This is a genomic window from Pseudomonas sp. Sample_14 (assembly GCF_004307515.1).
GTDB lineage: Bacteria > Pseudomonadota > Gammaproteobacteria > Pseudomonadales > Pseudomonadaceae > Aquipseudomonas > Aquipseudomonas atacamensis.
In genome coordinates, this window is the sequence record NZ_RCOC01000005.1 from 1 (window position 1) to 57,671 (window position 57,671).

At 58.7% G+C, this 57,671-nt stretch carries 48 protein-coding genes and 1 pseudogene (1 of these 49 running past the window's edge); 39 read left to right on the top strand and 10 right to left on the bottom strand.

The features are described from left to right. A pseudogene (locus D8U61_RS00560) lies at positions 1-117 on the bottom strand (chorismate--pyruvate lyase); the annotation flags it as partial. A gap of 201 nt (positions 118-318) precedes the next feature. Here D8U61_RS00560 and D8U61_RS00565 point away from each other — a divergent pair. The 3 genes from D8U61_RS00565 to D8U61_RS00575 all read left to right on the top strand — a co-directional run bounded on the left by D8U61_RS00565 (position 319) and on the right by D8U61_RS00575 (position 2,121). After that, the gene (locus D8U61_RS00565) at positions 319-486 is read left to right on the top strand and encodes a rubredoxin (protein WP_016772491.1); all 168 of its coding nucleotides are present in this window, start codon (positions 319-321) and stop codon (positions 484-486) included. A 20-nt stretch (positions 487-506) separates the two neighbouring features. Beyond that, a complete protein-coding gene (locus tag D8U61_RS00570; RefSeq protein ID WP_130926250.1) occupies positions 507-1,655 on the top strand; it encodes an FAD-dependent oxidoreductase in 1,149 nt (382 codons plus the stop codon). A 190-nt stretch (positions 1,656-1,845) separates the two neighbouring features. Then, on the top strand, positions 1,846-2,121 hold the full coding sequence (locus D8U61_RS00575; protein WP_003213368.1) for an HU family DNA-binding protein: 276 nt from the start codon (positions 1,846-1,848) through the stop codon (positions 2,119-2,121). A 97-nt stretch (positions 2,122-2,218) separates the two neighbouring features. On the opposite strand, the gene D8U61_RS00580 is transcribed toward D8U61_RS00575, so the two are convergent. The 5 genes from D8U61_RS00580 to tssI all read right to left on the bottom strand — a co-directional run bounded on the left by D8U61_RS00580 (position 2,219) and on the right by tssI (position 8,654). Further along, positions 2,219-2,575 carry a hypothetical protein gene (locus tag D8U61_RS00580; protein ID WP_071172084.1) on the bottom strand — a complete coding sequence of 119 codons (357 nt, stop codon included), beginning with the start codon at positions 2,573-2,575 and terminating at the stop codon, positions 2,219-2,221. Between the two features lie 94 nt (positions 2,576-2,669). Continuing rightward, positions 2,670-5,000, bottom strand: coding sequence for a lipase family protein (locus D8U61_RS00585; RefSeq protein ID WP_130926251.1), 2,331 nt, complete (start codon positions 4,998-5,000; stop codon positions 2,670-2,672). After that, complete coding sequence (locus D8U61_RS00590) at positions 4,997-5,764, bottom strand: hypothetical protein (RefSeq protein WP_241663578.1); 768 nt, start codon at positions 5,762-5,764, stop codon at positions 4,997-4,999. The genes D8U61_RS00585 and D8U61_RS00590 overlap by 4 nt, the downstream gene beginning before the upstream one ends. Before the next feature lie 20 nt (positions 5,765-5,784). Then, positions 5,785-6,633, bottom strand: coding sequence for a DUF4123 domain-containing protein (locus D8U61_RS00595; protein ID WP_130926252.1), 849 nt, complete (start codon positions 6,631-6,633; stop codon positions 5,785-5,787). Continuing rightward, positions 6,630-8,654: a type VI secretion system tip protein TssI/VgrG gene (tssI, locus tag D8U61_RS00600; RefSeq protein WP_016772497.1), complete on the bottom strand. Its 2,025-nt coding sequence runs from the start codon at positions 8,652-8,654 to the stop codon at positions 6,630-6,632. Before tssI ends, D8U61_RS00595 begins: the two co-directional genes overlap by 4 nt. Positions 8,655-9,353: 699 nt before the next feature. On the opposite strand from tssI, the gene tssA reads away from it, so the two are divergent. From tssA to D8U61_RS00775, 34 genes are all read left to right on the top strand, one after another. Then, on the top strand, positions 9,354-10,916 hold the full coding sequence (tssA, locus tag D8U61_RS00605) for a type VI secretion system protein TssA (protein ID WP_130889038.1): 1,563 nt from the start codon (positions 9,354-9,356) through the stop codon (positions 10,914-10,916). A 32-nt stretch (positions 10,917-10,948) separates the two neighbouring features. Beyond that, positions 10,949-11,452 carry a type VI secretion system contractile sheath small subunit gene (gene tssB, locus D8U61_RS00610; protein ID WP_016772498.1) on the top strand — a complete coding sequence of 168 codons (504 nt, stop codon included), beginning with the start codon at positions 10,949-10,951 and terminating at the stop codon, positions 11,450-11,452. 28 nt (positions 11,453-11,480) lie between these two features. Then, complete coding sequence (tssC, locus tag D8U61_RS00615) at positions 11,481-12,956, top strand: type VI secretion system contractile sheath large subunit (RefSeq protein WP_016772499.1); 1,476 nt, start codon at positions 11,481-11,483, stop codon at positions 12,954-12,956. Positions 12,957-12,965: 9 nt separating this feature from the next. Next, positions 12,966-13,373 (top strand): type VI secretion system baseplate subunit TssE, encoded by a 408-nt coding sequence (gene tssE, locus D8U61_RS00620; protein WP_007920274.1) that lies wholly within the window; start codon positions 12,966-12,968, stop codon positions 13,371-13,373. Between the two features lie 11 nt (positions 13,374-13,384). Continuing rightward, positions 13,385-13,888: a PAAR domain-containing protein gene (locus D8U61_RS00625; protein WP_125927433.1), complete on the top strand. Its 504-nt coding sequence runs from the start codon at positions 13,385-13,387 to the stop codon at positions 13,886-13,888. Between the two features lie 5 nt (positions 13,889-13,893). After that, a complete protein-coding gene (locus D8U61_RS00630; RefSeq protein WP_016772501.1) occupies positions 13,894-14,745 on the top strand; it encodes a hypothetical protein in 852 nt (283 codons plus the stop codon). Further along, entirely contained in the window at positions 14,742-15,125 is a 384-nt protein-coding gene (locus tag D8U61_RS00635) for a hypothetical protein (protein ID WP_110599800.1), read from the top strand. Before D8U61_RS00630 ends, D8U61_RS00635 begins: the two co-directional genes overlap by 4 nt. A gap of 101 nt (positions 15,126-15,226) precedes the next feature. Further along, positions 15,227-17,014, top strand: coding sequence for a type VI secretion system baseplate subunit TssF (tssF, locus tag D8U61_RS00640; protein WP_130926253.1), 1,788 nt, complete (start codon positions 15,227-15,229; stop codon positions 17,012-17,014). Beyond that, complete coding sequence (gene tssG / locus D8U61_RS00645) at positions 16,978-17,985, top strand: type VI secretion system baseplate subunit TssG (RefSeq protein WP_056790879.1); 1,008 nt, start codon at positions 16,978-16,980, stop codon at positions 17,983-17,985. Before tssF ends, tssG begins: the two co-directional genes overlap by 37 nt. An 11-nt stretch (positions 17,986-17,996) precedes the next feature. Next, on the top strand, positions 17,997-20,654 hold the full coding sequence (gene tssH / locus D8U61_RS00650; RefSeq protein ID WP_130926254.1) for a type VI secretion system ATPase TssH: 2,658 nt from the start codon (positions 17,997-17,999) through the stop codon (positions 20,652-20,654). A 10-nt stretch (positions 20,655-20,664) separates the two neighbouring features. Further along, the gene (locus tag D8U61_RS00655; protein WP_130926255.1) at positions 20,665-22,185 is read left to right on the top strand and encodes a sigma 54-interacting transcriptional regulator; all 1,521 of its coding nucleotides are present in this window, start codon (positions 20,665-20,667) and stop codon (positions 22,183-22,185) included. 297 nt (positions 22,186-22,482) lie between these two features. Beyond that, positions 22,483-22,623: a hypothetical protein gene (locus D8U61_RS00665; RefSeq protein ID WP_003229566.1), complete on the top strand. Its 141-nt coding sequence runs from the start codon at positions 22,483-22,485 to the stop codon at positions 22,621-22,623. Between the two features lie 18 nt (positions 22,624-22,641). Continuing rightward, on the top strand, positions 22,642-23,838 hold the full coding sequence (gene tagH / locus D8U61_RS00670) for a type VI secretion system-associated FHA domain protein TagH (protein WP_016772508.1): 1,197 nt from the start codon (positions 22,642-22,644) through the stop codon (positions 23,836-23,838). Positions 23,839-23,843: 5 nt separating this feature from the next. Beyond that, positions 23,844-24,344 (top strand): type VI secretion system lipoprotein TssJ, encoded by a 501-nt coding sequence (gene tssJ / locus D8U61_RS00675; protein WP_016772509.1) that lies wholly within the window; start codon positions 23,844-23,846, stop codon positions 24,342-24,344. Between the two features lie 2 nt (positions 24,345-24,346). Beyond that, on the top strand, positions 24,347-25,678 hold the full coding sequence (gene tssK, locus D8U61_RS00680; protein WP_016772510.1) for a type VI secretion system baseplate subunit TssK: 1,332 nt from the start codon (positions 24,347-24,349) through the stop codon (positions 25,676-25,678). A 5-nt stretch (positions 25,679-25,683) separates the two neighbouring features. Next, the gene (icmH, locus tag D8U61_RS00685) at positions 25,684-26,559 is read left to right on the top strand and encodes a type IVB secretion system protein IcmH/DotU (protein WP_016772511.1); all 876 of its coding nucleotides are present in this window, start codon (positions 25,684-25,686) and stop codon (positions 26,557-26,559) included. Positions 26,560-26,573: 14 nt separating this feature from the next. Continuing rightward, positions 26,574-30,113, top strand: coding sequence for a type VI secretion system membrane subunit TssM (gene tssM / locus D8U61_RS00690; protein WP_016772512.1), 3,540 nt, complete (start codon positions 26,574-26,576; stop codon positions 30,111-30,113). Next, positions 30,113-30,841 (top strand): PP2C family serine/threonine-protein phosphatase, encoded by a 729-nt coding sequence (locus D8U61_RS00695; protein WP_041476618.1) that lies wholly within the window; start codon positions 30,113-30,115, stop codon positions 30,839-30,841. The genes tssM and D8U61_RS00695 overlap by 1 nt, the downstream gene beginning before the upstream one ends. Continuing rightward, the gene (locus tag D8U61_RS00700; RefSeq protein ID WP_130926256.1) at positions 30,838-31,839 is read left to right on the top strand and encodes a serine/threonine-protein kinase; all 1,002 of its coding nucleotides are present in this window, start codon (positions 30,838-30,840) and stop codon (positions 31,837-31,839) included. Before D8U61_RS00695 ends, D8U61_RS00700 begins: the two co-directional genes overlap by 4 nt. 28 nt (positions 31,840-31,867) lie before the next feature. Continuing rightward, a complete protein-coding gene (locus tag D8U61_RS00705; protein WP_130901937.1) occupies positions 31,868-33,910 on the top strand; it encodes a type VI secretion system tip protein VgrG in 2,043 nt (680 codons plus the stop codon). A gap of 49 nt (positions 33,911-33,959) precedes the next feature. Continuing rightward, a complete protein-coding gene (locus D8U61_RS00710; protein WP_130926257.1) occupies positions 33,960-36,833 on the top strand; it encodes a hypothetical protein in 2,874 nt (957 codons plus the stop codon). Next, positions 36,823-37,677, top strand: coding sequence for a tetratricopeptide repeat protein (locus D8U61_RS00715; protein WP_130926258.1), 855 nt, complete (start codon positions 36,823-36,825; stop codon positions 37,675-37,677). Before D8U61_RS00710 ends, D8U61_RS00715 begins: the two co-directional genes overlap by 11 nt. Before the next feature lie 459 nt (positions 37,678-38,136). Then, positions 38,137-38,910: a lysozyme inhibitor LprI family protein gene (locus D8U61_RS00720; RefSeq protein ID WP_241663580.1), complete on the top strand. Its 774-nt coding sequence runs from the start codon at positions 38,137-38,139 to the stop codon at positions 38,908-38,910. A 47-nt stretch (positions 38,911-38,957) separates the two neighbouring features. Then, positions 38,958-39,338, top strand: a complete 381-nt coding sequence (locus D8U61_RS00725; RefSeq protein WP_241663583.1) for a hypothetical protein — start codon at positions 38,958-38,960, stop codon at positions 39,336-39,338. 55 nt (positions 39,339-39,393) lie between these two features. Beyond that, a complete protein-coding gene (locus tag D8U61_RS00730) occupies positions 39,394-39,855 on the top strand; it encodes a hypothetical protein (RefSeq protein WP_130901940.1) in 462 nt (153 codons plus the stop codon). Positions 39,856-39,875: 20 nt separating this feature from the next. After that, on the top strand, positions 39,876-41,240 hold the full coding sequence (locus D8U61_RS00735; RefSeq protein ID WP_130926259.1) for a lysozyme inhibitor LprI family protein: 1,365 nt from the start codon (positions 39,876-39,878) through the stop codon (positions 41,238-41,240). A 139-nt stretch (positions 41,241-41,379) separates the two neighbouring features. Beyond that, positions 41,380-42,774, top strand: a complete 1,395-nt coding sequence (locus D8U61_RS00740) for a TIGR01777 family oxidoreductase (RefSeq protein ID WP_130926260.1) — start codon at positions 41,380-41,382, stop codon at positions 42,772-42,774. Between the two features lie 9 nt (positions 42,775-42,783). Then, a complete protein-coding gene (locus D8U61_RS00745; RefSeq protein ID WP_130926261.1) occupies positions 42,784-45,234 on the top strand; it encodes an alpha/beta hydrolase in 2,451 nt (816 codons plus the stop codon). A gap of 20 nt (positions 45,235-45,254) precedes the next feature. Further along, positions 45,255-45,959 carry a hypothetical protein gene (locus D8U61_RS00750; protein ID WP_241663584.1) on the top strand — a complete coding sequence of 235 codons (705 nt, stop codon included), beginning with the start codon at positions 45,255-45,257 and terminating at the stop codon, positions 45,957-45,959. Between the two features lie 88 nt (positions 45,960-46,047). Beyond that, a complete protein-coding gene (locus D8U61_RS00755) occupies positions 46,048-46,503 on the top strand; it encodes a hypothetical protein (RefSeq protein ID WP_130889120.1) in 456 nt (151 codons plus the stop codon). Between the two features lie 4 nt (positions 46,504-46,507). Next, complete coding sequence (locus D8U61_RS00760; RefSeq protein WP_130926262.1) at positions 46,508-47,371, top strand: tetratricopeptide repeat protein; 864 nt, start codon at positions 46,508-46,510, stop codon at positions 47,369-47,371. Between the two features lie 2 nt (positions 47,372-47,373). Next, positions 47,374-48,132, top strand: coding sequence for a lysozyme inhibitor LprI family protein (locus D8U61_RS00765; protein WP_130926263.1), 759 nt, complete (start codon positions 47,374-47,376; stop codon positions 48,130-48,132). Positions 48,133-48,190: 58 nt separating this feature from the next. Then, positions 48,191-49,279 (top strand): tetratricopeptide repeat protein, encoded by a 1,089-nt coding sequence (locus D8U61_RS00770; RefSeq protein ID WP_130926264.1) that lies wholly within the window; start codon positions 48,191-48,193, stop codon positions 49,277-49,279. A gap of 64 nt (positions 49,280-49,343) precedes the next feature. Further along, positions 49,344-49,781, top strand: coding sequence for a hypothetical protein (locus D8U61_RS00775; RefSeq protein WP_130926265.1), 438 nt, complete (start codon positions 49,344-49,346; stop codon positions 49,779-49,781). Positions 49,782-49,839: 58 nt separating this feature from the next. Here the strand turns inward: D8U61_RS00775 and D8U61_RS00780 are convergent, their stop codons facing one another. Continuing rightward, the gene (locus D8U61_RS00780) at positions 49,840-50,202 is read right to left on the bottom strand and encodes a DUF6124 family protein (RefSeq protein ID WP_130926266.1); all 363 of its coding nucleotides are present in this window, start codon (positions 50,200-50,202) and stop codon (positions 49,840-49,842) included. Between the two features lie 434 nt (positions 50,203-50,636). Here D8U61_RS00780 and D8U61_RS00785 point away from each other — a divergent pair, with 434 nt between their 5' ends. Then, the gene (locus D8U61_RS00785) at positions 50,637-51,020 is read left to right on the top strand and encodes a hypothetical protein (protein ID WP_007920327.1); all 384 of its coding nucleotides are present in this window, start codon (positions 50,637-50,639) and stop codon (positions 51,018-51,020) included. A gap of 187 nt (positions 51,021-51,207) precedes the next feature. Then, complete coding sequence (locus D8U61_RS00790; RefSeq protein WP_130926267.1) at positions 51,208-53,775, top strand: hypothetical protein; 2,568 nt, start codon at positions 51,208-51,210, stop codon at positions 53,773-53,775. A gap of 84 nt (positions 53,776-53,859) precedes the next feature. On the opposite strand, the gene D8U61_RS00795 is transcribed toward D8U61_RS00790, so the two are convergent. From D8U61_RS00795 to D8U61_RS00805, 3 genes are all read right to left on the bottom strand, one after another. After that, a complete protein-coding gene (locus D8U61_RS00795; protein ID WP_073470910.1) occupies positions 53,860-55,260 on the bottom strand; it encodes an aminoacyl-tRNA deacylase and HDOD domain-containing protein in 1,401 nt (466 codons plus the stop codon). 79 nt (positions 55,261-55,339) lie between these two features. After that, the gene (gene recG / locus D8U61_RS00800; RefSeq protein WP_130926268.1) at positions 55,340-57,415 is read right to left on the bottom strand and encodes an ATP-dependent DNA helicase RecG; all 2,076 of its coding nucleotides are present in this window, start codon (positions 57,413-57,415) and stop codon (positions 55,340-55,342) included. 9 nt (positions 57,416-57,424) lie between these two features. Continuing rightward, a protein-coding gene (locus D8U61_RS00805) for a hydrogen peroxide-inducible genes activator (RefSeq protein ID WP_024014805.1) crosses the window boundary here: on the bottom strand, positions 57,425-57,671 show its 3' end. The gene runs 683 nt beyond the window's last position; 247 of the gene's 930 nt are visible here — the last part of the coding sequence; its start codon lies beyond the right edge, outside the window — the gene reads right to left on this strand; its stop codon occupies positions 57,425-57,427.

The window sequence follows — 57,671 nt, forward strand, 5'->3', positions numbered from 1 at the left end:
ACGGCGGGTCAGCGAACCTTCGTCGAACAACCAGTCCAGGGTCAACGGATCGGGGCGGGGCGTCAGGCGGTCTTGGGTCAGCCAGAGCGGGGCGGGGCAGGCATTTGAATGTTGCACAATGAGTCATTATTGGCCGCAAATGAGGCGGCGAGCTTACCATGGCGGGCGACAGGATTGAGCGGCGCCGGCCGCCGTTGCGCCGAACAGGCTTGCATCTGCGCGGCACCCTCAGTACAAAACGCCCTGAGCCGGATGGCAACGCAGCACCCATCGACCGTCCGCGCCGGCACTAGGCCTGAACCCTGAGGAAGTACCTGAATGAAGAAGTGGCAATGTATCGTCTGTGGCCTGATCTATAACGAAGCCGATGGTTGGCCGGATGACGGCATCGCGGCGGGCACCCGCTGGGAAGACGTACCGGCAGACTGGCTGTGCCCCGACTGCGGCGTCGGCAAGATGGACTTCGAAATGATCGAAATCAACTAAGCAAATCAGAGGAGTAAGGCATGAGCGCACCAGTCGTCATCATCGGCACCGGGCTTGCGGGCTACAACCTGGCCCGCGAGTTTCGCAAGCTCGACAGCGAAACCCCGCTGCTGCTGATCACCGCCGATGACGGCCGCTCTTACTCCAAGCCGATGCTCTCCACCGGTTTCGGCAAGAACAAGGACGCCGACGGCCTGAGCATGGCCGAACCCGGCGCCATGGCCGAGCAGTTGAAAGCCGAGGTGCGCACCCACACGCGCATCAGCGGTATCGACGCCGGCCACAAACGCTTGTGGATCGGTGAAGAAGCCGTGCCCTATCGCGACCTGATTCTGGCCTGGGGCGCGGAAACCGTGCGCGTGCCGATCGAAGGCGACAGCGCGGAACTGGTATTCCCGATCAACGATCTCGAAGACTACGCGCGCTTCCGTGCCGCAGCGGCGGGCAAGCGTCGGGTGTTGTTGCTCGGCGCCGGGCTGATCGGCTGTGAGTTTGCCAATGACCTGATCCTCGGCGGCTACGAAGTGCAACTGGTCGCGCCGTGCGAACAGGTCATGCCGATGCTCTTGCATCCCGCCGCGGCGGCGGCCGTGCAGGCCGGGCTGGAAAGTATCGGGGCGAAGTTTCACCTCGGCCCGGTGCTGACCCGGCTGGAGAAAGTCGCCGATGGCCTCAAAGCGCACCTGTCCGACGGCCAGATCATCCCGTGTGATGTGGTGGTCTCGGCGATCGGCCTGCGCCCGCGCATCGATCTGGCAGCAGCTGCCGGCGTGCAGGTCAATCGCGGCGTGATGGTCGATCGTTACCTGAAGACCTCTCACGCCAACATCTACGCCTTGGGCGACTGCGCTGAAGTCGATGGGCTCAATCTGCTCTACGTGATGCCGCTGATGAGCTGCGCGCGCGCTTTGGCGCAAACCCTCGCAGGAAACCCGACCGCGGTCAGCTACGAACCGATGCCGATCACCGTGAAAACCCCGGTGTGCCCGCTGGTGGTGTCGCCGCCGCCACGGGGCAGCGAAGGCATTTGGAGCGTCGAAGGGCAGGGCGCCGACATCAAAGCGCTGTGCCACAGTGCCGAAGGTCAGTTGCTCGGTTACGCCCTGACCGGCGGGGCAGTCATGGAAAAACTGGCCCTGAACAAACAGCTGCCGCCGCTGCTGGCGTAAATGCCGGTCGTTCTGTCGCAAACACCGCTCTTTTGCCCCGACAAAGGTCTTGGTGAGACTGGCGCCGCCGTTGGCGGCGTGCCATTCTCACTCCCGTCTGCCGCAGAGTAGAGCCTGCGGCGCCTTGGGCGCTGTTCCAACGAGAACAGCACGGACATAACAACAAAAAACCGTCAAAGGGGCTTCACTAATGCGTAAACCAGAACTCGCCGCTGCAATCGCCGAAAAGGCAGACCTGACCAAAGAACAGGCCAACCGCGTCCTCAACGCCGTCCTCGAAGAAATCACCGGCGCCCTGCACCGCAAGGACAGCGTGACGCTGGTCGGCTTCGGCACCTTCCTGCAACGCCACCGCGGCGCCCGCACCGGCAAAAACCCGCAGACCGGCGAACCGGTCAAGATCAAGGCCAGCAACACCGTTGCGTTCAAGCCAGGCAAATCGTTGAAAGACAGCGTCAATCCTTGATGGCGGCGTGCTCCCCTGAATGACGGGGAGAACCGCAAATGAGAAATGGGCACACCGATTGCGGTCGGGTGCCCATTTTTTGTGGCTGTCTGTTGGCTTACTGGCGTCGGAAGCAGGCCTTGCCGTTGCCGAAATCCACGGCCAGGCAGTTTGGCTCGATCGCCAGTTGCAGGTCCTGGAACAGTCCGCCCAGATCGCTGTTGGAGGCAGGCTTGGTTTTGCTTTCCAGCACTACTGTCTGGTTCTCGACTTTCCAGGTGCCTTTGGCAAAGCCATCGGCGCTACCATACGCCACACCGGCATCAAAGGTGCCGTCCTTTCGCAACAGCAACTCGGCGCCCATTTCCATTGCGCCGGTCAGGTAGTAATGGCCGTCCAATGGTGGGGTTTCCGCTGACGCGTGGGTGATGGGCAGCCACATGAGCGCGGCGAAAAACAGTGGTTTCAGTTCCATGAAATGAAGCTCCTTGGCAGTTGTAGTAGAGGGATCGCATTTTCGAGCGTTGGATTCTGGCACAGCCATGTTTTGCCCGCCCGTTGTTCAGGCGCTACACAATCGAATCAATATCCAGATGAAACGGCGCGCCAACTGCATGTCCACCGGTCATCGCGGCGATAGCGGCGTCGTGGTCTTCAGCGGCTGGCGGGATCATCGCCAGTTGCTCCTGAACCAGGTTTTCAGGGTGGGCGTTCCAGCGCAGCAGACCTTCCTCGACCCATTCGGGCTGGTCGGCATAGCTGCCGTAAACGTCGGTCTCAGTGACCCGTTGACTGCGCAGCGCTGTCAGGTGGGCCTTGGTCATGCTGATTTTGTCTATTTCCTGATTGAGCATCAGCGTCTTGTGCACGCGCTCCTGCTCTCGCACGTAAGAACGGTGGTTGTTTTGCAGATCGCGCTTAACGGCCCGCAGCTGTTGCTGAATATTCTCCAGGGCGCTGCTGATCCACTCGTATTCGCGATTGGTCACCAGCGAACGCTTGAGCTGCAGTGCTTCCTGCCAACGGCGCAAGCTGGCCCAGCAGCCGGGGATGTAGCTGCCGACCATTGAGTGGTGACCTGCGGAGAACAACTGCCGCAAAAACGATCCGCGTTCGGGCAAGCCGTTGGTAGCGCGCAGGGCCTTGGCGCAGCCGTGATCGACGATCGTGCTGCAACCCGGCTCCCAGAGAAGCGAGGATCGGTGGTCGTTGTCGAACTCAACGGGCATGAAATGGCGCAAAGCACCGTGATGCCCATAGTCGTCGCCAAAGAAATTGATGATTCCCCAGATCAGCAGGCCGAGGCCGGCGACCGGGTTGAAGCCCAGCACCACGGCGTTGGTTGCGTACATCGGCCCAGGCTTGGCAAAGGTGTTCATCCAGGTCGCCGGCACGCTCGGTACCGGATCGTTCTGATTGACGATGCGGTGATGAACCAGCGACTGGGCGCTTTCGATGAAGGTAGTGTCGCCGGCGCGGGGGGCGCCGTAGGTGTAGAGCACGATTTGCGGGGAGAACTCCAGGTTGCGTCTCAGCATCTCGGACAGGATCAATGCAACTGCACCGCCCAGACTGTGACCCGTGATCAGCAGCTTTTGCCCGCTGTAGAATTTTTCCAGATAAGTCACGATAAATGGATAAGCCGCCAAAGCGCCACGGTAGAAACCGCGGTGCACTTTGCCTTCGCCTTCGGCAAAGGGAACCTGATAGGCATCGCCGTCACGCCGGCCGTCGGGCCAGATCTCACTGGTACCTCGCACGCTGATCAGGATCAGTTCGTCGTGGTGGCAGATGAAAGCCTGAGTGTCCGTGCTTTCGACCTGTTTGCGATCATCGAAAAAATGCAGTCTGGCGGGGTGTTCTTGTTGATTCCCTAACGCGGGGTCATTCACTTCGGGGTAAAGATTCGGGTCAAACGGCACCACTTCCAGGCGTTTCGAATACGGCACGTCTTCATACAGTGGATAGTATTTCTGCGATTGTGAGTCATCGACCTTCCACAACTCATCGAACTGCGGCAGCGCGTGGCCGAACCAGTTGCCGCTGCTGGGCTGTAGCGTAAAGCTTACCGTGTCGGTCTGCACCGGTTGAGTGTTGGGTTCCTGCCCGAAATCGGTGTAGCTCAGCGTCGCCATCACCGACAGCTGATAAAGGTTAAGCGCGCAGAACGCTTCGCCTGTCGACAGCATTGGCCGTAGCGCTCTCATCGGACGTACTTCCAGCACATGATGTTTGTTCGGCAACAGCGCGACGCCCTTGGGCGGCGGCGGGGAAAACCCCAGTTCGACGGTGGCCATCTCCGCCGCACTCAAGATTGTGTGCAGTCCGCCATCCGCAGAAGTTTTATCGACGAGCGTGAAGTCTCTGGACTTCGCCGCCGATCGCATGAGCTTGTGCGCCGCCCTTTTCGGAGGGTCGCGACGAGCAGCCAGCGGCGGCAGGTGGGCGATGTGTTTTACCAGTTCACTGACTTCGACCTGGCAGTACGCATCGGTTTCGGACAGGTCCTTGGCGGGGTTGGCCTGGGTGCGAGTGCCTGTTTTGTGGAAGAAGCGGGTTTTTTCGGCGCGGACTTGGAGTTCGGTGATGGGAAGAGGGTAGTGCGGTCGTTCCTTCAGTCGCGCATATATTTCCTCTTTACCCTGATAAAACTGACTGAGCTTCAGGGTTACGGGACCGCAGTAATGATCAAGAACTTTTCCGGAGCCCGAGGAATCCAGTTTGCCGGTATAAACAATATCTTCGTAATCGACGGCTTCGTAGGTCAAACCGGCGTAGGGTTTGCCATCACCGAACTCGTCCACCAATTGAAAACTTGTGGCTTGTCCGCGTCTTGGGCAGGCGTGGATGTTGCCTTGCATAAAGGCCGCAATGCCCGAATCTGTCGGCTCAATGCTCATGGGGTCTGATCCTTGTTTTCAGTGCAATCGGGGTAAATAGTGCAGATGCGCTCGTCTACCATCCTGAATGTGCTGAAGTCTTTGTAATTGCCGAAACAGAACGCATCCTGATCCTCAAAGGCTTTCCCCATGCAGCGCTTCCATCCGCCGGGCACTTTTACCCACGTGTCACCAAAAGCGGGCTTTTCCCGCTCAGATAATTGGATTTTCAGAGTCACCGTTTTTCCGGAAAGCTGAGTCAGCGTGTACGCCGTGAAAGGACGGCTCCGCCCGACATTGCCCTGTGCATCCATTTTTTTGCAGGTCAGCAGTTTGATCAGATAACGCTTCGGGCCCACCGTGCGAAAAGACCACATGCATTCACCAAAGAACTCAGCTGTCTCGTCATCTCTGAAACTATCCATCTGTCGTTCCAACAACTCCGGACGTACAGCAATCGAGGCGTAGTCATAGCTGAAGTTGCTTCGTCCTGAACCATAAATACCGATGACCTTGATCTCGATGTAATTCAGCGCCAGAGGACATTCGCTTACGGTTCTGTACAGCGGGATCTCGGAAGTCCCTTCGTACTTCATATTGGTTTTGTTGTATCCCAGCTGAGTGTTTCTCCCGCCAGGCACGGTGCATGTTTGGCCCTTGGCCGGAACATAGGTGGCCGTCAGGTCGTACTTGAATCCGGGCGGAAAATCCGGAACAAACGTAAACGTGTTCGGGGTCTTCACCGTCGTACAACCCACCAGCAATCCCAGGCAACCACTCAGCATCAACCCTCGTTTCAAGTTCCTCATCGTCCTACCTCTCCCTGCCAATACAACGCTTCCTGATATACCCGCTCAAAATGCATCGCCGGATCTTCACCGGGTTTGGGCAGCCATGATTTGCCTGGCCGATATCCCGGTAACTGCAAACTGCGGGTCAGCAAGAAATGCACTTGCTCCGGTTGTTGCCAGCCCCACAAGTGCGTCAGTTGAATCAGGCCCCACAGCCACTCATCGACGTCGAGCTGTTCGGCCAGCGTGGCCATGGCTTCGGTGTGTTCGCCGACCAGGTAACGGCGGGTGTTGTCGAACAGCACGTTGGCGTAGATCAGCTCCGGGGTCGGCGTGTGCAGCCAAGGCGGATCCATCGGCAGCGGGTGGTGGCCGGGGTCCGGGTTGTCGATGGCGTTCCATCGCTCTGCGTGCCAATAGCAGACGCTGTTGAATGGCCCGAGAAACGCCGCGCGGTGCTCGGGTTGCAGGTGCGCCAGCGCACGGCCCTGAACCCGGTTGTCATGCACGCGGTACACCGCCTGATTCGGGCGTTCGCCGGTTATCAGGCGCTCGCGCCAGTGCGCCGCCAGCGCGTCAAGTTCGACGTGACGGGCACTGGCCAGCCAGCCCCAATTGCGCTCGGGCGTGGCGAGCAAGGTTTGGATGGCGGGATGCTGCGCCGTATCGATTTGCAACAGCAGCGGGCCGGTCGGCACCAGCGACTCGGCCGGCGTGCCGCTGTAGAGCGGACGAAACCGCTCGGTGCCGAGGTCGCGGGTCAACGCAGCGTGCTCTGCGCTTTGGCCCTCGGTGTCGAGCATCAGATACAGTTCACAGCCGGCGCGGGACTGAGCGTGCAACCATTGTTCGACCGGGCTCATGCGACTTCTCCCAGCTCACACTGACCCGCTGCGCAGGCTTCGCACAGCGGGCAAAAATCCGCTGCCTGCTGGCGGGCACTGTTGACGATCGACAGCGGCGTGGCGTTGATCGCAGCTGGCAGGCCGGCCTCAACTTGCAGCGGTTGTAGCGGTGCGAGACCCGGCAGTGGCGCGCCGCCCTGAACGATGGGCACGCTGCTGAAAATCCCGCCGGCATTGATCACGATGTGATGACCGCCCGCTGACAGCGTCAGGCTCATGCCGGCATCGATCACCACGTTGCTTGCCGTGACATGCGCCTGCTGGCCGGCCTGGATCACCAGAGCGCCCAAGGTCTGGCTGCTGGTGCCGCTGACCTGCAACAAGTCGTCGGCGTTGATTACTGTGCTTCGCAGTCCTTGATGAGTGCGCGAATCCTTGCCCTCGATGAGACTGGTGCTGTCATTGCCGACATGCTCATGGCGGTCTCGAGTGATCAGGCTGCGGCTGTCGTTGAGGATCAGTTGCTCAAGGTCGCGCTGCGCGCGCAGGTAGATCTTCTCCTGCCCGGCGCGATCCTCGATCGACAGTTCGTTGTAGCCGCCATTGCGCGGTGAGCTCTGGCTGCGTAATACCGTGCGGGTTTTACTCGCCGGCAAGGGATGGGCGACGGCATTGACCTTGTTGGCGATGCAGCCGGTAATCAGCGGTTGGTCCGGGTCGCCTTCCTGGAAGGTCACGACCACTTCCATGTCGACCCGGGGAATGGTCACCGCACCAAATCCGTCACCTGCCCAACTGGAAGCTACGCGTAACCAGCAGCTGCTTTTTTCGCTGTTGCGTTCAGCGCGATCCCAGGGAAACTCGACACGAACCCTGCCGTACTCATCGCAGAAGATCTCCTCTCCGGGAGGCCCGGTAACGCGCGCGGTCTGGCAGACCAGCAAGGGTCTTGGCGCGGGCAAAGGCGGGCGGAAAACCACTTCTGCGGGAATGGCCCTGAAGGTATTGCGGTAGCCCTGGGAAAAACCATCGGCAGGTTTCGCCTCGCTGCTGAAAGCCTCTTCGAGCACTGCCGGTTGCTTGCCTTCGTGACTGAGACTGACCAACAGCCACAACTCGTTGCACTCGGCCCTGGGATGTTCGCTCAGCTCGAACAAGTGACCGCTGCGCAAAATCGCCTGATCGCTTTTGCCTTCAATCCATTGATAGTCGCTGCGATGGCGCTCCAAGGCCTGACGCGCCAGCTGTTTGCCGTGCTTCTCGGACTTCATCAACAGTGGATAGCGATACTCCTCCAGAGCCGGCGTGAACTCTGCGGTGAAGCGGCTTTCCAGCAGCAGGCTTGGCCGCTTGAGGTCATAGTCACGGCGGGTGACGGTGCTGGTACGGGTGTTGAAGCCCATGGTCAGGTGGTTGACCACCGGGTGTTCGGCAACCATGCCGCTATCAACCCGAAAGGCTGTCGTACCCAATTTGGGTGCGAACACCGGGCTGTCGCTGAATACCAGTAAGTGCCCGTCGAGCGAATGTTGATGGTGCCAGGCGATACCCTCTTCGGCGCACAGACGCTGAATGAACAAAAAGTCGCTTTCGCCGTACTGCGTGCAGTACTCACGAGGCTCACCGGCGGCGACATTGAACGTGAAGTCATCGGCCTGGATGCCATGCCCTTTGAGCACTTGCGCGATGATCTGCGGCACGGTCAGTTGCTGGAAAATCCGCTGGTCGTGGCTCAGTTGCAGATAATGCAGCGCCGGTACCAGTGTCAGTTCATAACGGGTCAGGCGCTGGCCTGATTCGCCGAGCATGACGTTTTCGATCCGCCCGTGAATGCCTTCGCCCGCTGATCCGAACTGCAGAAACGCAGGTTGGCTGAGCAAGCTTTCCAGATCGAAATCCGCGTGCTCGCTCACCAGCTCAAGGCGAAATGCGTACAGCTGACTGATGGCTTCGGTGCCCGTGAACGCGAGCACCTTGAAGTCGTGACGAATGGCGGGGATATGCAGAGAGAATGGCGCGCAGTGGCCTTTGCCGAACATGGGCTTGTCCTTAAGCAAAGTGAGTCAAAGCGCGATGCTGTCCTCCCTGATCGCCGCGCATGAAAAGTGGCCAGGGCAAGCTAGCGGCGCGGCAAACTAATTGATGTAAGAAGTATCCCTGAAATTTGTCAGAGTATTCCGGTGTGGAAGTCTTGGTCGTGATGCGAGAACTATCTGAAGGACGCGGCTTCGATAACTATCGAGTTGGCAGTGTTTGTTGGCGCGGGAAAGTTTCAGAATAATGAAATGCCATCATTATAGTGGCACTTTTTGCGTTGATCGTTGTCGCGGAAAACTTGTTGAGGCAAACCAGCTATTTTCGGAAGTGTCCTACTTCTATTTTTTTTTGAATTTGGCATGCTGCACGCCGCTCGAGGATACGAGCGTCAGGTAAACTCGCCCGGCTGCGGCGCAGGGCTCTGGGTCAAGGGTTTGCCGGGGGCTGGTAAAATCCGCCAGTTAATAAACGGCCTCAGGGAAACCCCTGCGACATATAGGGCGATCTCCTACAGACCGCAATGAACAGTTCGTCTTGTTGTTTAATCAGATGCTTGCTAGTGGCCATCATAGTGATTACGATGCGCCCACTTGAAAGAGCACATCTCAATTGGATGAGTCGCTGAACTGCTCTTCGATACTGTCCCGCGTTGCTGAAACTCCATTCGCGCGCATGACTGTAATCCTTAATAAAGGCCATGGATGTCCTACTCAAGCAAACTTTCCGCCCATTACCTCGAACTCGCAAAAGTCTCTGTTTCCAAAGAGAATTTCGCGGGCGAAGACGTTCGTTTTTCGAGCGAGTTCGAGGCGCTGGAAAGTGAGCTGGCCAAGGCTTCGTCGATGCACGAAAGCGGGCAGATCGACTGGCTGAAAATCCGCGAAAACAGCGAAAATCTGCTGCGTACCCAATCCAAGGATCTGCGTGTCGGCGCCTGGCTGACCTGGTCGCTGTACCAGCGCGAATCCTTCCCCGGGCTGCTCGCCGGCCTCGGTCTGCTGCACCATCTGTCGGAAAACAACTGGGCCGACGTTCACCCGCTCAAACCCCGCACCCGTGCCGCCGCGATCGGCTGGCTGGTGCCGCGTCTCGAGCAGGTCATCACCGAAAACATTGCGATCAAAGAGCAGTTGCCGATGTTCCGGCAGCTCTCCGAGCACCTGGCCGGCCTTGAGGCCGCGTGCACTGAGCATCTGGGCGATGACGCGCCGCTGCTGCTGCCGATCTCCCGCCGCCTGAAAACCATGATTCAGCGCGCCGCCGACAACCAGCCGGCGCCCGGCGTGGTGGGCGCGGCGGTGGCGCAGGTCAAGCAGGCCGCGACCCAGCTGCTCACCCCCGGCGCGCCGATCGACAACGAACGTGATGCGCACAAAGCCCTGCGCGCCCTGCAGGAAAGCGCGCGCCCGTTGTGTGCCTGGTGGCTGAAACAGAAAGCCACCGACCTGCGTGCCCTGCGCCTCAATCGCACGCTGCTGTGGATGACCATCGACGCGGTGCCCGAGCGCAACGCCGAGCAGATCACCGTGCTGCGCGGTCTGCCGCTGGAAAAGCTCAAGCTCTATCAGGACCGTTTCGATCAGGGCAAATACGCCGACCTGCTGGTGGAACTGGAGGCGAGCCTGGCGAAGGCGCCGTTCTGGTTCGATGGCCAGAGGATGGTCTGGGAATGTCTCCAGAACCTCAACGCCGAGCTGGCCATGCGCGAAGTGGAAATCCACTTCGCGCTTTTGATTCAGCGCCTGCCGGGCATCATCGAGTTGCGCTTCCATGACGGCGCGCCGTTTGCCGATCCGTCCACCCGGGCGTGGATCGCCGCCAATGTCATGCCGCACCTGCAAAGCGCCAGCGCGCCGCGCAAGGTCGAAAGCGAGAACGTCGAAACCCAGCCGGCCTGGGAAAAAGCCCTCGAGGAAGTTCAGCCGATCCTGCGCAAGGAAGGCTTGAAGCCGGCCGTGCAGATTCTCAAGCAGGGTCTGCAATCGGCCCACGGTGGCCGCGAACGCTTCTTCTGGCAGTTCACCCTCGCGCGGCTGTGTTTCCTGGCCAAGAAATACGAACTGGCCAAGAACCAGCTCGAAACCCTCGATCAGACATTACAGGACTCAGGCCTGCACGCCTGGGAGCCCGATCTTGCATTGCAGGTGCTGCACCTGCTGCACAGTTGCTGCGAGTTGTTGCCGCAGAACCACGCCGTACGTGAAAGCAAGGAAGAGATTTATCGCAGGCTGTGCCACCTCGACCTCGAAGTGGTACTCGAATAGGCCCCAGGGCCACAACCGCAAGGAGAAAAGCCATGGCCAAAGAAGGCTCGGTAGCCCCCAAGGAACGCATCAACGTCACCTTCAAACCCGCCACCGGCGGAGCTCAGGAAGAGATTGAACTGCCGCTGAAGCTGCTGGCAATCGGTGACTACACCCACCGCAAGGACGATCGCAAAATCGAAGATCGCAAGCCGATCAGCATCGACAAGATGACCTTCGACGAAGTGTTGGCCAAGCAAGAGCTGGGTCTGACGCTGAGCGTGCCGAACCGTCTGCAGGAAGATGGCGAGGCTGAAGAGCTGGCCGTGCAATTGCGCGTCAATTCGATGAAGGACTTCAACCCGGCCAGCCTGGTCGAGCAAGTGCCTGAGCTGAAAAAACTGATGGAACTGCGCGATGCGCTGGTGGCCCTCAAAGGCCCGCTGGGTAACGCACCTGCGTTCCGTAAAGCGATCGAAGGCGTGCTCGCCGACGACGAATCCCGCGGTCGCGTACTCGGTGAGCTGGGCCTGAACGCCGCAGCCCCGGACGCCTGAGACTCCAGTAGCCAAGGAAGCCAACACAATGAGCACTAGCGCAGCACAAGAGAAGAGCGCCGCCAGCGGCGAATACAGCATTCTCGACAGCATCATCGCCGAAACCCGTCTGACCCCGGACGACGAAGCCTACGACATCGCCAAGCGTGGCGTGTCGGCGTTCATCGAAGAGCTGCTCAAGCCGCAGAACAACGGTGAGCCGGTCAAGAAAGCCATGGTTGACCGCATGATCGCCGAGATCGATGCCAAGCTCAGCCGTCAGATGGACGAGATCCTGCACCACCCGGATTTCCAGGCGCTGGAATCGTCGTGGCGTGGTCTGCAGTTGCTGGTCGACCGCACCAACTTCCGCGAAAACATCAAGATCGAAATCCTCAACGTCTCCAAAGAAGACCTGCTGGACGATTTCGAAGATTCGCCGGAAGTCATGCAGTCGGGCCTGTACAAGCACATCTACACCGCTGAATACGGCCAGTTCGGTGGTCAGCCTGTGGGCGCGATCATCGCCAACTACTACATGTCGCCAAGCTCGCCAGACGTCAAGCTGATGCAGTACGTGGCCAGCGTTTCGTGCATGTCCCACGCGCCGTTCATCGCTGCTGCCGGCCCGAAATTCTTCGGCCTGGAAAGCTTCACCGGCCTGCCGGATCTGAAAGATCTGAAAGACCACTTCGAAGGCCCGCAATTCGCCAAATGGCAGAGCTTCCGGACTTCGGAAGACTCGCGCTACGTTGGCCTGACCGTGCCGCGTTTCCTGCTGCGCAACCCGTACGATCCGGAAGAAAACCCGGTGAAATCGTTCGTCTACAAGGAAACCGTTGCCAACAGCCACGAGCACTATCTGTGGGGCAACACCGCTTACGCGTTCGGTACCAAGCTGACCGACAGCTTCGCCAAATTCCGCTGGTGCCCGAACATCATCGGCCCGCAGAGCGGTGGCGCGGTTGAAGACCTGCCGTTGCACCACTTCGAAAGCATGGGCGAAATCGAAACCAAGATCCCTACTGAAGTTCTGGTTTCCGACCGTCGTGAATACGAACTGGCCGAGGAAGGCTTCATCTCCCTGACCATGCGCAAAGGCTCCGACAACGCGGCGTTCTTCTCCGCAAGCTCGGTGCAGAAGCCGAAGTTCTTCGGCATCAGCGCAGAAGGCAAGGCGGCAGAGCTGAACTACAAGCTCGGCACCCAACTGCCGTACATGATGATCGTCAACCGCCTGGCTCACTACTTGAAAGTGCTGCAGCGCGAGCAACTCGGTTCGTGGAAAGAGCGTACCGACCTCGAGCTGGAACTGAACAAGTGGATCCGTCAGTACGTTGCCGACCAGGAAAACCCGAGCGCCGAAGTGCGTGGCCGTCGTCCGCTGCGCGCTGCGCAAGTGATCGTCAGCGACGTTGAAGGCGAGCCGGGCTGGTACCGCGTGAGCTTGAATGTGCGTCCGCACTTCAAGTACATGGGTGCCGATTTCACCCTGTCGCTGGTTGGCAAGCTGGACAAAGAGTAAGAGCGACTCATGGACGGATACGGCAGCCTGTTCGAACGCCTCAACGGCGACGCACAACTACGCAAGGGCAACAGCCTTGAGGCTTGTGCCATGGCGTCAGTGGCTGCCCATCTGGCCAAAATGCTCAGCACCCGGGCCGGCAGCGTGCAAACGCTGGCCGACTACGGGTTGCCCGATCTCAATGACATGCGCCTGAGCCTGCACGACTCGCTGAGTCAGGCCCGCCTGGCCATCGAAAACTTCATCGAAGCCTACGAGCCACGCCTGAGCAACGTGCGTGTCATTTCCCTGCCGCGTGACCACGATCAACTTCGCCTGGCCTTCAGTATCGAAGGCCTGCTGGAAGTCGAGGGTTTCAAGCGTCAGGTCAGTTTCTCCGCGCGCCTGGATGGCAGCGGTCAAGTCAAGGTCACCTAAGGAGATCCCCGATGTCTGGCAAACCCGCAGCACGCGTATCCGACCCCACCGCTTGCCCGCTCCCCGGCCACGGCACCAACCCGATCGCCGCCGGTTCCGGCGACGTGTTCTTCGACGGCCTCGCGGCCGCCCGCCAAGGCGATGTCTCGGCGTGTGGTGGTGCGATGGTCGGCGATCTTGCGACAACCGTGTTGATCAACGGCAAACCGGCTGCGACCGTAGGTTCGGTTGGATCTCACGGCAATAAGGTCACGGCCGGATCCGGGACGGTGATTATTGGCAATTCGCATACGCCGGCGCCGTTTGTGCCGCCGGAGCCGGTCATCATTCTTGGAATATTCAATCGTGTCTTTGAATTCAAAACCGCAGATGGAAGAACGGTTGAAAATTTAAACTACATCATGCGCTCTGATAGCGGGATTGAGAAAACAGGCTCAACGTCAACAGGCATGTCAGGTGGTTTTTCAACTGGAAAGACGGCAGAGCCTGTAACTATATATATTTCGGCGGACTAGTAGGTATGGAGACCGTAATCAACATCGATGGTGTCGCTTACACGTTTGTGACTCAGGACGAGGTGACTACACTTAAAGTTCTTACCGAAACAACTGAGAGCAAGGATACAAAGCCGAAGAAAGTTGACCTTCCGTTGGCCTGGATTATTACGCGAAAAAGTGGTGTGCCGCTCTTCGCCTTGAAACCGGGTAAGGATGACTCTCCATTCAGAATTATCACTGCGGAGAAACTATACGCAGAAAAGGGTCAGTGGTTCGAACCGTTGGCCAGATATTATAGAGAGCTTGTCTGGATCAACCCGGAAACAACGCAGGCCGGATCAGAATCGCATGCGGCTTATAAACATGTTACTTGGCAGGAGCTGATCGACTTCGCAATCGTCGACCGGTTTTCATTCACTTTTCACTCTGGAATGCCGGGTGACTGGAAATTCCGTGCCGTGGGCGGTGCTGAGTTCTTGATGGTGTTCATGGAGGATAAACCGTATTGGACTGATGGCATTGGCCAGGTGCCGTTTGCGGTTAACACCTATAGAAAATATCTGCGAGAAACAAAGCAGGTAGAACTCGCAATAAAGCTGGCTGGTGAAACGGGTGTGACCTGGGGCGACGGCAAAGCCTATACCGGAGCAGAGCGAGGACCGAAAGACGTTTACGATAACTTCATCATATTGCGAGGGATATTGTGGGCAAAAGAAAACTGCAAGTTGGTTGTGAAAAAAGACACGGTATACGATAAAGGTATCCCGCACACAATTGAACTTACTGACGCACCTTATGTGCCTGTATCGAATGCGAAGTTAATAAATCCAATTTCGCAAGGCGATATGGATCAGTACGGGGCATGGAATAAATGAAAGCTCGTCGCTTAGTTGCCTGTATTCCACACCTGATAGTATGTGCCCTGTATATTCCTTTGCATAACTACGGTGTCGACGTATATATCGATATGTATGGCGGGTTGACATCGAGAGGTATCGGCATCGGTATGACGCCGGATCTAATGGTTCAGTATTTTGTGGTGATGAACGCTATAGCGTTTTTTGTCCCCAAGCTGAAATTAAAGGTCCTGTCTGTCTCATTAATGCTGGGACTTATTTTGTACTATTTTTTGCCTCACTACCCCGTCCGTGCGATGGCTTACACCTCGATGGGTGGTGTCCTGACTTTTGCGGCGATATTTGCTGGCCAATTGATTGATCGCGTTTTTTTTTCAAATCGAGAAGTTAAAGCATGACTGTTGGGCGTTATGGCCGACATTGCCCGCGGGGAGTTTCTTACCCGCATGAACTGTTCTGCTGTTTTTTTAAATGAGTTCCACTACCAGGCAGGTACCCCGTGTCCTTTAACCACTACTACCAAAGCGAACTCACCGCACTGCGCCAGCTCGGTCGCCGTTTCGCCGAGCGTAGTCCGGCGCTGGCGCCGTATCTGGGGCAGGCCGGGCGGGATCCGGATGTAGAGCGGTTGCTCGAAGGCTTTGCATTCCTCACCGGGCGCCTGCGCCAGAAGCTCGATGACGAACTGCCGGAGCTCAGCCATTCGCTGATGCAGTTGCTGTGGCCGAACTACATGCGCCCGCTGCCGGCGTTCAGCATTTTGCAGTTTGATCCGCTCAAGCGTTCCGGGCCGGCGCTGCTGGTCGAGCGCGATACGCCGATCGAGAGCAAGCCGATAGAAGACGTGCGCTGCCGTTTCCGCACCTGTTACCCGACCGAAGTCTTGCCGCTGGATCTGGCCGCACTGAATTACTCGGTGAAGGGCGATGGCTCGCTGCTCAGCCTGCGCCTGGAAATGAGCGCTGACGGCCACCTCGGCGAATTGGGGCTGAGCAAGTTGCGCCTGCACTTTGCCGGTGAGCGCTACATCAGCCAGATGCTCTACCTGAGCCTGCTGCGCAACCTCGACGGCATCGAACTGATCCCGCTCGACGGCGCCGGCAAGCCGATTGATGGCGTCAGCGGCAAGCCGATGGCGTTCAAGATTCCCGGCGACCGGGTGAAACCGGTGGGTTTTGCCGAAGAAGAAGCGTTGATCCCGTATCCGCTGAACACCTTCCGTGGCTATCGCTACTTGCAGGAATATTTCGCCTTCCAGGACAAGTTCCTGTTCGTCGACGTCAACGGTCTGGACATTCTCAAGGCGCTGCCGGAAGACACCCTCAAGCAGATGCGCGGCCTCGAATTGCGTTTCGACATCCGCAAGAGCGGCATCATGCGCATGCGCCCGACGCTCGATAACGTGAAGCTGTTCTGCACGCCGATCGTCAATCTGTTCGAGCACGACGCGCTGCCGATTCGTCTCGATGGCAAGCAGGACGAGTACCTCCTGCTGCCGGCGGAATACGACCTGGAAAACTGCGGTGTGTTCTCGGTGGAAACCGTCACTGGCTGGAAGCCCGGCGGTCTCGGTTATCAGGAGTACGTGCCGTTCGAATCCTTCGAGCACGACCCGAGTTTCGACGTGCCCAACAGCCGTCCGCATTACAGCATTCGCCAGCGTTCGTCCTTGTTGCATGACGGCCTCGACACTTACCTGAGCTTCGGCATCCGCCACACCGAAGCCCACGAAACGCTGTCGATCGAGCTGATGTGCACCAATCAGAACCTGCCGAAAAAGCTCAAGCTCGGCGACATCTGCATGGCCAGCGAGCAGACCCCGGAATTCCTCAGTTTCCGCAACATCACCCCGGCCACTCCGAGTTTCGCGCCGCCGCTGAACCGTGACTTCCTGTGGAAGCTGATCAGCAACATGTCGCTTAACTATCTGTCGCTGGCCGACGTCAATGCGTTGAAGGTGATTCTGGAAACCTACGACCTGCCGCGCTACTACGACCAGCACGCGGAAAAGGTCAGCAAACGCCTGCTCGGCGGCCTCAAGCACATCAAGCATCACCACGTCGACCGACTGCATCGCGGCCTGCCGGTGCGCGGTTTGCGCACCGAACTGACCATCGACCCGGAAGGCTATATCGGAGAAGGCGACCTGTTCGTCTTCGCTTCGGTTCTCAACGAGTTTTTCGCGCTTTACGCCAGTCTCAATTCATTCCATGAGCTGCGGGTAAAAAGCACACAGGGAGAGGTGTACCAATGGACACCACGTATGGGCCTGCAGCCCCTGCTTTAAGCGGGCTGACCAAGGTAATACGCGAGTACTCGCTGTTTCAGGCCGTGCTGTTGGTGATCGACCGGCTGCGCGAGGCACACCCGCATCTGAGCGAAGACGATCTGTATGACCAGGTCGAGTTCCAGGCCAACCCGAGCCTGGGCTTTCCGCGCAGCGACGTCGATCGCGTCGAGTTTTTCGAAGAGCACGGCAAGATGCGCGCGCGCATGCGCTTCAACCTGATCGGTCTGGTCGGCTCCGGTTCGCCGCTGCCGGCGTTCTATGGCGAACAAGCCTTGGGCGACAGCGAGGACGGCAACCCGACGCGCAATTTCCTCGACCTGTTCCACCATCGCCTGCAACGACTGATGCTGCCGATCTGGCGCAAGTACCGCTACCGCGCGAGCTTCCAGAGCGGCGCGATCGACCCGTTCTCGGCGCAACTTTTTGCGCTGATCGGCCTGGGTGGCGACGAGATCCGCAAGGCCAAGGAACTCAACTGGAAACGCCTGCTGCCGTACCTCGGTCTGCTCAGCTTGCGGGCGCATTCGGCGGCGCTGATCGAAGCCGTGCTGCGTTACTACTTCAAGCACGAAGACCTGGTCATCGAGCAGTGCATCGAGCGCCGCGTGGAAATTCTCGACGAGCAGCGCAATCGTTTGGGCCGCGCCAACAGCGTACTCGGCGAAGACCTGGTGCTGGGCGAGCACGTGCGCGATCGCAGCGGCAAATTCCGCATTCACATCACCGAACTCGACTGGCAGCGATTCCATGAATTCCTGCCGATCGGTTTCGGTTACCAGCCACTTTGCGCGCTGGTGCGGTTCACCTTGCGTGACCCGCTCGATTACGACATTCGCCTGGTCCTGCGCCAGGAAGAAATCCGCGAACTGCGCATCGGTGAGCAGAACGCCTGTCGCCTCGGTTGGACCAGTTGGCTGGGCCGCGAAAAAGCGGACGGCGTGGTGACCCTGGGCAGCAAAATTCATTAAGGACGTGAGCCATGATCAACGTAGACCTGCAACAACTCATCCAGGCGCTGGACGCCGAAACCCGTCGTGATCTGGAGCGTTCGGCCGAGCGTTGCGTCGCCCGTGGCGGCAGCAAGATCCTCATCGAAGACTTGCTGCTGGGCTTGCTCGAGCGCCCGAACGGCTTGCTGTCGCGCGCGCTGCAAGATGCTGACGTCGACGCCGGTGAACTGACCGCTGCATTGCAGTCGCGGGTCGAGCACAGCGCTTCGCGCAACCCGGTGTTCGCCCCGGAACTGGTGCAGTGGCTGCAAGACGCGCTGCTGGTGGCCAACCTCGAACTGGGCCAGACCCAGGTTGAAGACGCCGCGCTGATCCTGGCGTTGCTGCGCAACCCGATGCGATATGCCGGCAGCCGCTATCAACCGCTGCTCGCCAAACTGAACATTGATCGCCTGAAAGAATTTGCCCTGTCGCAACAGGAGCAACCGGCGGCCAACGGCAAGCCGGCGGCGCAAGGCGAATCGCTGTTGCAGCGCTTCACCCACAACCTGACCCAACAGGCCCGCGACGGCAAACTCGACCCGGTGCTGTGCCGTGACGGCGCGATCCGGCAGATGGTCGACATCCTCGCCCGTCGTCGCAAGAACAACCCGATCGTCGTCGGTGAGGCCGGTGTCGGTAAGACCGCCATCGTCGAAGGTCTCGCCTCGCGCATCGCTGCCGGTGAAGTGCCGCAAGTGCTCAAAGGCGTTGAATTGCTGTCGCTGGACATGGGCCTGTTGCAGGCCGGCGCCAGCGTCAAAGGCGAATTCGAGCGTCGTTTGAAAGGCGTGATCGACGAGGTCAAAGCGTCGCCGAAACCGATCATTCTGTTTATCGACGAAGCCCACACGCTGATCGGCGCGGGCGGCAATGCCGGCGGTTCCGACGCGGCCAACCTGCTGAAACCGGCGCTGGCCCGTGGCGAACTGCGCACCATCGCCGCGACCACCTGGGCCGAGTACAAGAAATACTTCGAGAAAGACCCGGCGCTGGCCCGTCGCTTCCAGCCTGTGCAATTGCACGAACCGACCGTGAGCGAAGCGGTGACCATTCTGCGTGGTCTGGCTCAGGTCTACGAGAAGAGCCACGGCATCTACCTGCGCGATGACGCGGTGGTGTCCGCTGCTGAATTGTCCGCGCGTTACCTGGCCGGTCGGCAACTGCCGGACAAAGCCGTCGACGTCCTCGACACCGCTTGCGCCCGCGTGCGCATCAGCCTCGCTGCTGCCCCGGAAAGTCTGGAGCGCCTGCGTGGCGAACTGGCTGAAGGCGGCCGTCAGCGCCAGGCCCTGCGTCGCGATGCCGAGGCCGGTCTGCTGATCGACCACGAAGCGCTGGAGGCACTGGAAGCGCGGCTGGACGAAGCCGAAAACGAGATGGTTGCGCTCGAGACCTTGTGGACTGAGCAAAAAGAACTGGCCGAGCGCCTGCTGGAACTGCGTCAGCAACTGGCCAAGGCCCGCGAAGCCGCAGCCGTCGAGCCGACCGTCAGCGTCGAAGAAGACGCCGAAGGCACCGTGATTGAAACTGTGGTCGCCGAAGTCGAAGAAGGCCAGAGCGTCGAAGCGCTGGAAGCTCAGCTGCATGAAACCCACGCCGCGTTGACCGCTGCGCAAGTCAAAGAACGCCTGGTCAGCTTCGAAGTCTGCCCGCGTCTGGTTGCCGAAGTGATCAGCGCCTGGACCGGTGTGCCGCTGGCGCAACTGGCCCGCGAGCACAACGCCAAGGTCGCCAGTTTCGCCACCGATCTGCGCACACGCATCCGTGGTCAGGAGCAAGCCGTGCACGCGCTGGATCGTTCGATGCGCGCAACCGCTGCCGGTCTGAACAAGCCTGATGCACCGGTCGGTGTGTTCCTGCTGGTCGGCCCGAGCGGCGTCGGCAAGACCGAAACCGCGCTGGCCCTGGCTGACCTGCTGTACGGCGGCGACCGCTTCATCACCACCATCAACATGTCCGAGTTCCAGGAGAAGCACACCGTCTCGCGTCTGATCGGCGCGCCACCGGGCTACGTCGGTTACGGCGAGGGCGGCATGCTCACCGAAGCCGTGCGTCAGAAGCCGTATTCGGTGGTGTTGCTCGATGAAGTCGAGAAGGCCGACCCGGACGTGCTCAACCTGTTCTACCAAATCTTCGACAAAGGCGTGGCCAACGATGGCGAAGGTCGCGAGATCGACTTCCGCAACACGTTGATCCTGATGACCTCCAACCTCGGTAGCGACAAGATCAGCGAACTCTGCGAAGACGGCGCGCGGCCGACCGCCGAAGTGCTCGAAGAAACCATTCGCCCGGTACTCAGCAAACACTTCAAACCGGCGCTGCTGGCGCGGATGAAAGTGGTGCCGTACTACCCGGTGGGCGGGCCGGTGCTGCGCGAGCTGATCGAAATCAAACTCGGCCGTCTCGGCGAGCGCCTGAACCGTCGTCAGCTGGACTTCAGCTGGTGCCAGAACCTCGTCGATCACCTGTCCGAGCGTTGCACGCAAAGCGAAAGCGGCGCGCGCCTGATCGATCATCTGCTCGATCAACACGTGCTGCCGTTGGTGGCCGACCGTCTGCTCGACGCGATGGCGACCGGCGAGAGCCTCAAGCGTGTGCATGCCACGCTTGACGGCAACTCCAGCGTGACCTGCGAGTTCGTCTGAGGTGGGCGTGATGTTCACTCAAGTGCCGCAGCCACTGGTCTATGCCGAAGCGTTGCTGGCGCAGTTCGCCAGTCTGTCGCGGGCGGCGGACAGTGCTGCGCTGCTGGGTGAATTCGTCCGTGGCCTGGCCGAACTGAGTGGCTGCGAACTGACGCAGCTGTATCTGCTCGACGCCACCCACACCTGCCTGGGGATGAATGCCGAGTGCCTCGACGGCGCGCTGCAACCGCGTCAGGCGGCGAGCCTGCCGGCGGATTACAACGGCGAGCAACTGCTGCAATTTGCCCTGTGCCAGAACCGCGTGGTGTGCCTCGACGACCTGACCGGCAGCCTGCACGAAACCAGTTTTCTGCCGGCGACGAGCACGCCGTGGCAGTCGCTGTTGTGCGTGCCGCTGGTCAATCAGCACAAGTCGGTTGAGGGCTTGTTGCTGTGTGCCAGTCGCCGTCGCACTGACTTGCAGGGTTTCGCCGACTCCCTCGGCCAGCTCGGCTCGTTCGTGCTCGGCCAACTGCATCTGCTGCAACGCCTGCGTCAGCCAACCGTCGAATCGGCCACCGCCACACGCAGTGTGCCGAGCATCAGCGGCTACGGCCTGATCGGTAAAAGCGCGGCGATGCGCCAGACCTACTCGCTGATCAGCAAGATCCTCCACAGCCCTTATACCGTGCTGTTGCGTGGCGAGACAGGCACCGGCAAGGAAGTGGTGGCGCGGGCGATCCACGATTGCGGCCCGCGTCGCTCCCAGGCGTTCATCGTGCAGAACTGCGCGGCGTTCCCGGAAAACCTGCTGGAAAGCGAGCTGTTCGGCTATCGCAAAGGCGCCTTCACTGGTGCCGATCGCGATCGTGCCGGGCTGTTCGACGCGGCCAATGGCGGCACGTTGCTGCTCGATGAAATCGGCGACATGCCGTTGTCGCTGCAAGCGAAGATTCTGCGCGTGTTGCAGGAAGGCGAGATTCGTCCGCTGGGTTCCAACGACACGCACAAGATCGACGTGCGCATCATCGCCGCGACGCACCGTGATCTGGCGGCGCTGGTCAGCGAAGGCAAGTTCCGCGAGGACTTGTACTACCGCCTCGCGCAGTTCCCGATCGAGCTGCCGGCCCTGCGTCAGCGCGAAGGCGACATCCTCGATCTGGCCCGACATTTCGCCGAGAAGACCTGCACGTTTTTGCAGCGTGATCCGGTGCGCTGGTCGGATTCGGCGCTGGAGCATCTGTGCAGCTACAACTTCCCCGGCAACGTTCGCGAACTCAAGGCACTGGTCGAGCGCGCGGTGTTGCTCTGCGAGGGCGGCGAGTTGCTCGCCGAGCATTTTTCCCTGCGCCTGGAAGCGATGCCGGAAGACAACAGCGGCCTGAATCTGCGCGAACGCCTGGAGCAGGTCGAGCGCTCTTTGCTCCTCGATTGCCTGCGCAAGAACGACGGCAACCAGACCCTCGCCGCCCGCGAACTGGGCCTGCCACGGCGCACGCTGCTGTACCGCCTCGGGCGCCTGAATATCAATTTGGGTGACTTTGATGGTTGAGCTACAGCACTTCTTCGAACCCAACACATACCCTGTGGCGAGGGGATTTATCCCCGTCCGGCTGCGCAGCAGTCGCAGTCCGGTACATACGGTTTCACTGAGAAATCGCGCTGGCAGGTTATGGGGGCGCTGCGCACCCCAACGGGGACAAGTCCCCTCGCCACGGGAGGTCGCCGTACCTCCAGGCTATGGCGCAAGGCCTCGATCTAGAGGCTTCGAGCCCACCTCAAAAACTTATTTCAGCGCCGCCCGCAAGGGTCGGCGCTTTGTGCTTTGTCTACACCTGGAGACCCTCTGATGTCTGTTCGTCACTGGCACGCTGTCCTGCTGACCCTCGTCGTTCTATGCGGCCTTGGCGGCTGTAGCGGCAATTACAAATTCAACGACAACGACTATCGCCCGTTGGGTGATCCGCAAGCGGTCAATCGCGGCAAGTGACCGCAAGGAGCATCAAACATGGAATTGGTTTTCGAAATGCTGAACACCAAGCAGTTCGTGCCCACCGAGCTGTGCCAGCGGACCTTCAAGCAGGCCGGCGGCGTGATCGGGCGCGGCGAGGACTGCGACTGGATCATCCCTGACCGCAAGCGGCACCTGTCCAATCATCACGCGATTGTCAGCTACCGCGAGGGCTCGTTCTTCCTTACCGACACCAGCAGCAACGGTGTCCAGGACGGCAGCAGCGGCGCGCGCCTGCACAAGGGCGAGCCGGTGCGCATCGAGCACGGCAGCACCTACATTCTCGGCGACTTCGAGATCCGCGCGCGGCTGGTCCGTGACCCGGCGACCTTCGACGGCGAAGTCGGCCGTCCGCGTGCCGCTGGCAGCATCATTCCGGATGACGCGTTCCTCGACCTCGACCCGCTCAATGCCCTCGAACAGCAAGAGCGCGTCTACTCGGAAATCGACGAACTGCTGTCGCCCACCGCCAAGCCGGAAGACTCCCGTCAACGTGCCGACTACGCGCGCATCGACATGGAAAGCCTGATGGTCCCGGAGCTGATCGCCGCCCCGGTCGAGCCTGAGCCGGCGCCTGCACCGAAAGCCGTCGAGCGTCAGAGCGAAGGTTTCTGGGAACACTTCGGCGCGGCGCTGGGCGTCGACGTCAAAGGCCTCAGCCACGACGAACGCGAAGCGCTGGCGCTCAACGCTGCGCGCCTGCTGCGCCAGAGCATCGGCGGTTTGCAGCAGAGCCTGCGCACCCGCTCCGAGCTGAAAAACGAACTGCGTCTGGCGCAGACCACCGTGCAGGGCACCAACAAGAACCCGCTGAAATTCGCCGTCGATCCGAGCGAAGCACTGCAGATTCTGTTGCAGCCAAGCAAGCCTGGACACCTGCCGGCCGAGCAGGCGATCTCCCGTGCATTCCGTGATTTGCAGGCGCACCAAGTGGCTTTGCTGACCGCCAGTCGCGCCGCCGTGCGAGGCACGCTGGAGCACTTCTCGCCGGAGCAACTGACCCTGCGTTTCGAGCGCGACAGCAAGCCATTGATTGCAACATCGGGTGGGCGCTGGAGAGCGTTCGGCCGCTATCACCAGGCCCTGCGTCAGGACGATGACTGGAGCGAGCGTCTGCTGGCCCGCGACTTTGCCCAGGCCTACGAAGAACAGATCCGCCTGATCTCCACCCTCCACACCGACCACCAAGGATGATGCGCATGTCTCGCCGCTCGACCGCTTTTTTCAAGACGCTGACTGCGCTCACCGTGCTGGTGCTGCTTGCCGGTTGCTCGTCGCTGTCGCCGTACTCGAAAGTGACCAAGATCAATCTGAAACTGACCGGCAGCGATCAGCTCAACCCGGACCTCAACGGGCGGCCGTCGCCGATCGTCGTGCGTCTGTTCGAACTCAAGCACCCGGTGACCTTCGAGAACGCTGATTTCTTCAGCCTCTACGAACGCGCCAAGGAATCCCTCAACCCGGATCTGGTGGCCAGCGAAGAACTCGAACTGCGCCCGGGTGAAACCGTGGAACTGAAACTCAGCGTGGAGGAGGGCAGCCGTTACGTGGGCATCCTTGCTGCCTATCGCGACCTGCCGGATACGCAGTGGCGCCACACCGTGCAGATCACTCCGCTGGAACTCACCGAGGCTGATCTGACACTCGATCAGGCCGGTATCCGCAATACCCAACAAGTGCTCGCCAAGGCGGATGACTGATCATGAACACCCACAAAGTCATTTGGCAGGAAGGCATGTTGCTGCGGCCGCAGCACTTCCAGCACAACGATCGTTACTACGATCACCAGATGAAAACCCGCACGCAATTGCTCGGTGGCTACACCTGGGGTTTTCTCAATCTGGAAATCGACTTGCAGTTCCTCAACATGGGCAAACTGGTGATCAGTGAAGCCTCGGGGATTCTGCCGGACGGCAGCCTGTTCGAGCTCGGTGGCAACACCGAGCCGCTGGCGCTGGACGTGCCGCCGAACACCGGCAACACGCCGATCTATCTGGCGCTGCCGCTGGTCACCGGCAACCACATCGAGGCCCGGCGCCCGGAGCAATCCGACGTGCTTGCGCGCTACACCGCGTATGACGCCGAAGTCGCCGACTCCAACGCCGGCGATGATTCCGCCAGCCAGGTCAGCTGCGGTCGTCCGGACTTCAAACTGTTGCTCGGCGAGCAGCAGAGCGATCAGGCCTACGTGAAGCTGAAAATCTGCGACGTGCTCGACACCACGCCCGACGGCGTCATCAGCCTCGACCCGGATTTCGTCCCGACCTACATTCAGGCCCACGCCTCCAGCTACCTGCTGTCGTGCCTGAAAGAAGTCATCAGCATGCTCAGCCACCGTGGCGACACCATCGCCGAGCGGATTCGCTCCAACGGCAAGGTCGGCGGCGCTGAAGTCGGCGACTTCATGATGCTGCAACTGATCAACCGTACCGAACTGCTGCTGCGCCATTACCTCGGTCTGGAACAAGTGCACCCGGAAGAGTTGTACCGCACGCTGCTGACCATGCTCGGCGATCTGGCGACCTTCTCCGGCGAGAGCAAACGCCCGCGTCTGGACAGCCGCTATTCCCACGCCGATCAGGGCGCAAGCTTCCGCAAACTGATGGAAGCGATCCGTCAGGTGCTGTCGATGGTGCTCGAACAGCACGCCATCGAGTTGATCCTGCAGGCGCGTCAGTACGGCATCATCGTCTCGCCGTTGCACGATCACAAACTGCTCGGCTCGGCTTCGTTCGTGCTGGCAGCCAGTGCCAACTGCGACTCCGAAGAACTGCGTCAGCGTTTGCCGCAGCACCTCAAGGTCGGCCCGGTGGAGCGCATCCGCCAACTGGTCAACCTGCACTTGCCGGGGATCAAGGTCAAACCGTTGCCGGTGGCACCACGGCAGATCGCGTTCCACTCGAACAAAACCTATTTCATTCTCGAACTCAGTTCCGAAGACCTGGCACAACTCGAACGCTCCGGCGGTTTCGCGTTCCACGTGTCCGGCGAATTCGCCGAGCTTGAACTGAAATTCTGGGCCATCAGGAACTGACCGACATGATCAAGGAAACGGATTACAACCAGGACGACAAAACCGTCCTGCTCGATCGTCAAGGCCACGGACCGGCATCGAGTCCGCTGACCGACTTCGCCGCGCCGCCGCGTTTCGAGCAACTGGAAGAACGCATGATCTACGCCGCGCGCCTGCGTCCGGCGGAGGCGTTCAACATCAGCCTCAACTCGCTGGTCGCGGCCTCGTCCGATCTGCTCTCGGAAGTGGTGCGTCTCAAGCACAGCGAAACCCGCGAAGACCTGTATGCGCTGAATGAGCGGCTGACTGCCGGGCTGAAATTGTTTGAAGTACGCGCCCTGCACAACGGCGCCGAAAGCAGCCAGGTGATGGCCGCGCGTTACGTGCTCTGCACCGTGGTCGACGAAGCCGTCGTGACCACGCCGTGGGGCAACGAAAGCGAGTGGTCGCAGATGAGCCTGCTAAGCAGCTTCCACAACGAAACCTTCGGCGGCGAGAAGTTTTTCCAGCTGCTCGATCGGCTGTCGAAAAACCCGGTCAAGCACCTGCCGATGCTCGAACTGATGTACCTGTGCCTGTCCCTCGGTTTCGAGGGCAAGTACCGCGTACAGGCACGCGGCATGCTTGAGCTTGAAGGCATCCGCGACGCCTTGTACCGGCAGATCCGTCAGTTGCGTGGCGACGTGCCGCGCGAGTTGTCGCCGCACTGGGAAGGCCTCAACGACCAGCGCCGCAACCTGGTGCGTATCGTGCCTGCGTGGATGGTGGTGCTCTTTACTCTGGTCTGCCTGGTGGTGATGTATTCGGGCTTCGCCTGGGTCCTGAGCGAACAACGCGACACCGTTCTGCATCCTTATCAGCCGCTTGATCCAGCCGCGGTACAACCGCAGGCGCAGCCGTAAAACAGGGACGTGTGATGAAAAAGTTTTTCAAGAAAGTCGGCGCCTTCCTGCGCCAGACCTGGGTCTGGACTCTGCTGCTGGTGCTGTTCGTGGCGCTGCTGGTGTGGTTCGTCGGCCCGTTGTTGGCGGTCGATGATTACAAGTTCTGGGAAAGCGCGACCTCGCGCCTGCTGACCATCAGCGTGCTGTTCCTGATCTGGGGCCTGACCATGGTCTTCGTCAGCTGGCGCGCGGGTATCCGCAAGAAAGCCGAGGAGGAAAGCGAGGACGGTCAGGACCGTATTCGCCGCGAAGAGCTGATCGACGAAGAACAGAAAGAGTTGAAAGCGCGGTTCAAGGACGCGCTGAAAACCCTGAAGACGTCGAGCCTGTATCGCGGTCGCAGCGAACGCTGGCGCAGTGACTTGCCGTGGTACCTGCTGATCGGTCCGCAGGCCTCGGGCAAAACCAGCCTGCTGGACTTTTCCGGTCTGGAATTTCCGATCAACAAGATCGACCGCAAGCTGACCCGCGACACCCTCGGCACCCGTCATTGCGACTGGTATTTCGCCGATCACGGTGTCCTGATCGACACCGCCGGGCGCTACACCACTCAACCGGACGCGGAAGTCGACGGCAACGCCTGGACCACCCTGCTGGAGCTGCTGCGCAAGCGTCGTCGCGGCCGTCCGTTGAACGGCGTGCTGGTGACCATTCCGGTGGAAACCCTCACCGGCGGCAGCGAGCAGGACATCGAGACTCTCGCACGCCAGGTGCGCAGCCGTCTGCAGGACGTGCATCAGAAACTGCACGTCGATGTGCCGGTGTATCTGGTCCTGAGCAAGGCTGACAAGCTGCTCGGCTTCGACGAGTTCTTCGATCAACTGACTCGCGAAGAAAGCGATCAGGTGCTCGGCACCAGTTTCCGCAAGGATCAGGTCGGCACCGACGTCACGGTCCTGCGCAACGAGTTCGAAGAGCTGCTGCGCCGCCTGAACAGCCAAGTGATCATGCGCATGCACTCCGAGCGCGACACTCAGCGCCGTGGGCGCATCCTCGACTTCCCGCATCAGTTGGGGCAGATCGGCGAGCGTCTGTGCCTGTTCGTCGACATGGCGTTCACCGGCAACCGTTATCAGCGCGCCACGCAACTGCGCGGCTTCTACCTGACCAGCGCACCGCACCTGACCCAGGAAATGGATTCGACCACCGCCGGCATCGGCGCCAGCCTGGGCATGAACGCCGGCGTGCTGCCGACTCTGCGCAGCGGTCGTTCGCGATTCATCCACCACTTGCTCAGCCAAGTGATTTTCCCCGAGGCCGATCTGGCCGGTCTGGACAAGCGCGAGCGCAGCCGCATTCATTGGGGCCAGCGTGCGCTGTACGTCGGCGCTCTGGCGGCGCTGGCACTGTTCGGCATGCTCTGGGCCGGTGGTTTCTCGGCCAACTATGAGCGTCTGGAAAATCTGCGCACGCTGGCGCAGAACTGGACCCAGCAACGCTCGGCCGTCACGCCGCGTGATGACGCCATGGGCGTGCTGAAAGTCCTCGACACCAGCTACGCCGCGACTCAGGTGTTCCCGAGCAAGGGCGACGTCTCGTACCACGAGCGTGGCGGCCTGTATCAGGGCGAAGAGATCAACCCGGTGGTGAAAACCGCCTACGAGCGTGAGCTGGAAGCGCAGTTGCTGCCACGGGTCGCGACCATGCTTGAGGGGCAGATCCGCGCCAACATGAAGGACCGCGATCGCCTGCTCAACAGCCTGCGTGCGTACCTGATGCTGAACATGAAGGATCGTCGCGACGCGGCGTGGCTCAAGGACTGGGTCGCCACTGACTGGTCGCAGCGCTACACCGGCAACACCGCGGTGCAGAACGGTTTGAACACGCACCTCGAGCGCTTGCTCAAGCAGCCGTTCATTTATCCGCTGAACGATCAACTGGTGACGCAGGCGCGTCAGGTCCTGCGCAGCGAATCGTTGGCCAACGTGGTTTACCGCATGCTCCGCGAGCAGGCGCGCAACCTGCCGGACTACCGCTTCAGCCAGCACCTCGGCCCGCAAGGTTCGTTGTTCATCGGCACGGAATACGTGATCCCGGGTTTCTACACCCAGCAGGGTTATCAGCAGTATTTCTCGGTGCAGGGCGCCGCGCTGGTCACCGATATCCTGCGTGACAACTGGGTGCTGGGCGAAGGCGCGGGCATCAGCGACATGGATTTGCGTCGCCTGATGGTCGAACTCGAGCAGCTGTACTTCCGCGACTACGCCAACTACTGGAGCGAAGCCGTTGGCCAGGTCGCACTGCCACCAATCAGCGACGCTGGCGAAGGCGCCGAGCAACTGGCGGGCCTGACTTCGGCCAACTCGCCGGTCCTCGCATTGCTCACCGAGGTGCGTGAAAACACCCGCTTCGAAGCCGCGGCTGATCCGGTCGATGAAGCCGGCGAAGCTGCCGATGCGCTGGCCGGGCAGAAAGGCAAACTGGGCAAGGTCGGCAAACTCGCCGCGGCTGCCGCCGACAAGGCTTCGGCGCTGAACGTGGCGAAGAATCTGCCGGACACCGCGAAGAAATCCCTGCAACGCCGCTTCGAACCGCTGCATCGTCTGCTCGATGACAATAACGGCCCGGGCGCTGACCTGACGCCAGCGTTCAGCGCGCTCAACGACCTGCAACTGCAACTGGCCGGCCTGGCCCGTTCCAGCACGCCGGAGCAAGCCGCGTTCGAGATGGCCAAGACGCGCATGAGCGGCCAGCGTGATGCGCTGACCAACCTGCGCAATGCCTCCGGTCGTCTGCCGCGTCCGCTGAGCGTGTGGTTCAACGTGCTGGCCGAAGACTCGTGGCGTCTGGTGCTCAACGATGCCTATCAATACCTGAACGGCCGTTATCAGAACGAGCTGTACAGCGTGTACGGCAAAACCATCAGCAAGCGCTATCCGTTCAGCGCCAGCAGCACCAGCGACGTGGCGATCAGCGACTTCCGTGAGTTCTTCCGTGCGCAAGGTACCGTCGACCGCTTCTTCGACAGCTACATGCGTCCGTTCGTCAGCGGCGATCCGGGCAACTACCGCATGCGCAGTGTCGACGGTCACAGCCTGCCGGTATCGAAGGTCTACCTCGATCAGATGGCGGCGGCGCAGACCATTCGCCAGAGCTTCTTCTCGATCAACCCGGCCGAGCCGACCGTGCAGTTCAAGCTCGAGCCGTACACCCTCGATCCGGCGGTCAGCCGTTCCGAATTCAAGTTCGGCGACAAGACCATGGAATACCGTCACGGCCCGATCCTGCCAATGACCTTCAAGTGGCCGACCGATGCTGAAGACGGTCGCACCAGTCTGGTCATGGACAAAATGGCCGGGCGTCCGATCGGGATCGAGAAAAACTCCGGCCCATGGTCGCTGTTCCGTTTGTTCGACCTGATGCAGACCGAGTACCTGAACGGTCGCGACGTGCTGGTACTGAAAGCCGACGTGGGCGGCCTGCGCGCCAACTACCTGCTGACCAGCCAGCGCACGCCGAACCCGTTCGACATGGGCGTGCTGCGCACCTTCCGTATGCCGGTGCAGCTCTGATGCTGGTGGCCAGTCCCTGGCGCAGCGCGGCGCGTACCGACCCGGGCAAGGTGCGGGCGCGCAACGAAGATGCCTTCCTCGACTCGCCGCAGCACGGGCTGTGGGTGGTCGCGGACGGCATGGGCGGTCATCAGGGTGGCGACATCGCCAGCCAGTTGATCGTCGCCAGCCTGGCTGAGTTGCCGCAACACGAGGACTTCGACGAACGCCTCAAAGCCATCCGCCAGTGCCTGCACTGGCTGAACCGGCGCTTGGGGCAGGAGTTGACGGTCACTGCCGGGCGTCACGACAGCATCATGGGCAGCACCGTCGTCGCGCTGCTGGTGGAAGGCAATCGCGCGGCCTGCATCTGGGCCGGCGACAGTCGTTGCTACATGTGGCGCGGGCAGCGGCTGTATCAACTGTCCAAGGACCATTCGCTGCAACAGCAACTGATCGACGAGCAGCAAATGAGCGTCGAACAGGCGGCAGCGCACCCGGCGGCTCAGGCACTCACCCGAGCCGTCGGCGCCGCCGACACACTGACCCTGGATGTGCTTGAACTCGAGGTCTATCCGGGCGATGTGTTTTTGCTCTGCAGCGATGGTTTGTATCAGGGCCTGAGCAGCGATGCCCTCGGCAACGCCCTCAGCCTCAGCGCGCCGCATGTCGCGCTGGAACGTTTGTTCGACGGCGCTCTGCGGGGCGCCGCGCGCGACAACCTGACTGCCGTGGTGATCCGCCAATGAGTGAACTCGAATCGCCCATCGATGACCTGCTGATCAGCGAAGAACAGGCCAGCAACCTGACCTACTTCGCCTTCGCCAAGGGCAACAAGGCCGAACCGTTGCGGGCGCCGACCAAGGCCAGCATCGGTGCGCTGCCGGATGTACTCGCCGGTCGCTACCACCTTGAGCGTCTGCTCGGGGCCGGTGGCATGGGCGCCGTTTACCGGGCGCGGGATCTGCTGCATGAGCAGTTCGGCGATCCCGACCCTTACATCGCGCTGAAAATCCTCAGCGAAGAATTTGCCGAATCGCCGGACGCCAGTGCCTTGCTCTACAGCGAGTTCGCTCTGACCCGGCGTCTGCGCCACGACAATGTCGTGCGTGCGCACACCTTTGAAGTCGACACCGACTGCCAGCGGGCCTTCATCACCATGGAATACATGCGTGGCCTGACCCTGGACAAATTGCTCTGCGAGCGGCCCCTCGGCCTGCCGTGGCAAGAACTGCGCGACATCGTCCTGCCGCTGCTCGACACGTTGGCCTACGCCCACCGTCGCGGCGTGCTGCACGGTGATCTGAAACCGAGCAACGTCATGCTCAGCGAAGACGGCCTGCGCCTGTTCGACTTCGGTCTGGGGCAGGCAGAGGAGGGCACCTTGCCCGGTCTGCCGCACCTTAGCCGCGAGCGTTTCAACGCCTGGACGCCGGGCTACGCCGCCCCCGAACTGCTTGAGGGCCAACCGTTGTCGGCCAGCGCGGACGTGTACGGCGTGGCCTGCGTGATCTATGAACTGGCGGGCGGCAAACACCCGTTCCGCCGCTTACCCTCGACCCAGGCCCGCGACGAGCACCTGGAGCGCGAGCTGCGCGCCCCAGCGAATCTACCCCAGCACGGCTGGCAAGCGCTGCGAACCGCGCTGAGCTTCAACCCGGCAGAACGCACCATCACTGCCCAACAATTGCGTGACGCCTTGGGCGCCACTTCGTCCTGGCTGCAACGTCTGCGACTTCGGGCGTAACGGATGACATTCGAACAGGGAGCACACGATGTTCAACTCAGCTAACGAAACCCACTTCAGCCTCAAGGTCGAAGACTACGTCGGCGACCTGCAAGTGCTGTCGTTCACCGGCACCGAAGGCATCAGCCAGGCGTATCGCTTCGACCTCGAGCTGGTCAGCGAAAACCCCGATCTGGATCTCGAACAACTGCTGCACAAGCAGGCGTTTCTGGCATTCGATCCACAGGGCTCGGGCATTCACGGGCAGATCTACCGCGTCGCCCAGGGCGATGCCGGCAAGCGCCTGACCCGCTACAAAGTCTCGATCGTGCCGCAACTGCAATACCTGCATCACCGCACCAACCAGCGCATCTACCAGCAGATGTCGGCGCCGAAAATCATCGCGCTGATCCTCGAAGAACACGGCATCAAGAGCAACGCCTACAGCTTCCAGCTCAGCCAGCCGTGCCCGGATCGCGACTACTGCGTGCAGTACGACGAAACCGACCTGCATTTCGTCCAGCGCCTGTGCGAAGAGGAAGGCATTCACTACCACTTCCAGCACAGCGAAAAGGCCCACCTGCTGGTGTTCGGCGACGACCAGACCGTGTTCCAGAACTTGGGGCAGCCAACTGCTTATGTGCAGGGCAGCGGTATGGTCGCCGACGAGCCGGTGATCAAAGCTTTCAAACTGCGCCTGGAAACCCGCACCACGCGCACCACGCGCCGCGACTACGATTTCGAAAAACCGCGCCTGCGAATGGAAGCCGCGTACAAACCGGACGGCAACAGCACTGAACCGGATCTCGAAGACTACGACTACCCCGGCCGCTTCATCGACCGCGCGCGCGGCAAGTTCCTCAGCCAGCGCGCCCTCGAACGCCATCGCGCCGACTACCGCCAGGCCGAAGGTCGCGGCGACCAGACCAAACTGGTCAGCGGCCACTTCATGGAAATGTCCGACCACCCGCGCAGCGAGTGGAACGACCTGTGGCTGCTCACCGAAATCTTCCACGAGGGCAAGCAGCCGCAAGTCCTCGAAGAAGGCGTGACCAGCGACACCACCGACAACAAGGACGACTTCCACCAGGGCTACCGCAACACCTTCCTCGCCACCCCCTGGGACGTGTTCTACCGCCCGGCCCTCGAACACCCGAAACCGCGCGTACTCGGCAGCCAGACCGCCATGGTCACCGGCCCCAAAGGCGAAGAAATCCACTGCGACCAGTACGGCCGCATCAAAGTGCAATTCCACTGGGACCGTGAAGGCCTCGCCGATGACAAAACCAGCTGCTGGCTACGCGTCTCCAGCTCCTGGGCCGGCGACCGCTACGGCGCCATCAGCATCCCGCGCATCGGCATGGAAGTCCTCGTCACCTTCCTCGAAGGCGACCCCGACCAACCGCTGGTGACCGGCTGCCTGTACCACAAGGAAAATCCGGTGCCGTACGCATTGCCGGCGAACAAGACTCGCAGCGTGTTCAAAACGCTTAGCTCACCGGGTGGCGGTGGGTACAACGAACTGCGCATCGAAGACAAGAAAGGTGCGGAGCAGATCTACATTCATGCCCAGCGGGATTGGGATGAAAACGTTGAGCATGACCAGAAGATTCGGGTCGGTAATGAACGTCACGACACAGTGGTGAAGAACACCTACACCGAGCTGAAAGCCGAGGAACACCGCACGACGATTTCCGACCGCAAGATTGAAGCGAAGCTGGATGATCACCTGACGGTTGGGCAGAACCAGCATGTGAAGCTGGGGACTGCGCAGCTGACCAGTGTCGGGAAAGAGATACACCTCAAGGCTGGGGACAAGATCGTTATTGAGGCGGGGACGGAGCTGACCATTCTTGGGGGTGGGAGCTTTATTAAGCTCGATGGCGGTGGAGTTACGGTGGTTGGGCCGGTGATCAAGATCAATGCGGGTGGCTCGGCTGGCTCCGGCACGGGGATCGGGATTAAACCGCCAGTGCTGCCGGGGGCGGCGGATAAGGATAAGGCGGGGAGTTTGATGGATCAGGCGTTGGGGAATGCGGTGCCTCAGAAAGCTGACCGTCGACCAATGCGAATGATCAGGTTCTCTGGTTGACCGTCAACGGATCAAAAAGGATTAGGTAAAAGTACAAATGACAGAGCCAGTGAAAGTTAAAAAGTGGTCTTACCCAATAAAGATTGGTGGTGCGGGTGGCACAGATCCACAGCAGTATTACGCGGCATTAGCGAAGGCGCAGGATGGTTATTACCCACTTGGCAGCAATGGCTTGTGGCATGGCGGCGTGCATTTTGATGAGGCTTCCGGATTAGTCTCGGCACAGAGCGAGGTTCGTTGCATCGCTGATGGGCAAGTAGTTGCCTATCGGATCGATGACACTTATCCAGCCACGGTATATACCGACCGTACCGCTTTTGCTTCGACAGGGTTTGTGCTGATTAAGCATGCCTTGGAGGTGCCGTCCCCTCCAGCACCACCTGCTGGAGCAGGTGGACCTCCGCCACCTGCTCCAGCTGCGGGACCGATATTGACGTTTTATAGCCTGTATATGCATCTGTTGGACATGGATGGCTACAGGACGAAAACGCCTATGTTGGAGCGCCCGTCATATTGGGTTAATGGAGGCTACCAAGTAAAAGCGGATGTGAAGGATCCCGTTGAGGGCCTGAATGCGCGCGCAGGGCTTCCCGGATCCGCGGATTACAGCAATATTCTGACGACTTTGCCCCGTGGAACCACGGTGACCACTGGAGAGGCGAGCGCAGATGGGAAATGGCTAAAAGTTGTGAGTGTGACGCCTGAAGCTGATCAGTCCGCGGCTATAGGCGGATGGGTATTCAAAGCCCAAATGAACAGTAAAGGCGGAAATCAGTACTTGATTGGCGAGCTGGCGAAAAACATTCCTGCTAATCAAGCCAAGGGGTTGAGGGTGCGTAGGAGCGGTTCGACCACCGGAGAGGTTATGTCGATACTGCCTGCTGGCACTCAGATTGAGATTAGCCAAGAGGGTGCAGTTGGTAACTACCGAAAGTTAGTAAAAGTTGTGAGTGGAAATCCAATTCCTGCACTTGCTACTGATGAAGCTGGCAATGTTGGAGGTTATGTATGGTTTCCCTCCCTTGAAACTAAGACTGAACCAAAGGATATGGGGAAGGTCGTTTTGCTCGATGAACCAGTGACCATTAAGGCTGGTGCGTTGGTTGGATTTGCAGGTCATTATCAAGAGCACGATGAAGGAGCACCTCGCAACCTAGTGCATGTGGAAGTATTCACGTGCGATGACATTGAGAAATTTGTTTCTCTTAGCCAAGGTGCAGCTGCTGCTTTACCAGACGATCAAAAAAATCTGTTAAAGATTCACAAAGATACGAAGCTAATTACTCATCGCCCAGATATAAGTGCGACCAATCCACCACAAGCCAACGACGCCGGTGTGGTGATTGGATATGATCTGGTTGTTCCCTCAAGTGTTTTAGAGGCCCTGCCGGATTCAAAAAAAATCAAACAATCTACCACTACCCCCAGCACAGGCAACGCTCCCGCAACTACAAGTACGACTAGATGGTGGCACCTCGAAGGGATACTGGGTGACGGCCAAGGAAATCCTATCAGCGGATGGGTGTGCGAAAAGGATTTGATGACCACTCGCCATAAACCGTGGGAATGGGTCGGGTTTAAATTTATTGAAGAGACCGGCAGTAATGCCGATCACTTTTCTTCGTTTCTTCACGATCGCGATATGCTTACCGAGGAAGAAAAAGCTACCTTCGTTCCTCTAGCTAGTAAATCTACTAAAGGCCCGGTAAAGGAAGGGTTGTACGACATTATTGATTCTGATAAAAACGACAAGCTGACATCTACTGAAATCCAAGCAGCACTTGCTAAGCCTTGGTTTGCACAATCTATATCCCAGCTTATCACTAAGTGTGAAAGTGAGTGGTTCTATGATGCGGCGAAATGGGATGCCCTAGATGAACTAATGGGGCATTCAGCGGATCGTCCGAACTTAGATTGGGTTGCGCAAAAGCAGCGAATCAATTCGTTGTCTTGGTGGAAAGAAGTTGCTGCAAAGGTAAGCCTTAATTCAGATGGAAAAATTTGGCACGTACACGTTGTTGCTCTGATAGCTAATTTTGATCGAAAAAAACAATGTGCTTGCAATGCTGTTGTGAAAGTTACCAGATACCATGGTCGTTATGGTCCAGCAGCTTGGGGGAATGGAAAATTGGGGGACGCTCCTCAATGGAGCGCTGTAGAGGCCGCTAGTAACGTATCAGCTTTTGAGAAAAAAGTTATTTCCGTCATGTGTGAAAATGAGGGGAAGGTGAATACTGTTCAAGCGTATGATAGTGAAATAATATCTGCAGGCGCAATGCAAAAAACTGTCAATATCGATGGCGAGGGCGAGCTTCCGATTCAAATCAAAAATTTCAAAAAACTCTATCCTGAAGAGTATGTAGAATTATTTGAAAATCAAGGCTGGCACTTGGACCTGAGTTCAGATAAACCTAGGCTATACTATCAAGATGCTGAGTTTTCAAACGGTGAAAAATTTGAGCGGGAGGCGTTGAAGAATAAATTAAGGGAAGGCTGCGGTGAGTTTAATTTTGGACATGTAATTCAGTGTAAGCCAGTAGCTGTTTTGTCTTGTGCAGTAGGATCGCCTGAATATGTAGAGCTTCAAATCTCAGAATTTGTTGAGCGCTTGAGAGATGTTCGTGTCAAGTCGATAAGTACGTATAGCTTTAATGTTGGGCAGCTATTTCTGTCAACACTTGGCTTAGCTACGGTTTTAGATGAGCACGTCAATCGTCCTGGTAACGTGGGCGCAAATTTGAAAAGTGCGTTAAATAAGTTTTTTTTACAGAACCCTACTGTAAGTAAAGATTTGGCAACCTGGGGTAGTAATCACGCACTCTATGAGCGAAAAATTACCGATATTTATGGACCTAATCGGGTCGGTATGACGGACCCATCAGATCGATATGAAAAGTTGAAGGCGGCGGTTAATGTTCAATAATTTCTTGTTCGCGGTTTTGGCGTTGTTCGCTATTGAGCCTAGTTATGCTGAGAATTCAAGTTTAGGATTGCTTGGCATAAACAATAGCAAGTTAAGCTTTACGGGGTATAACGAAAAATTTGGAGGGTGGAGTGAGGTTGAGTTTAAAAACTCTAAAGCTGAATTCAAGATTTACGCGATTCCTACTAAGGCTGATAATTTAGAAGAAGGAGTTGTGGCCAGTTCTGATGTGAGCATGATGTCTCCTCAGAAAAAATATTTGATCGTTCAAAGAACCAATGCTGGGGAAGTTATTGATGGGGATGGTAATAAAAAAATTTCCTCTCAAGCGTACTGCGACGTGATATCGCTAGAAACAGGTTGTGTTAAAAATATTGGTTCAGTGCAGCAGTGTGATGGTGCTTGGCAGGATGAACGGTGGAAGGACTCTACAGGAGATGTTTTTGATGCTGCTACGGGAGGGGTTCCACCAAGTCGATTGATTTCTAACGTGGCTGGAGTTACTGGAAGCGAATCTCGTGCTAGTGCATTAAAAGATTATGTTTTTATGGGGGTTCCTTCATATATGGCATGTTACCCACCGGAAAAAAGTATTCCAGCATATAACGATGTTGCGTTCTACTTTGCGCAGGGTGGTGAGCACCTATTAGCAATGCAAATTTATGAGCGTCTACTTCCTCTTGCAGCGAATAGGGTACCGTTGAAGCTTAATGTGGCAGATTCGCTCTGGGCGCTTGGTAAACACGAAGAAGCAATGGGCTATTACGTTGATTATCGTTCGGCGATGGCAAAGAAAGGCCTGCTGGGGAAAATGCCCGCGCGAGTTGCAGAACGATTGAAGTAGGTGGGATGATATGAGGCATTAGTGATCGTTTTACTTATGAAAAGAGCCAGTCTTTTATAGACTGGCTGCATAGGCGAAATGGGTAGGTAATAGGTTAGTAATTGTTCGAAAAAATGGCTGTTCATGAGTGGGCTTACAAATTACTTCATTCTCTGCGCCTAATGATCAGTGAAATTAGGAAAGGCCACGTTTTAGTAATGACCAAAAAACGTTGCCTGACTACGGCGTTCCTTATTTTCCATTTTTTGCTAGTTTATTTATTTTGAGATATACACAAATGATCCGACTCTTGCTGCTTTTGCTATTTATATATATGCGGAGGGGACTGAGGAAAAGGGGACGGATTTATTTGTTGCGTTCGATCGCTTTGAATTTGGTTGAGAACTTAAATAGATCTGGCCCGTTTGTCGGTTCTGACTCTATCTTCTGTCGCAGGCCCCTTCAGAATTGAACGGATCAATGAGTTTTTACGGACGCCAAGGAATGCAGATTTTCAGATTCAGCCTCATTTTTTTACTTTCAATACTGTCGCCTGTGGTCATGGCTGAGGGCACGATGATTGCCACCATCCTTCAGGCCGACTTTTCCAAGGACCCGGAAGTCCGGTTGCTTGTCAGAGTCGTTGATGTGGGTGGCGGTTCGGATACCCCTTCAATGGCGGTGCGAAATCAATGCCTGGAGAGGAAGGCGTCCGCAGAGCGTCCTGGGCCGGATCCGTGCTTTTCGATAGAGATCACGGAGAGCAAAAAGCAACGGGCCATTGTTCGGCAAACGCTATTGAATGATCCTCAGCGCACAACCGACCCTATCTATTTGGAAATTGTTTATCGCTCGGAGGTCAGCGAGAGCGATCCGACGAATCACCATCAGCGATCCGCCACACTGAAGATCGAAGAAAACGGCCTCTACAATTGGAACAATGAGAGCGAACAGGCATTGGCCGACGTTGAGTGGTTTCCCTCGGGAAATGGTGTTCTTGATCTGATGGTTCCTGACGCGGATGCATTGCTGAATTCTGTATATCGGGATCGTATGAGTCGGCTGGACGAAAGCGGTCAGAAAGCACTGAGGGAAACTCAAAGAGCCTGGATGAAATTTCGAGATGCGGAGTGCCAGGCCGACCCGAAATTGCATAAATCAGTTTTCGGTGAGTGGTCCGATGCCTGCCTAATTCGCGCGACGATAGAGCGTGCTCGCCAATTGGCTTTGGCACCGGACAAGAGCAGACGTTGAAACGGACAAGCCAGAGCATTCGCGCGAAAGCGTCGACTTGGATGAGCATGAACAAACTTTTCTTTCTCTTTTTTGTGCTATTTCCTTTAGGCGCTCAAAGCGCAGTCACCACCGAATCACTTTGCTTCGAACTATCCCAATCGAGCCCGGTAAAGTTCGAACTCCGTACCTACTACGACGAAGCCAGCAAATGGTCCGGTGGCTTCGTCAAGTACGCCAAGTCCAGCGAACCCATTTCAATTGTGCTGACGGATTACGAGGACGAGATGCTCAGTCCCGATGCGCCTTGGCAGAGCACCACAACCTGGTCTGAAGTCATCAACGGCAACGTCACGGGAACCTATCAGTTCGTGTCTCAAGGGACGCACATCGTCTCGATGTCTTACACGAAGAGGTCTAACGGCAAGGTTTTTTCATTTCGGAAATAACACCAGCATCGACTCTTCTCTGGAGTCCGGATGCAAGTGGGAGTAGGGCGAGTACATGCAATTCAAAACTCTTGCGGTATCACTGCTCGGCCTGATGTGGACGATCCCGGCGTTAGCCGAAACCACCACGTTCAGTCCAACCAAAGGCGTCGACGCGACGCTGGTTCTCGAAGGCTCCAAGCTGAGCATCGCGGTTAAAAGCGAAACGCACAGCGAGTCGCGAACAATCGATTTTGAAGCCGAAAACGAACTCCACATGCAGTTCGATGATTTCAACTTCGACGGCGCCAAGGATTTCGCGATCTGGCAGCTCGATGACGGCATGGGCACTTATGACTACTACCGAGTGTTCAATTATCAAGCCATAACCGGCACCTTCGAAGAGTTACAGCCGGACTGCGGCGATGGATTCGTTAACCTGCGCGTCGACAAAAAGCGTAAAGCGTTGCTCAGCACCTACTGGGAAATGAACATGCCCAAGCAATGCATCACCCGATTCACCAAACGCAAAACCTGAATGACTCAAGGAAGAACACAGTGAACCGTTTTGTTTTAACCCTTCTGGGCTTACTGCTGCCGGCTTCAGCTGCCTACGCGCAGGACGACTGCCGCAATGTCACCTCAAGCCTGGAAATGGTGCCCTGCTCGGAGGCGGCGAAGAAGGCTGCCGATACGCAGTTGAATGTCAGCTACAAGCAGTTGATGACGCGGCTTGAGTCTGACTATCGAACAGATCCGGCGTTGGGTGCGGAGTACGCGGCGAAGGTTAAAGAATCGCAACGTGCGTGGTTGAAATTGCGCGATGCGAACTGCCCTTTGGAGGCGTTCGAGATCGAGACGGGGATGCCGGCGCATGTGTTCGCTGTCAACTCGTGCATCGCCAGAATGAGTCGTGAGCGCTCGGCGTATCTGGACAAGATTGTCCCTGCTCTTGCATCCGACAAGAGCGCTTCGACGGCGCCGGCCAGCGGCGCTTGCCCCTCGGAGGAGTTCGCGCCGTTCCTGACGGCGTTTTCCGCCAGCAGCGAATCACAGCGCCGTCTCACTGCAATGACGGTCAAGTCCCTGGTGTTGAAACCGGTGGCGGGAAAGGAACGTAGTACCTTTGAGCCTTCGACCTCGGGAGTTAGTGGAACAACGTTCACCTATCCGCTGATGGCTGCAATCACACCCGGCAAGACACCTGGAGTCGAGATCGAAGAGGTCGACGACAGTCACGTCAACGTTGTGGATAAACGGGCGGGTAACAGCAATGTGAAAATCTTCAACTTCTCTCGTCAGGCGTGCTGGGTGCTTGAGGGGATTGAGGATTGGTCGATCAGTGAGAAGGATCTTGTCGCAACACGTAATCCAGGAATGAGCCGCGCCGAGAACTTCTGTGATCAGCGTGCTGAAGCTTTAGGTGGGCTGGGGTTTCTTGAGCAATACCGGCTGACTGCGGAGCTGATTGAAGCGTCCCTGGAGAATTTTGTGTGTGCTGCTGAGTCGGGTGATGCACAGGCGAGCCTGTCGGCGGCAAGCCTGAGTCTTTCGCAAATGGCATCTCAGTTGGAAACCCCTAAGGTTGAGGTTTTATTCAAAGCGGCTTCGAAAATACCAAAGGGTGCGATGGGCTATGCGACGTTTCTTTGTTCAGGAAACTCCACCGACTATAACGGCCCTTGCCTTCACCCCAAGCAGGCAGAAGAGCAGGTTATGCGGGCGATTACCATGGGCTCCACGGACGCGATGAATTACCTGGCCTCTACCTTTGAGGGTGGGGAGTTAGGAACGAAGGATATATCGCGGGCGTTAGCCTGTTATCAAATGGCGGCTGACAAAGGTGACCAGTTGGGCGTCTTCAACGTGGGGCGATTGGGATCGTCAGCCACGGCGCCGATCAAAGTCAGCCACTGCATTTGAATTTCGAGCGCCTGTTTGAGGCGGTTTTGCACAAGTTTTGTCTGAATCCCTTACCCTAAAACGTTTAACGCTTGAGCATCTGACGACCCCGATTTTCCTTTAAACTCCCCACCCCCAAGGAACCCGCTCAGGACACGGAATGCCAGCCTCTTCTTCCTCGCTTCGCCCAGCGTTGGTGCTTTGGCTATATGCCGCTGCGATCACGCACATCCTCGCCGGTCTTACCCTGACCTGGGCCGGTGACTCCGGCTTGCTCGATGGCTACCTGCAAGTCCTCGAACTGTCGTTCTGGGGTGCCGATGCGGTTCCCACCGCCGGCCACGAACAACAAGTCTGGTGGCTCGCGCTGTTCGGCGCGACGTTGCAAAGTTATTCGCTGTACATGCTCGCGCTGGTGCACTTGGGCAATCGCTTGAAAGCCCCGGCAGTCTGGGGCTGGTTGAGCGCCGGCATCCTGTTATGGGCGCCGCAGGACATGTGGCTTTCAGCGCAACAACAGGTCTGGTCGCACTTGTGGCTCGACGGTTTTGCGTTGCTGGTGTTGTTGCCGCCGTTGTTCTGGCTGTATCGGCATGATCGCCGGAAGCCTCCTGCAGTAAAGACACCGAGCCAATCCAACCCGTTTGCCGGCAGCGCTTTCAAACGCGTGCTGATCACCGGCGGCACCGGGTTCATCGGCGAAGCCTTGGTCAATCGATTACTCGACGCGGGCCATTCGGTCAGCGTACTGACGCGCGATCCGTTGAGCGCGGCCAATCTATTCAACGGCCGCGTCCGCTGCGTGCATTCACTCATCGAACTCAGTCATGACGAAGCCTTCGACGTAGTGATCAATTTCGCCGGCGCCCCTGTCGCCGGCCCACGCTGGACTCCCAAACGTCAGGCGCAATTGCTCGCCAGCCGAGTCGGCACCACCGAAGCGCTGATGACCTGGCTGAAGAACACCAAGCACAAACCCGCGCTATGGATTCAAGCCTCGGCCATCGGTTTCTACGGCGTGCGCGATGCCAGCGAAAGCCTCGACGAACACGCCAGCAAGGGCGACGGTTTCATGGCCGAACTCTGCGCGCGTTGGGAAGCCGCCGCGCAACCGGCCACCGAGTTTGGCGTGCGTCAGGTAGTGCTGCGTCTCGGCGTGGTGTTCGGCCCCGGCGGTGCGTTGACGCCGTTGCTGCTGCCATTCCGCCTGGGTTTCGGCGGGCGCATGGGTGACGGTCGGCAGATCATGAGCTGGGTGCACCGCGACGATGTGCTTCAGGTGATCGCGCGGGCTTTCAACGACGACAGTCTGCGCGGCACCTACAACATGGTCGCGCCGGAAACGGTCAGTCAGGCCGCGTTCGCCGAGCAGGTCGGCAAGGTCCTCAAGCGTCCTGTGTGGTTCCACATTCCCGCCGCGCCAGTGCGTGCAATGGCGGGGGAGATGGCGCAGCTGTTTTTCGACGGTCAGCGCGTGGTGCCACAGCGTTTGACCGAGGCTGGCTACACATTCCGCTATCCAATCCTCGACGCGGCCCTGCGCGATCTGACCTGAGGATCGTCCATGAGCAAGCCGTTGATGTACCTGCTGGCCGGCAACGGCAGCGCTGCCGATTGGTGGGATGACGCGCTGCCGCACTTTCAGCGCTACGACGTGGTGCCGCTGGAGTTGCCGGGCTTCGGCGCGAATCCGCAGCCGCCTTGCGAGGATCTCGCGGACTACGCGCAGACCTTGTTGGCGATGACGCAGAAGGGCAGCGCGATCATGGCGGTCGGGGTCAATGCCTTGCTTGTATTGCATGCGTTGCAGCGTCGGCCCGGACATTTTTCCCGCAGCGTTTTGTTGGCGCCGGTCGGTGCGTTTTTGTGGCAGCGTCGATTGCCGGCGCTGATGTCATCGCTTCCGATCCGCAAGACCATCCACTGGCTGCTGTCGAACAAACCCACGCTGTTCGCGCGCAAGTTTTCCAACCAGACCTGGACGCCCGCGCAGTACCAGCGCATGGGCGCCGGCTATGCGCGCTGTCGTGCGTTTGTGCCGCACTGGGATCTGGTTCGCGCCGATACTGCGTTGCCGCTGCTGGAGTGGATCAGCGATCCGGTCGAGTTGGTTTGGGGCGATCAGGACGCTGTACTCGGCATCGAGCAAGCTGCGGCGTGGTCGGCGATTCTTGCGCGCGCTGATCTGACCATCAGCCTCAAATCTGGTTGGGGTCATTACCCGTGGATCGACTCGCCTGCGCAGTTCGCGCAGTGGCTGGAGTCGGGCGAGCGCGGGTTTGTCGCTCACACCAAGGGCGGGCGTTTGCGCCTGGCTGAACTGGCGCGGCAAGCGGTGCCGGCAGCGCTGACCCTCAACGATTGCAGCGATCCGCGTCTGCCAGCATTTCTCGCTGCTCAACCTGATGTGACCTGGGCGGTGCGCTCCTCCAGTTATGGCGAGGATCAGGCCGATTCGGCGAATGCCGGTTTGAGCACAACCTATCTGCGCGAGCCGTCCGCCAATGTGCCGAAACGCATCGCCGAGCTAACGGCCGAAGGCGTCGAGGAAGTGGTGGTGCAACGCTTCATCACGCCGCTAGTTTCCGGGATCGCGTTCGTGCGCCATCTCTCGGTAGAACTGGAGTGGGTTGAAGGCCATCTCGAATCGCTGGCTGACGGTCATGTCAGCCCCTCTCGGGCAACGCTTTCGCGACTCGGCGATGCGTGGCGCAGCGGCACGTTCACGCCGTCCCACGGTTTGACCGAAGACCTGCTCTGGCGCTTTTTGCAAGACGTACTGCGCGTATTCCACTATGTGCCCGGCGACGTCGAATGGGCCTGGGATGGCTCGCAACTCTGGCTGCTGCAATACCGGCCGATCAGCGACTACGGCTGGCGCCGGCACCTGACCGCCGCCAACATCGCCGAGATCCTGCCACCGCAACCGAGCGTTTTTGTGGAGTACGCCCAGCGCCGGGCAGCGGCAAGTATTCCGGCGATCATGGCGCGTTGGGATGCGCGGGTGTTGCAGGACAACGAGCCGTTCACCGCCGTGTTCGGCGGCGCGTCCTACATCAACAACGACCTGTTCCTCGCCCGACTCGCCGACTGGGGCATTAGCGCCGCTAACTACGCCGGTGAAGTCGGCGGTGCGACGCCGCATCTGCCGTGGCAACCGCTGAAGATACTGCGTTCGTTGCCGCTGTTTTTGCGTATGCAACGCAAGGCTCGCGGCCATTTGCTGAACCTTGAAAATGGCTTGCAGCGCTTCGATCAGGAACTGGCTGAACTCGTCGCCCAAGCTGCCGATGGTCAACAACTCGCAGACTGGTTCACCCGGTTTTACGTGTTCGTGGTGCAAGGCAATCTGTGCATCGCCACGGCGCTGGCCAGCAGCGGCGGTGACGCGTTGGGCCGCCCGCCGACTGCTTACGACAACCTTGAAAACAGTCCGCATCGATTGCCGTGGGAAACCGATCCGGCCACCCCTCGGCCCGCGTCGAGCGATCTGCCGCTACAGCCATTCCCGCAATGGTCTGGACTGATCCGCCTCGCGCATTCGACGGGCCTGCCGGGCCTTCGCGGTTACTACCTGCAAGTGCGCGAGTGGTACCGCGACAACCTCATGCGCATCTTCTTCCGCCTGCACCACGCCATGCCGCTGGCGGATCGCGAACATTGGTTTGCACCGCACCCCGATATGCGCACCCGCGATGGCAGCTTTTGGCAGGACGGTCGTGAAGGTGCGGAGCTGGCGACCGGGTTCATGATTTATCCGGGGCAGGTGCAGGGCATCCTCGGCGCCGACATCTTGCTCGAAGACACCCTCGATCCCGGGCGGCATGCACACTACCAAACTGCGCGGGCGGTGATTGCGCGGATGGGTGGGCGCTTGTCGCATGGCTCGACGTTGTTGCGGGAGTTGCGCAAGCCGTCGGCGGTGATGCCGCAGGTGGATCCGGCGTGGGTGGGGTGTGAGGTGGTGTATCGGGATGGGGAGTTGGAATTGATCAATTCGAAGGATGCGAAGTGAAACTACGATACCTCCGCGAATTGATCTTTGGTCTGGTCGCGCTTTTACAGGTGGGTTATGTGACTGCCGCAAGTGCTGTGTTGGTCGGTAACGAGCCCGGCCAGTCGCCGGTTGCGCAAGGCCCGACCGAGACAGTTGTAGACATGGGGTCGTGTCGGTTCTCCATGCCGCTGCTGCAGAACCAATGGCTGAAGTTCGACGATTTCTATTCGGTATTTATCGCAGCCAAACAACTGCCAAAACCGTCCAGCGCTCCTGGCTTGTGGCAAGCGCAGACGTCGAGTGGTGCCGACTGGCACTTCGAGAAACACGGCGACCTGAGCCAGCCGTGGTTTGGTTTGATGTGTGAAAACTCGGAGTACTTTTCGCTTCTCACCGACTGGAAACCCCCGGAAGACGATGCGTTTGCGGTGCAAATCCTGCGTGACGACAACGACCGCAGGTGTCCGGCGACCCTTACCGATCAGGGCTGGGTGCCCAATTCGCTGGCCGGTCGTGCGAACACCTATACCTTTGAGCAATGGGGCGGGGAGAACTCTTCGGGATTCATTTTCGGTTTCCACGACAAGTCACGACGGCACATAACCCGCGTCGCTTTTTGCCTGCTGAGGGGCAAAGACGTGCTGATTGGCTCGGCGGAATCGGGTTCATCCGCCCCGCTGGCGATCAGCAACGAAGGGTTCGAGCAAATCAAGAACGCGGTGCGCGTCATTGCCTTCGAATGAACATCCCCAAAATGCATTACGTCGACGGAGCTACAGCGTGAAAGGATTTTCGGTTCTTCTCGGCAGCTTGATATTGGCTGCCGCGTCCATGGCATTCGCTGCCGATCCAGCCTTCAAGGATTACACCGTCACGCCAGTTTTCACCGGCCCTAACCATAAGCTGGTGCCGCAAGAGAACAGCAGCCCAATGATGGATCAGGCACGGGTGCAAGCCCTGAAAGGCAAGGTCAACTTCGCCGGCCATTACATCCTTCACAGGCTCGGCTGTGGCGGCAGCGCCATTTGCGGCGAAGTGCTGGACGCCCAGACCGGTGAGGTTGTTGGCGGTCTGCCGAATGCTTACGACGGCAGCACCTTCGGCATGGTCTACCAGCCCGATAGTCGCATGGTCATCGTGTCCGGCATCACGCTCGACGGCGAAGAAGATGCGCAGGGGAATGCTTTGGAAAGTGGTAATCGGGATCGTTACTACGAGTTCGTGAACAATGAGTTTCGGCTGCTGAGCATGACCGATGTGGAATCGTCGCCGATGGATGAGGAGTGAGTGGATGAACCGTCTTCTCGCGGGCAGTCTTAAGCGGTTGATGTTTGTCATGGGCCTGTTAGCTTCAGCCAATGCCTTGTCTGAAAATATTCAGATCGTGGGGGTTGGCGGGCACTTAGTGACGCTGAAGGACAAGACATGGGGCAGGCCTGCTGCGGAGTCGGCGGTTGCCTCGATTACCGCCAATGGAAAAACGTTTCCCCTCTATGTACCCGCGGTGGGTACTGAAACGCATGAGGCTTGGTTAAGTCCCGACAAGAAAACATTGCTCCTCCTTCAGACTCTGTATGGCGTTGTCATTGGCCAAGAGGGTGAAGAAATCCCGACAGAGGAAACTGGTTGCGGGGTCATTTCGATGGAGACCGGTTGCGTGCTCAGTCAGCACGTAGCCAGGTTTTGCTACGGCAAGTGGGAGGGCAATCGGTGGACTTCCGGAGAAGAGGATGCGTCTGACCTCGTCATGCAGACGCCGTCTCCAAAGGACTTATTGAAGAAGGTCTCAAATATTGAGATGCCGCAATCTCGCGTGGAAGAACTCGAATTCAATCTTCGCACTATAAGTCCAGAGTCCTATATGGCTTGTCACCCACCGGCGCGCAATGTTCAAGCTTTCAACGACTTGGCCTTCTATTTGGCCGAGGGCGGTAGAGATGAGTTGGCGCTGAAGTTTTATCGCGGCGTTGAGGCCGTTGGTAAGCGCACGGTACTGATGTTGAACATTGCCGACTCGCTCTGGCGCCTTGATCGCAAAGATGAAGCGCAGCGCTATTACAGCCAGTACCGCGACGCGATGAGAGCCGACGGCAAGGCGCAGAAAATACCTCAACGTGTCGTTGAGCGATCCGTCATTCAGGGAATGAAAAATTGAACATGTTTGCGCGTTTTATCGCGTTGTCCTTTGGATGCCTGTTTGCCTCTTTTGCGATGGCCGAGGACGACTGCAAAGAAATCACCGTTAGCGCCCAGGTTGATCGGTGTGTGGAGGCAGCTCGCAAAGAAGCCGACACGCAACTCAATGCCAGCTACAAGAAGCTGCTGGGACGGTTTGAGGCTCAACAACGGCGCGACCCTGAGCAGGGTAAGGCGCTGGTCGCCTTGGCCAGAGAATCCCAGCGCGCCTGGATCAAGCTACGCGACACCACGTGCCCGCTTGAAGCCACGGAAATCGAGCCTGGGGTGGCAGCGCATGTCACGACGATCAGCAACTGCATGGCCAGAATAAGTCTGGAGCGTGCGGCCTACCTGGACACAATCGTCGCTGATGAGCCGGGTAATGTGGTCGATCTCAACAAGGTGTACCTGTCCGGCTCTCAGCGCTTCGGCGATGTCGTGGCACGTTATGTCAGCACCTTTGGCAGCCCATGCCTGACGGTCCAGATACTGGCGCCCAACGGCGGTTGGAGAGTGCTGTCCTCCAAGCGGTTTTGCAGTTTCGAGGGCAAGGCATTTTGGACGGACTATGCCGATGCCGGGTTTGAGGATCATGTGTTTGCCGAGGATGGGTTGCACGTGACGCTCAGTTTGACGGAGCTTCGTGGGCTCGGAGAGAAGCGCCTTGCTTGTGTGATTCCGATCAAGAACGAGCAAATCAAAGAGCTGAAATGCGGCGCGCCTGAACCCGGTGCCTAATCGGGGCTCAATTGGGACGTATTTGGACATCATTTGATTGAATCAAGGATTGAAGAAAGTGAAACGCGTATTGCAGAGCGTTCTCTGCGCTCTAACTTGTTGTCTCGCTGTACCGGGTTCTCCCGCGCTTGCTGCGCCCCAAGTCCTCAAGGAAATTCCGGCTAGCTTGTTGGGTGATGCATCACGGCAAAACGTATTTGTTCTGGCAGGAGATGCGGACGAGGCCTCCAACCGGTTGTTGATTGCGCCGGTGCAGGCACGTAATGAGGACATATTGCTCGATACGTCGAAGGCGCTGCCTCTGATCAAGAGTCAGTACTCGTCTGCGCTTCAAGGTGTCTTCAGCGTCCATGTACTCAAAGGTCGCCCTGGCGTCATGACCGTCATTGATCCACAGGCTGAGGAAGCTGTGGTCAAGCAGCCGTTCGTTGAGGCTGGGGATTACATCGCGCTGGTAACCAGCGAGGAAGATAACGCGGTTTACAACTTCAACCTGTTGTTCGCCTTCAATAGAGGCTCAAAGCAGTTTGAGCTGAAAGCTCTGCTGGAAGTGGCGAACAACGACTCCTGTGACCGGTCGCTTGTTAGCGTAGTGGAGTTGCCGGTGCAGACACTGGGGCCTATCACTCTCGCTTCTTTCGATGGGCGTGAAGTGCTGCAGAAGCTGCAGGTTGCTCGTACTGGCAGTATTGAGGGCGTTAGAAAGAAATTGATGACCGTCAATTCGGCTGATTTGCTGGATATGGCGCTGGCGGCCTACCGAAAGGGTGATGACTCTTCCTTCAAGGATACGATGAGCTACGCGTTGATGGACGGTGGCTCGCATGACACTTGTCCCCCGGATAGCTATATCGTCGCAAAGTACTACTACCCGCAGCGTCCAGGCTGGTCCAACGACCTCGGTTTTCTGCTCGGCGAGGCGGGTTACTACGCTGAGTCGATTGAGTTGCTCAATGCAGTGATTGCCAACCACCCAAACAGGACGGTTGCTTACCTGAATCTCGCTGACAGTTATTGGGCCGTGAACGATAAAGAGCGGGCGGTGGCGGCGTACAAGCAATACGCATCGCGAATGTCTGAAGCGGGGAAGGTTTCGAAGATCCCGGCGAGGGTGGGTGAGCGCTGTGCTGGACTCTCCAAGAAATGATTCGGGCCCTATTCCCGTATAGTTCGCAGAAAAGCACTTTCAATTGCCCATAAGTCGCTAAGGAATGATCGGTTTGAAATCGTCGTTTGCGTTTATTTCTGCGCTTCTTCTAATACCGCTGACTGCCCTAGGTGAGGTTACCACCGAGGTTTCCTGCTTCCGTTCGTTGGAAGGCAAGAACATCAATTTCGAGTTTCGATCCTATTACGACACCGTCTCACGGTGGAGCGGAGCAGGGGTCAAGTACACGAAGTCCCGAAAGGTCATTCCACTTGTCTATCGGAGTGTCGAAGAGGAAGTCATGGCAGAGGGGCGGCCTTCTCAGTTCACGACAACTTGGGTAGAAGTGTCCGAAGACTCGCTGACAGGCGAATACGAAATGGTCAGCCAGGGTGCTCGAATTTACCGGATGACTTACACGAACTACAAATCCGGAAATAAGTATTCATTTGAACAAGACATCACCATGGATGCATCTCCAGAGACAGGCTGTCGGTGGTAAGACAGGGATCATCGAGAAAGGGGGCTCAACGCCCCCTCTTTTTCATCCGTGAATCTCGCTAAGGCTTCGCCGCCACGCTTCGCACTTCAATCTGGTCGAGCGTCCCTTCCACCATCAATCTGACCCCGTCCGCCATCCTACTCAATGCCAATGCAACCGAGCGGCGTGAGCCATCTATGTCGTCCGCAAGATCCGCAGCGATGATACTGATAGACAGCAGGTCTTCCGAAGCGTTGGCCAGGAGGGCTTCGGCGTCGATGTCCGGGTTCAGGCTGAACAAGCCTTCACGGCGCGGGGCCTGAGGGAGGTCGGATTTGCCGAAGTGGTGATCGAGGGCGCGTTCGGCGGCTTCATGTAGTTTTCTTGAATCGAAGGATTCGTAGGGGGAGGTGTCCTCGGTGTTTGTCGTTGAATTGGTCATCGGTGTAAATCCCTTGGAGTAAGAAGAAATTGCTCCCGAATTCGGACTTGCACATCCGGTCACCGAATGCCCGATGACGCAGAAAGCCTATCGGTGATCTTCAAGCTCGCCTAGTTCACGGACAGCCCCGCACTTTGCAGGAAATTTCCCATGGATTCGCGGGCCGGAAGAGCAAAAGATCGCAGGCTTCGCTAGCTCCTACACGGATGTGTTTCTTCAGGTGTAGGAAAGGTGAGTGGTGAGACGCGGAGCGTCTCGGGATGCATTCTCACGCAGAGCGGGGGAACGATCAGTGGGCGAGCGCTGAATCGTGACTTGGCGGTCATCGTGCGGGAAATGGTCTGCATCCTCTTCCAATAGAGTCAGATACTGGCGTTATCGTCCGAATCCCTTACACTGCCCCGGCCGTTCATTTTCCTTTTGAGGCTGTGCGCATGAAATTTCGTTTTCTCCTGTGGATGATGGGTTTGTTGATGGGTAAGGCCAGCCGGACAAATCCTGCGTTCCAGCAGCAGTTGGGTGACAAGGATCTGGTGTTTCAGCTGCAGACGCTGGACGGGAAAGTGGCGCGGCATTTCGTGGTCAAGGATCAGCGCATCACCAGCAAGTCTGGCGTGGTGGCAGAGCCGGCGTTTGCGATTGCGTTTAAAGATGCCGGTTATGGCTTTGCGACGATGCAGGCGAAGAACAAGCAGTTGGCGTTTATGCAGGGGATTCAGGACAAGTCGATCCAGCTCAAGGGCAATCCGGCGCTGGTGATGTGGTTTCAGGGGTTGATGAAGTATTTGAAGCCGAGGAAGGCGAAGGCCAAGGCTTGAGATTTTTTCGGGTTGGCTTCAAGCGAAGCACGATGAAGGATCGTGCGTTCTTTGGCTCGCAAAGTCGTTATTCAGGCCTGTAAAGACGGTCGTACTGTCATTTCTGTCAGGTGCTTTGCTCATCTTCGCGATGCTCTACTCAAGCTCCGGTCCCGAAAGGACGCAACGCACTTGATGGAGCAAGAACATGACTCAGGCTCAGGACTTGACCACCCCAGGTACCCCCGATCCCTCTTTCGCCCTGAATGGTTTATTGAAGTTGCCGATACCGGGCATTGCGAGCCATGAGGCTGCAGCTGTTTTGGCCCTTCCCGACGGGAAGTTATTGGTCGTACTTCCTCTGGAAGGAAGTGACGCGCTGCTGGCCATCGCCCGATTGAACGAAGACGGGACGCTCGACAAGTCCTTCGGAAGCCATGACACGGGTTTCGTCGAGATATCTATAAACGGCGCTAGCATCAGCACCGTGTTTGGACTCGATGCGTTGCCGGACGGCGGCTGGCTGGTGCGCGTTCAATACTTCACGCAGAAGGCCGTCGACGCTGGCCAAGCAATGATCCGCTTGAAAGGCAACGGTGAGCTGGACGATTCGTTCGGCGATAAAGGCGTGAGTTTATTTTCTTTCTACACGATCCCGGGCTCCACGCTTGCGTCGTCGGCAGGGGCGAAGTCAAGCCAAAAGTCCCCCGCTACAAATGCCTTTACCGGCTCTCCAGTTCAGCAGGCCGATGGCAAAATCGTCCTGCTCCATTTCCTGCTGATCGATGAGCCATGGCCATCGCCCGTCGTGATGCGTCTTTTGGCGAACGGCTCGCTCGATCAATCATTTAACGGCGCGGGCTACGTCTCGGTGGATGTCGGTGCCACCTCGAGCACCGCCGGCGCTATCGCTGTTCAAGCCGATGGCAAGGTGCTGGTTTGCGGATCCTTTCAGAATGGTGAGACAGGCTCCGGAGTTTTTCTGGCACGTTTGGACGCAGCGGGGAAGTTGGATAAGGAATTCAACAACGGACAAGCGAAGCTGCTTTTCAACGAGGATGGCGAGCGCTCTCTGAAAGCCATTTCGGTGCGCGGAAGTGATGGCCGGATCGTTGCGGTCGGTGATGCCTGGCAAGAAAACGTCCACGGCGGGTTAGTGGTTGTGCTGAACGCCAGTGGAGCATCCAATCTTGTATTCAATAATGGCCAGCCTCTGTTTTCCCCGTTACTGCCAGACGGATTGACGTGGTGGCATACATCACAGCTCGACGGTTCGATCATTGTCGTTGGTGCCGGGGATTCAGCGGTAATGACCGCGCGCTTTCTTGCTGACGGCAAACTGGACACGGCCTTCAACGGTATTGGCTATACGCTCTTCGATGACGTCGCGGGGCCAGTGTTTCCTCGGGATCTGGCAATCATGGAGGACGGCCGAATAGTGGTGTCCATGACCCACACCAGCCTGTCTGATCCTTCACGGGTGGATGGCTGGATCACTCGCTATCTCAGCGCAAACCTGACGGGTGGCACGCTTGATTTTGATCCGTCTTTTGGTGACAGCGGCATCGTCAGATTCCCCCTTGGAGGACTGTCTGAGTTTGACGTAAGAGCGCTGCTGGCGCTGCCCGACAACAAGTTGCTGGTGGCTGTCCGTCGACGCAAGGATGGCCTGGAAACGCTGATCGCCCGGCTTCTGGAGAACGGCCAACTGGACCTTGAGTTTGGTGAAGAAAGGACCGGATTCGTCGAGATCTCACTCAAGGACGGTCTATATATGCACTCGATGCTCGAGCTGACGCCGTTCCCGGATGGTGGTTGGCTCGTTCGCGCCGAGTACCAGAGCAATGGGCCTGTTGTTTCTGCTGGGCTGGTTGTTGTGAAACAAGACCAAGACGGGCGGCTGGATCAGGACTTTGCTGACCAGGGTGTGCGTTACCTTCCTTATGCGCAGATGGGGAGCGCGGGTCATGGCGGCGACGCTGTTTTGCAGCAGGGCAAGAAAATCCTGCTGGTCAGCTCCGTCGAAGACGGCACTGGCCGTTTGAGTGGCATCGTCATGCGGCTCAATCCGGATGGCTTCAACGACATCACATTCAATGGTGCGGGATTCGCGTTTGTCGAACTCGCTGGCATTGCACACCAGCACAGTTCTGCGCAGGTGGTCGCGCATCAACCTGACGGCGGTGTAGTGGTTGGTGGCAGCTACAGCGGACCCTCTTCGGGCGCTTACGTCATTCGATTCGACGCTAACGGCCAGATCGACAGGGAATTTGGCGAGAACGGTAACGGCGTCGTGATCATCTCTGGAGAGGACGATATCCACCTGTCCGCCATTTCAATTGTGGATGGCAAAATTGTTCTTGCAGGGTCTGCCGTAAGGGACGGTGCCATGCGTGGAGTGATTGCGGTCCTCACGTCCAAAGGCTCCTACAATCTCGTATTCAATGACGGTAAACCATTGTTCTCCGACTTCGTCCCGCAAGGCTTGAGGTGGTTGCACTGTGTGGCGCGACTTGACGGTTCAATCGTCGTCAGCGGCGATACCGGGATCGGAGTAACTGACGATGATCCGAGTGCGATCACGGCGAAGTTTTTGGCAGACGGAACACCAGACCTGTCATTCAATGGCACAGGGTTCAGTATTTTCGACGAGGACGGCGTCCTGGAAGCTCTTCATGACATGGCGCTTTTGACGGACGGCCGAATTGTAGTGGGAGGGTATTTCATTGGAAGCTTCCCGAATCCGCAGGGCTGGGTGATTCGGTACCGAGGTTGATTACGCCAATCAACAGTTGGCCGCAACACACCCGCTCCTGGGGATCGCATCGATCTTGTGGGAGCGGGCTTGCCCGCGAGCTTTTCAGCCCTGGCTGAACTGCGAAGCCAGTTCACGCAACAGCACTTCAGCCTCAAGCACTTTGCTGACGACATCGTTGGCTTTGTCACGGCTCAGGCCGACGCGTTCAAGCAGGGCATCCGGAATGTCTTCATCCGGCCCGGAGCCGATCCCGCGGCTGCGCAGCAGGCGTACGGCCAGGCAGACGAGGTTCGGGTATTCGGCGTAGGCGCCGTCGTAGCTTGGGTCGTGCTGGAAGCGCAGGGCGGTGGCCAGTTCATCGGGCATGTCCCAGTAGCGCATCAGCCACGAGCCGATCTGTTCGCGGCTGATACCCAGCAGGTGTTGCTCGATATAGCTGTGGCACAGATGCGGATTGACCTCCAGGTGGCGGCAGATCAGTGAGAAGTGCGGCGGAAAGACGTGGGCCAGCAACAGGTAACCGAAGTTGTGCAGCAGACCGGCGAGGTAGGTCAGGCCGGCTTCCGGGCGCTGGGCGCGGGGCATGGCGCGGGTCAGGCCTTCGATGACGGCGGCGGTGTAGATCGACTGCTGCCAGTACGGCGTGGTGTGTTGCGGGTGGTCTTTCGGCAGGCTCAGGGTCTTGCCGAGGGCCAGGCCCAGCGCGAGGTTGATTACCAGATCAAAACCCAGCACGCGAACGATTGCGTCTTCCACCGAGCGAATCTTGCCCGGCGAGGCGTAGTACGGCGACGCCGCCCAGCTCACCACTTGCGCGGCCAGCGCCGGGTCGGTTTCGACTACGCCGGTGATGTCGTCGATGGTGGCGTTGGGGTCGACGCGCAGCTTGATGATTTTTTGCGCGGTTTCGGCCAGCGGTGGAATCTCGATGGTCGCTTCCAGACGTTGCTGAATGCGCCGCGCGGTGAACGCCTGCACAGCCTGGGTGATTTCCTCGCGGTCATCGTCCGGGCGGTCGAGGTTCGGGCGGATGCTGCTCAGGGCTTCGCCGAAGTTGGCGGCGCTGGCTTTGGTCAGCATCGATTTGAAGTCTTCGCTGCTGATTTCCAGCAGCAGGCCCGGCTCGCCGGAGTTGATCAGCAGCTTCGGCTCGCGCAGCAGGCTTTCTTCGTAGAGGCACGGCGAACTGGTCAGCGCCGGCAGGCCCGGCAGCAGGCTCAGATTGTGTTTGCCGAGCATCTTTTCCAGGCGCTCGGTGGACACGGCTGTAAGGCGGCGACCAGTGAGTTCGGCGAGGCGGTTGAGATCCAGCAACTGGCTCTGTGGAAACAGCACCATCAACGCGCCCACGGCGTCGTCCAGCAACACGGCCTGCACCTTGCGCGAGGCATTGAGGCCGTGGTGGTCGAGCACTTCTTCGTAGGCAACGCCCAGCTTGTTGAGCAGCAGCCGAATAACAGACGGAGCTTGCGGAGATTCGGGGACGAGAGCAGCTTCGGTCATGGTCTGTATCCGTTTTTGAAACAATGGCAGGAGTATAACCAGCTCTGTAGGAACGATCCTGCACAAACTGCGACGGTGCTCACACTTGGCCGTATTGCTGCCCATGGCGCAGCCAACGGTCAAGCAGTGGGCTGACGTGGGTCGGCCAGCGCTCCAGCAAAGCCTGGGCGGCGTCGCGCACGGCGGGCAGCAGGTCGGCGTCGCGCATCAGGTCGGCGACCTTGAATTGCAGCAGGCCGGTCTGACGGGTGCCGAGCATTTCCCCAGGGCCGCGCAGTTCGAGGTCTTTTTCGGCGATGACGAAACCGTCGTTGGTCTCGCGCATGATGCCCAAACGCTGACGGCCGATCTGCGACAGCGGCGGGTGGTAGAGCAGCACACAATGGCTGGCCGCGCTGCCCCGACCAACCCGACCGCGCAACTGGTGCAGTTGCGCGAGGCCGAGCCGCTCGGGGTTTTCGATGATCATCAGGCTGGCGTTGGGCACGTCGACGCCAACTTCGATCACGGTGGTGGCGACCAGCAGTTGCAGGTTGCCGGCCTTGAACTCGGCCATCACCGCAGCTTTTTCAACCGGCTTCATGCGCCCGTGAATCAGCCCGACTTTCAATTCGCCGAGGGCGGCGGTGAGGTCCTCGAACGTGGTTTCGGCGGCCTGGCAAGTCAGCTCTTCGGATTCTTCAATCAGCGTGCACACCCAATAGGCCTGTCGCCCTTCGGCGCAGGCGCTGCGTACTCGCTCGATGACTTCGACGCGGCGGGTGTCGGTGACCAGCACGGTGTTGACCGGCGTTCGCCCGGGCGGCAACTCGTCGAGGATCGAGGTGTCGAGGTCGGCGTAGGCACTCATTGCCAGCGTTCGCGGGATCGGCGTAGCGGTCATGATCAGTTGGTGCGGGCACATGCGCCCGCCAACGCCTTTCTGCCGCAATGCCAGACGCTGTTGCACGCCGAAGCGGTGCTGTTCGTCGATGATCACCAATGCGAGGTTCTTGAAATGAACTTCGTCCTGAAACAGCGCGTGGGTGCCTACCACCATTGGTGTTCCGCTGGCGATCTGCTCCAGAGCGGCGACGCGGTTCTTGCCCTTGAGCTTGCCGGCCAGCCACGCGACTTCAATGCCCAGCGGCTCGAGCCAGCGCTTGAAGGTGATGAAGTGCTGTTCGGCGAGAATCTCGGTCGGCGCCATCAGCGCGACCTGATAACCGGCCTCCAGCGCTTGCAACGCGGCGAGGGCGGCAACCACGGTTTTGCCCGCGCCAACGTCACCCTGAATCAGCCGCAGCATCGGTTCGTGCTGGCTGAGGTCATAGGCGATTTCGTTGCCGACTCGCTGTTGCGCGCCGGTGGGGTTGAAGCCGAGGTTCTTCAGGTATTTCGGCGGCAGCCTGGTGGCTTTCGGCATCGCTGGCGCGCGCAGGGAACGCATGCTTTCACGCAGACGCTGCTGCGACAGTTGATGGGTGAGCAGTTCTTCGAAAGCCAGGCGATGCTGCGCCCAGTGATGGCCGAGGGCGAGCTCATCGACATCGGCGTCGGCGGGCGGATTGTGCAAGTAGCGGATCGCATCGGCCAGCGGCGCCAGTTGATAGTCGCGGGCCAGTTCGGTCGGCAGCCAGTCCGGCAGGGTGCTCGGCTTGAGCAGTGTCAGGGTCTGCATGCACAGCTGGCGCAGGCGCTGCTGGGTCAGGCCTTCGGTGAGCGGATAGACCGGGGTCAGGGTTTCGTCCACTGGCGGCGGTTCATCGCCGGTGATCGCGCGGTATTCCGGATGATAGATTTCCAGGCCTGAGGCGCCGGGCCGGGCTTCACCGTAGCAGCGAACCCGCGTGCCACGCTTGAGGCCTTCTTTCTGCGCATTGCTGAAATGGTAGAAGCGCAGACTCAGCCCGCCGGTGCCGTCCTGCAAGCGCACGACCAGGCTGCGCCGGCGACCCATGACCACGTCGGCACCGCTGACGGTGCCTTCGACCACGGCGTCCTGTCCCGGCCGCAATGCACCGATCGGCACCACGCGGGTGCGATCCTGATAACGCAGCGGCAGGTGGAACAGCACGTCCTGCAGATTCTCCAGGCCGACCTTTGCCAGTTTCTCGGCCATGGCCTCGCCGACACCCTTGAGTGCCGTCACCGACACTTGCGACAGCTCCGTCATGACGCTCGCTTAACCGGCCGTAACCGGCGCGGCAGGCTTGGCCACCGAACACAGGCGAATGGAGTCGGCGAGGATCTCGATGGCTTTCGGCCGTGGGAAGCTCGCGCGCCAGGCGATCGCCACGGTGCGGAACGGCACCGGCGCGGTCAGTGGACGCACTTCGATCACGCCGGGGGCGTAGTGATGGCTGTCCACTGCCGACAGCGGCAGGATCGAGATGCCCAGGCCGGACGCGACCATATGGCGAATGGTTTCC

Coding starts and splice junctions, on each gene's coding strand:
- D8U61_RS00565 (WP_016772491.1), top strand. CDS start 319: ATGAAGAAGTGGCAATGTATCGTCTGTGGCCTGATCTATAACGAAGCC.
- D8U61_RS00570 (WP_130926250.1), top strand. CDS start 507: ATGAGCGCACCAGTCGTCATCATCGGCACCGGGCTTGCGGGCTACAAC.
- D8U61_RS00575 (WP_003213368.1), top strand. CDS start 1,846: ATGCGTAAACCAGAACTCGCCGCTGCAATCGCCGAAAAGGCAGACCTG.
- D8U61_RS00580 (WP_071172084.1), bottom strand. CDS start 2,575: ATGGAACTGAAACCACTGTTTTTCGCCGCGCTCATGTGGCTGCCCATC.
- D8U61_RS00585 (WP_130926251.1), bottom strand. CDS start 5,000: ATGAGCATTGAGCCGACAGATTCGGGCATTGCGGCCTTTATGCAAGGC.
- D8U61_RS00590 (WP_241663578.1), bottom strand. CDS start 5,764: ATGCTGAGTGGTTGCCTGGGATTGCTGGTGGGTTGTACGACGGTGAAG.
- D8U61_RS00595 (WP_130926252.1), bottom strand. CDS start 6,633: ATGAGCCCGGTCGAACAATGGTTGCACGCTCAGTCCCGCGCCGGCTGT.
- tssI (WP_016772497.1), bottom strand. CDS start 8,654: ATGTTCGGCAAAGGCCACTGCGCGCCATTCTCTCTGCATATCCCCGCC.
- tssA (WP_130889038.1), top strand. CDS start 9,354: ATGTCCTACTCAAGCAAACTTTCCGCCCATTACCTCGAACTCGCAAAA.
- tssB (WP_016772498.1), top strand. CDS start 10,949: ATGGCCAAAGAAGGCTCGGTAGCCCCCAAGGAACGCATCAACGTCACC.
- tssC (WP_016772499.1), top strand. CDS start 11,481: ATGAGCACTAGCGCAGCACAAGAGAAGAGCGCCGCCAGCGGCGAATAC.
- tssE (WP_007920274.1), top strand. CDS start 12,966: ATGGACGGATACGGCAGCCTGTTCGAACGCCTCAACGGCGACGCACAA.
- D8U61_RS00625 (WP_125927433.1), top strand. CDS start 13,385: ATGTCTGGCAAACCCGCAGCACGCGTATCCGACCCCACCGCTTGCCCG.
- D8U61_RS00630 (WP_016772501.1), top strand. CDS start 13,894: ATGGAGACCGTAATCAACATCGATGGTGTCGCTTACACGTTTGTGACT.
- D8U61_RS00635 (WP_110599800.1), top strand. CDS start 14,742: ATGAAAGCTCGTCGCTTAGTTGCCTGTATTCCACACCTGATAGTATGT.
- tssG (WP_056790879.1), top strand. CDS start 16,978: ATGGACACCACGTATGGGCCTGCAGCCCCTGCTTTAAGCGGGCTGACC.
- tssH (WP_130926254.1), top strand. CDS start 17,997: ATGATCAACGTAGACCTGCAACAACTCATCCAGGCGCTGGACGCCGAA.
- D8U61_RS00655 (WP_130926255.1), top strand. CDS start 20,665: ATGTTCACTCAAGTGCCGCAGCCACTGGTCTATGCCGAAGCGTTGCTG.
- D8U61_RS00665 (WP_003229566.1), top strand. CDS start 22,483: ATGTCTGTTCGTCACTGGCACGCTGTCCTGCTGACCCTCGTCGTTCTA.
- tagH (WP_016772508.1), top strand. CDS start 22,642: ATGGAATTGGTTTTCGAAATGCTGAACACCAAGCAGTTCGTGCCCACC.
- tssJ (WP_016772509.1), top strand. CDS start 23,844: ATGTCTCGCCGCTCGACCGCTTTTTTCAAGACGCTGACTGCGCTCACC.
- tssK (WP_016772510.1), top strand. CDS start 24,347: ATGAACACCCACAAAGTCATTTGGCAGGAAGGCATGTTGCTGCGGCCG.
- icmH (WP_016772511.1), top strand. CDS start 25,684: ATGATCAAGGAAACGGATTACAACCAGGACGACAAAACCGTCCTGCTC.
- tssM (WP_016772512.1), top strand. CDS start 26,574: ATGAAAAAGTTTTTCAAGAAAGTCGGCGCCTTCCTGCGCCAGACCTGG.
- D8U61_RS00695 (WP_041476618.1), top strand. CDS start 30,113: ATGCTGGTGGCCAGTCCCTGGCGCAGCGCGGCGCGTACCGACCCGGGC.
- D8U61_RS00700 (WP_130926256.1), top strand. CDS start 30,838: ATGAGTGAACTCGAATCGCCCATCGATGACCTGCTGATCAGCGAAGAA.
- D8U61_RS00705 (WP_130901937.1), top strand. CDS start 31,868: ATGTTCAACTCAGCTAACGAAACCCACTTCAGCCTCAAGGTCGAAGAC.
- D8U61_RS00715 (WP_130926258.1), top strand. CDS start 36,823: ATGTTCAATAATTTCTTGTTCGCGGTTTTGGCGTTGTTCGCTATTGAG.
- D8U61_RS00720 (WP_241663580.1), top strand. CDS start 38,137: ATGAGTTTTTACGGACGCCAAGGAATGCAGATTTTCAGATTCAGCCTC.
- D8U61_RS00725 (WP_241663583.1), top strand. CDS start 38,958: ATGAACAAACTTTTCTTTCTCTTTTTTGTGCTATTTCCTTTAGGCGCT.
- D8U61_RS00730 (WP_130901940.1), top strand. CDS start 39,394: ATGCAATTCAAAACTCTTGCGGTATCACTGCTCGGCCTGATGTGGACG.
- D8U61_RS00740 (WP_130926260.1), top strand. CDS start 41,380: ATGCCAGCCTCTTCTTCCTCGCTTCGCCCAGCGTTGGTGCTTTGGCTA.
- D8U61_RS00745 (WP_130926261.1), top strand. CDS start 42,784: ATGAGCAAGCCGTTGATGTACCTGCTGGCCGGCAACGGCAGCGCTGCC.
- D8U61_RS00755 (WP_130889120.1), top strand. CDS start 46,048: ATGGCATTCGCTGCCGATCCAGCCTTCAAGGATTACACCGTCACGCCA.
- D8U61_RS00760 (WP_130926262.1), top strand. CDS start 46,508: ATGAACCGTCTTCTCGCGGGCAGTCTTAAGCGGTTGATGTTTGTCATG.
- D8U61_RS00765 (WP_130926263.1), top strand. CDS start 47,374: ATGTTTGCGCGTTTTATCGCGTTGTCCTTTGGATGCCTGTTTGCCTCT.
- D8U61_RS00775 (WP_130926265.1), top strand. CDS start 49,344: ATGATCGGTTTGAAATCGTCGTTTGCGTTTATTTCTGCGCTTCTTCTA.
- D8U61_RS00780 (WP_130926266.1), bottom strand. CDS start 50,202: ATGACCAATTCAACGACAAACACCGAGGACACCTCCCCCTACGAATCC.
- D8U61_RS00785 (WP_007920327.1), top strand. CDS start 50,637: ATGAAATTTCGTTTTCTCCTGTGGATGATGGGTTTGTTGATGGGTAAG.
- D8U61_RS00790 (WP_130926267.1), top strand. CDS start 51,208: ATGACTCAGGCTCAGGACTTGACCACCCCAGGTACCCCCGATCCCTCT.
- D8U61_RS00795 (WP_073470910.1), bottom strand. CDS start 55,260: ATGACCGAAGCTGCTCTCGTCCCCGAATCTCCGCAAGCTCCGTCTGTT.
- recG (WP_130926268.1), bottom strand. CDS start 57,415: ATGACGGAGCTGTCGCAAGTGTCGGTGACGGCACTCAAGGGTGTCGGC.